This window comes from Bacillus sp. jun7 (assembly GCF_051034795.1).
In the GTDB taxonomy this organism is placed as follows: domain Bacteria; phylum Bacillota; class Bacilli; order Bacillales; family Bacillaceae; genus Bacillus; species Bacillus velezensis.
In genome coordinates this window covers 2,285,001-2,342,671 of sequence record NZ_CP093219.1, presented here as the reverse complement: position 1 = coordinate 2,342,671, position 57,671 = coordinate 2,285,001, and the positions used below count along the sequence as shown (strand labels likewise).

Annotated in this window: 51 protein-coding genes, 11 tRNA genes, 5 rRNA genes and 2 pseudogenes (2 of these 69 cut by a window edge); 68 read left to right on the top strand and 1 reads right to left on the bottom strand. The window is 46.5% G+C overall.

Features of this window, described 5'->3' with window-relative positions; all coding sequences use genetic code 11:
- The 7 genes in view from MJQ52_RS11340 to rsmI are tightly spaced (at most 60 nt apart) and all read left to right on the top strand, a layout consistent with a single transcriptional unit that may run on beyond the window.
- On the top strand, nucleotides 1-18 hold the final stretch of the coding sequence (locus tag MJQ52_RS11340; protein ID WP_004264730.1) for a YaaR family protein. Its footprint begins 423 nt before the window's first position; the window shows 18 of its 441 coding nt (coding positions 424-441); its start codon lies off the left edge, out of view; its stop codon occupies nucleotides 16-18.
- Nucleotides 19-29: 11 nt separating this feature from the next.
- A complete protein-coding gene (gene holB, locus MJQ52_RS11335) occupies nucleotides 30-1,019 on the top strand; it encodes a DNA polymerase III subunit delta' (RefSeq protein ID WP_094247308.1) in 990 nt (329 codons plus the stop codon).
- Nucleotides 1,020-1,021: 2 nt separating this feature from the next.
- Nucleotides 1,022-1,849: a competence/sporulation regulator complex protein RicT gene (ricT, locus tag MJQ52_RS11330; RefSeq protein WP_004264723.1), complete on the top strand. Its 828-nt coding sequence runs from the start codon at nucleotides 1,022-1,024 to the stop codon at nucleotides 1,847-1,849.
- A gap of 14 nt (nucleotides 1,850-1,863) precedes the next feature.
- Nucleotides 1,864-2,223, top strand: coding sequence for a replication initiation-control protein YabA (yabA, locus tag MJQ52_RS11325; protein ID WP_004264720.1), 360 nt, complete (start codon nucleotides 1,864-1,866; stop codon nucleotides 2,221-2,223).
- A gap of 60 nt (nucleotides 2,224-2,283) precedes the next feature.
- Nucleotides 2,284-3,027, top strand: a complete 744-nt coding sequence (locus tag MJQ52_RS11320) for a tRNA1(Val) (adenine(37)-N6)-methyltransferase (protein ID WP_004264717.1) — start codon at nucleotides 2,284-2,286, stop codon at nucleotides 3,025-3,027.
- Nucleotides 3,014-3,313: a GIY-YIG nuclease family protein gene (locus MJQ52_RS11315; RefSeq protein WP_007409921.1), complete on the top strand. Its 300-nt coding sequence runs from the start codon at nucleotides 3,014-3,016 to the stop codon at nucleotides 3,311-3,313. Before MJQ52_RS11320 ends, MJQ52_RS11315 begins: the two co-directional genes overlap by 14 nt.
- Nucleotides 3,288-4,169, top strand: coding sequence for a 16S rRNA (cytidine(1402)-2'-O)-methyltransferase (rsmI, locus tag MJQ52_RS11310; RefSeq protein WP_094247307.1), 882 nt, complete (start codon nucleotides 3,288-3,290; stop codon nucleotides 4,167-4,169). Before MJQ52_RS11315 ends, rsmI begins: the two co-directional genes overlap by 26 nt.
- A 50-nt stretch (nucleotides 4,170-4,219) precedes the next feature.
- Here rsmI and abrB read toward each other — a convergent pair whose 3' ends face one another.
- Complete coding sequence (gene abrB / locus MJQ52_RS11305; RefSeq protein ID WP_169510469.1) at nucleotides 4,220-4,510, bottom strand: transition state genes transcriptional regulator AbrB; 291 nt, start codon at nucleotides 4,508-4,510, stop codon at nucleotides 4,220-4,222.
- Between the two features lie 482 nt (nucleotides 4,511-4,992).
- Between abrB and metG the strand changes: the two genes are divergently transcribed.
- The 61 genes and pseudogenes from metG to MJQ52_RS11000 form a co-directional block, all read left to right on the top strand.
- Nucleotides 4,993-6,984 carry a methionine--tRNA ligase gene (gene metG, locus MJQ52_RS11300; RefSeq protein WP_025854082.1) on the top strand — a complete coding sequence of 664 codons (1,992 nt, stop codon included), beginning with the start codon at nucleotides 4,993-4,995 and terminating at the stop codon, nucleotides 6,982-6,984.
- A 75-nt stretch (nucleotides 6,985-7,059) separates the two neighbouring features.
- Nucleotides 7,060-7,827, top strand: a complete 768-nt coding sequence (locus tag MJQ52_RS11295) for a TatD family hydrolase (protein WP_032868379.1) — start codon at nucleotides 7,060-7,062, stop codon at nucleotides 7,825-7,827.
- A 134-nt stretch (nucleotides 7,828-7,961) separates the two neighbouring features.
- Nucleotides 7,962-9,287: a G5 and 3D domain-containing protein gene (locus MJQ52_RS11290; protein WP_094247906.1), complete on the top strand. Its 1,326-nt coding sequence runs from the start codon at nucleotides 7,962-7,964 to the stop codon at nucleotides 9,285-9,287.
- 134 nt (nucleotides 9,288-9,421) lie between these two features.
- Complete coding sequence (gene rnmV, locus MJQ52_RS11285) at nucleotides 9,422-9,985, top strand: ribonuclease M5 (protein ID WP_004264696.1); 564 nt, start codon at nucleotides 9,422-9,424, stop codon at nucleotides 9,983-9,985.
- Nucleotides 9,975-10,856: a 16S rRNA (adenine(1518)-N(6)/adenine(1519)-N(6))-dimethyltransferase RsmA gene (rsmA, locus tag MJQ52_RS11280; RefSeq protein WP_038456675.1), complete on the top strand. Its 882-nt coding sequence runs from the start codon at nucleotides 9,975-9,977 to the stop codon at nucleotides 10,854-10,856. Before rnmV ends, rsmA begins: the two co-directional genes overlap by 11 nt.
- Nucleotides 10,857-11,028: 172 nt before the next feature.
- Nucleotides 11,029-11,904, top strand: a complete 876-nt coding sequence (gene yabG / locus MJQ52_RS11275; protein ID WP_094247306.1) for a sporulation peptidase YabG — start codon at nucleotides 11,029-11,031, stop codon at nucleotides 11,902-11,904.
- Nucleotides 11,905-12,115: 211 nt separating this feature from the next.
- The gene (gene veg / locus MJQ52_RS11270) at nucleotides 12,116-12,376 is read left to right on the top strand and encodes a biofilm formation stimulator Veg (RefSeq protein ID WP_003218330.1); all 261 of its coding nucleotides are present in this window, start codon (nucleotides 12,116-12,118) and stop codon (nucleotides 12,374-12,376) included.
- 162 nt (nucleotides 12,377-12,538) lie between these two features.
- The gene (locus MJQ52_RS11265; protein WP_011996172.1) at nucleotides 12,539-12,727 is read left to right on the top strand and encodes a small, acid-soluble spore protein, alpha/beta type; all 189 of its coding nucleotides are present in this window, start codon (nucleotides 12,539-12,541) and stop codon (nucleotides 12,725-12,727) included.
- Between the two features lie 142 nt (nucleotides 12,728-12,869).
- Entirely contained in the window at nucleotides 12,870-13,739 is an 870-nt protein-coding gene (gene ispE, locus MJQ52_RS11260; protein ID WP_004264668.1) for a 4-(cytidine 5'-diphospho)-2-C-methyl-D-erythritol kinase, read from the top strand.
- A gap of 55 nt (nucleotides 13,740-13,794) precedes the next feature.
- Nucleotides 13,795-14,652 carry a pur operon repressor gene (gene purR / locus MJQ52_RS11255; RefSeq protein ID WP_004264666.1) on the top strand — a complete coding sequence of 286 codons (858 nt, stop codon included), beginning with the start codon at nucleotides 13,795-13,797 and terminating at the stop codon, nucleotides 14,650-14,652.
- A complete protein-coding gene (ridA, locus tag MJQ52_RS11250) occupies nucleotides 14,649-15,029 on the top strand; it encodes a 2-iminobutanoate/2-iminopropanoate deaminase (protein WP_004264663.1) in 381 nt (126 codons plus the stop codon). The genes purR and ridA overlap by 4 nt, the downstream gene beginning before the upstream one ends.
- A 195-nt stretch (nucleotides 15,030-15,224) precedes the next feature.
- Nucleotides 15,225-15,518: a septation regulator SpoVG gene (spoVG, locus tag MJQ52_RS11245; RefSeq protein WP_004264660.1), complete on the top strand. Its 294-nt coding sequence runs from the start codon at nucleotides 15,225-15,227 to the stop codon at nucleotides 15,516-15,518.
- A gap of 191 nt (nucleotides 15,519-15,709) precedes the next feature.
- Entirely contained in the window at nucleotides 15,710-17,080 is a 1,371-nt protein-coding gene (gene glmU, locus MJQ52_RS11240) for a bifunctional UDP-N-acetylglucosamine diphosphorylase/glucosamine-1-phosphate N-acetyltransferase GlmU (protein ID WP_004264658.1), read from the top strand.
- A gap of 21 nt (nucleotides 17,081-17,101) precedes the next feature.
- Nucleotides 17,102-18,055, top strand: a complete 954-nt coding sequence (locus MJQ52_RS11235) for a ribose-phosphate diphosphokinase (RefSeq protein ID WP_004264656.1) — start codon at nucleotides 17,102-17,104, stop codon at nucleotides 18,053-18,055.
- An 84-nt stretch (nucleotides 18,056-18,139) separates the two neighbouring features.
- On the top strand, nucleotides 18,140-18,748 hold the full coding sequence (locus MJQ52_RS11230) for a 50S ribosomal protein L25/general stress protein Ctc (protein WP_308826602.1): 609 nt from the start codon (nucleotides 18,140-18,142) through the stop codon (nucleotides 18,746-18,748).
- A gap of 84 nt (nucleotides 18,749-18,832) precedes the next feature.
- On the top strand, nucleotides 18,833-19,399 hold the full coding sequence (gene pth, locus MJQ52_RS11225) for an aminoacyl-tRNA hydrolase (RefSeq protein ID WP_004264652.1): 567 nt from the start codon (nucleotides 18,833-18,835) through the stop codon (nucleotides 19,397-19,399).
- 61 nt (nucleotides 19,400-19,460) lie between these two features.
- Entirely contained in the window at nucleotides 19,461-19,691 is a 231-nt protein-coding gene (locus MJQ52_RS11220; protein ID WP_004264650.1) for an anti-sigma-F factor Fin family protein, read from the top strand.
- 69 nt (nucleotides 19,692-19,760) lie between these two features.
- Nucleotides 19,761-23,295 (top strand): annotated as a pseudogene (mfd, locus tag MJQ52_RS11215) (transcription-repair coupling factor).
- 136 nt (nucleotides 23,296-23,431) lie between these two features.
- Nucleotides 23,432-23,968 carry a stage V sporulation protein T gene (gene spoVT / locus MJQ52_RS11210; protein WP_015416660.1) on the top strand — a complete coding sequence of 179 codons (537 nt, stop codon included), beginning with the start codon at nucleotides 23,432-23,434 and terminating at the stop codon, nucleotides 23,966-23,968.
- A 167-nt stretch (nucleotides 23,969-24,135) separates the two neighbouring features.
- The gene (locus MJQ52_RS11205; protein ID WP_104843028.1) at nucleotides 24,136-25,716 is read left to right on the top strand and encodes a putative polysaccharide biosynthesis protein; all 1,581 of its coding nucleotides are present in this window, start codon (nucleotides 24,136-24,138) and stop codon (nucleotides 25,714-25,716) included.
- Nucleotides 25,706-27,181 (top strand): nucleoside triphosphate pyrophosphohydrolase, encoded by a 1,476-nt coding sequence (gene mazG / locus MJQ52_RS11200; RefSeq protein ID WP_077721690.1) that lies wholly within the window; start codon nucleotides 25,706-25,708, stop codon nucleotides 27,179-27,181. The genes MJQ52_RS11205 and mazG overlap by 11 nt, the downstream gene beginning before the upstream one ends.
- A 1-nt stretch (nucleotide 27,182) precedes the next feature.
- A complete protein-coding gene (locus MJQ52_RS11195) occupies nucleotides 27,183-27,443 on the top strand; it encodes an RNA-binding S4 domain-containing protein (RefSeq protein WP_004264639.1) in 261 nt (86 codons plus the stop codon).
- 78 nt (nucleotides 27,444-27,521) lie between these two features.
- On the top strand, nucleotides 27,522-27,824 hold the full coding sequence (gene yabP / locus MJQ52_RS11190) for a sporulation protein YabP (protein WP_004264638.1): 303 nt from the start codon (nucleotides 27,522-27,524) through the stop codon (nucleotides 27,822-27,824).
- Complete coding sequence (gene yabQ, locus MJQ52_RS11185; protein ID WP_004264635.1) at nucleotides 27,821-28,456, top strand: spore cortex biosynthesis protein YabQ; 636 nt, start codon at nucleotides 27,821-27,823, stop codon at nucleotides 28,454-28,456. The genes yabP and yabQ overlap by 4 nt, the downstream gene beginning before the upstream one ends.
- A gap of 17 nt (nucleotides 28,457-28,473) precedes the next feature.
- Nucleotides 28,474-28,851: a cell division protein DivIC gene (gene divIC / locus MJQ52_RS11180; RefSeq protein ID WP_004264632.1), complete on the top strand. Its 378-nt coding sequence runs from the start codon at nucleotides 28,474-28,476 to the stop codon at nucleotides 28,849-28,851.
- Nucleotides 28,852-28,931: 80 nt separating this feature from the next.
- Nucleotides 28,932-29,318: a S1 domain-containing RNA-binding protein gene (locus MJQ52_RS11175; RefSeq protein ID WP_004264630.1), complete on the top strand. Its 387-nt coding sequence runs from the start codon at nucleotides 28,932-28,934 to the stop codon at nucleotides 29,316-29,318.
- Nucleotides 29,319-29,475: 157 nt separating this feature from the next.
- Nucleotides 29,476-29,552 (top strand) — tRNA-Met (locus MJQ52_RS11170).
- Between the two features lie 9 nt (nucleotides 29,553-29,561).
- Nucleotides 29,562-29,633: transfer RNA gene (locus tag MJQ52_RS11165), tRNA-Glu, on the top strand.
- Between the two features lie 209 nt (nucleotides 29,634-29,842).
- The gene (gene spoIIE, locus MJQ52_RS11160) at nucleotides 29,843-32,332 is read left to right on the top strand and encodes a stage II sporulation protein E (RefSeq protein WP_004264625.1); all 2,490 of its coding nucleotides are present in this window, start codon (nucleotides 29,843-29,845) and stop codon (nucleotides 32,330-32,332) included.
- Nucleotides 32,333-32,399: 67 nt separating this feature from the next.
- Nucleotides 32,400-33,137 (top strand): VWA domain-containing protein, encoded by a 738-nt coding sequence (locus tag MJQ52_RS11155; RefSeq protein WP_004264624.1) that lies wholly within the window; start codon nucleotides 32,400-32,402, stop codon nucleotides 33,135-33,137.
- Complete coding sequence (locus MJQ52_RS11150) at nucleotides 33,103-34,104, top strand: protein kinase domain-containing protein (protein WP_025650390.1); 1,002 nt, start codon at nucleotides 33,103-33,105, stop codon at nucleotides 34,102-34,104. Before MJQ52_RS11155 ends, MJQ52_RS11150 begins: the two co-directional genes overlap by 35 nt.
- Nucleotides 34,105-34,208: 104 nt before the next feature.
- Entirely contained in the window at nucleotides 34,209-35,627 is a 1,419-nt protein-coding gene (gene tilS, locus MJQ52_RS11145) for a tRNA lysidine(34) synthetase TilS (protein WP_025650391.1), read from the top strand.
- Nucleotides 35,624-36,163, top strand: a complete 540-nt coding sequence (hpt, locus tag MJQ52_RS11140) for a hypoxanthine phosphoribosyltransferase (protein ID WP_004264611.1) — start codon at nucleotides 35,624-35,626, stop codon at nucleotides 36,161-36,163. Before tilS ends, hpt begins: the two co-directional genes overlap by 4 nt.
- A gap of 97 nt (nucleotides 36,164-36,260) precedes the next feature.
- Nucleotides 36,261-38,181 (top strand): annotated as a pseudogene (gene ftsH, locus MJQ52_RS11135) (ATP-dependent zinc metalloprotease FtsH).
- 148 nt (nucleotides 38,182-38,329) lie between these two features.
- On the top strand, nucleotides 38,330-39,106 hold the full coding sequence (locus tag MJQ52_RS11130) for a type III pantothenate kinase (RefSeq protein WP_025650393.1): 777 nt from the start codon (nucleotides 38,330-38,332) through the stop codon (nucleotides 39,104-39,106).
- A gap of 10 nt (nucleotides 39,107-39,116) precedes the next feature.
- Nucleotides 39,117-39,992, top strand: a complete 876-nt coding sequence (hslO, locus tag MJQ52_RS11125; RefSeq protein ID WP_004264606.1) for an Hsp33 family molecular chaperone HslO — start codon at nucleotides 39,117-39,119, stop codon at nucleotides 39,990-39,992.
- Between the two features lie 45 nt (nucleotides 39,993-40,037).
- On the top strand, nucleotides 40,038-40,928 hold the full coding sequence (locus MJQ52_RS11120; protein ID WP_025650394.1) for a peptidyl-prolyl cis-trans isomerase: 891 nt from the start codon (nucleotides 40,038-40,040) through the stop codon (nucleotides 40,926-40,928).
- A 75-nt stretch (nucleotides 40,929-41,003) separates the two neighbouring features.
- Nucleotides 41,004-41,930: a cysteine synthase A gene (gene cysK / locus MJQ52_RS11115; RefSeq protein ID WP_032872203.1), complete on the top strand. Its 927-nt coding sequence runs from the start codon at nucleotides 41,004-41,006 to the stop codon at nucleotides 41,928-41,930.
- Nucleotides 41,931-42,097: 167 nt separating this feature from the next.
- A complete protein-coding gene (pabB, locus tag MJQ52_RS11110; RefSeq protein ID WP_094247905.1) occupies nucleotides 42,098-43,519 on the top strand; it encodes an aminodeoxychorismate synthase, component I in 1,422 nt (473 codons plus the stop codon).
- A 6-nt stretch (nucleotides 43,520-43,525) separates the two neighbouring features.
- Nucleotides 43,526-44,113, top strand: coding sequence for an aminodeoxychorismate/anthranilate synthase component II (pabA, locus tag MJQ52_RS11105; protein WP_003150674.1), 588 nt, complete (start codon nucleotides 43,526-43,528; stop codon nucleotides 44,111-44,113).
- Complete coding sequence (gene pabC / locus MJQ52_RS11100; protein ID WP_094247302.1) at nucleotides 44,110-44,994, top strand: aminodeoxychorismate lyase; 885 nt, start codon at nucleotides 44,110-44,112, stop codon at nucleotides 44,992-44,994. Before pabA ends, pabC begins: the two co-directional genes overlap by 4 nt.
- A complete protein-coding gene (folP, locus tag MJQ52_RS11095; protein WP_003150672.1) occupies nucleotides 44,975-45,832 on the top strand; it encodes a dihydropteroate synthase in 858 nt (285 codons plus the stop codon). Before pabC ends, folP begins: the two co-directional genes overlap by 20 nt.
- Nucleotides 45,825-46,187, top strand: a complete 363-nt coding sequence (folB, locus tag MJQ52_RS11090; RefSeq protein WP_094247301.1) for a dihydroneopterin aldolase — start codon at nucleotides 45,825-45,827, stop codon at nucleotides 46,185-46,187. Before folP ends, folB begins: the two co-directional genes overlap by 8 nt.
- On the top strand, nucleotides 46,184-46,687 hold the full coding sequence (folK, locus tag MJQ52_RS11085; protein WP_007409947.1) for a 2-amino-4-hydroxy-6-hydroxymethyldihydropteridine diphosphokinase: 504 nt from the start codon (nucleotides 46,184-46,186) through the stop codon (nucleotides 46,685-46,687). Before folB ends, folK begins: the two co-directional genes overlap by 4 nt.
- Nucleotides 46,639-46,848: a helix-turn-helix domain-containing protein gene (locus MJQ52_RS11080; RefSeq protein WP_003150668.1), complete on the top strand. Its 210-nt coding sequence runs from the start codon at nucleotides 46,639-46,641 to the stop codon at nucleotides 46,846-46,848. The genes folK and MJQ52_RS11080 overlap by 49 nt, the downstream gene beginning before the upstream one ends.
- A 21-nt stretch (nucleotides 46,849-46,869) precedes the next feature.
- The gene (gene dusB / locus MJQ52_RS11075; RefSeq protein ID WP_014304210.1) at nucleotides 46,870-47,871 is read left to right on the top strand and encodes a tRNA dihydrouridine synthase DusB; all 1,002 of its coding nucleotides are present in this window, start codon (nucleotides 46,870-46,872) and stop codon (nucleotides 47,869-47,871) included.
- 90 nt (nucleotides 47,872-47,961) lie between these two features.
- Entirely contained in the window at nucleotides 47,962-49,461 is a 1,500-nt protein-coding gene (gene lysS, locus MJQ52_RS11070; RefSeq protein WP_014304211.1) for a lysine--tRNA ligase, read from the top strand.
- 329 nt (nucleotides 49,462-49,790) lie between these two features.
- Nucleotides 49,791-51,342: ribosomal RNA gene (locus tag MJQ52_RS11065) — 16S ribosomal RNA — on the top strand.
- A gap of 233 nt (nucleotides 51,343-51,575) precedes the next feature.
- Nucleotides 51,576-54,506 (top strand): 23S ribosomal RNA (locus tag MJQ52_RS11060).
- A gap of 50 nt (nucleotides 54,507-54,556) precedes the next feature.
- Nucleotides 54,557-54,672, top strand: a 5S ribosomal RNA gene (gene rrf, locus MJQ52_RS11055).
- Between the two features lie 23 nt (nucleotides 54,673-54,695).
- A tRNA-Val gene (locus MJQ52_RS11050) sits at nucleotides 54,696-54,771 on the top strand.
- Between the two features lie 5 nt (nucleotides 54,772-54,776).
- A tRNA-Thr gene (locus MJQ52_RS11045) sits at nucleotides 54,777-54,852 on the top strand.
- 36 nt (nucleotides 54,853-54,888) lie between these two features.
- Nucleotides 54,889-54,964: transfer RNA gene (locus MJQ52_RS11040), tRNA-Lys, on the top strand.
- A gap of 6 nt (nucleotides 54,965-54,970) precedes the next feature.
- A tRNA-Leu gene (locus tag MJQ52_RS11035) sits at nucleotides 54,971-55,052 on the top strand.
- A 24-nt stretch (nucleotides 55,053-55,076) separates the two neighbouring features.
- A tRNA-Gly gene (locus MJQ52_RS11030) sits at nucleotides 55,077-55,151 on the top strand.
- A 14-nt stretch (nucleotides 55,152-55,165) separates the two neighbouring features.
- A tRNA-Leu gene (locus MJQ52_RS11025) sits at nucleotides 55,166-55,251 on the top strand.
- 11 nt (nucleotides 55,252-55,262) lie between these two features.
- A tRNA-Arg gene (locus tag MJQ52_RS11020) sits at nucleotides 55,263-55,339 on the top strand.
- 16 nt (nucleotides 55,340-55,355) lie between these two features.
- A tRNA-Pro gene (locus MJQ52_RS11015) sits at nucleotides 55,356-55,432 on the top strand.
- 4 nt (nucleotides 55,433-55,436) lie between these two features.
- A tRNA-Ala gene (locus MJQ52_RS11010) sits at nucleotides 55,437-55,512 on the top strand.
- Nucleotides 55,513-55,677: 165 nt separating this feature from the next.
- Nucleotides 55,678-57,228, top strand: a 16S ribosomal RNA gene (locus MJQ52_RS11005).
- A 175-nt stretch (nucleotides 57,229-57,403) separates the two neighbouring features.
- Nucleotides 57,404-57,671 (top strand): 23S ribosomal RNA (locus MJQ52_RS11000) (it continues 2,662 nt past the right edge of the window).
- Together the 16S, 23S and 5S rRNA genes with 9 tRNA genes alongside form the textbook arrangement of a ribosomal RNA operon.

The window sequence follows — 57,671 nt, the reverse complement described above, 5'->3', positions numbered from 1 at the left end:
ATTAACCTTTACACATAGAGAGTGATACAATGGCAATATCATGGAAGGAAATGACCGGGCAGCAGCCCAGAGTGATGCGGCTTTTGCATAACAGCATTGAAAAGAAAAGGCTTTCTCACGCATATCTGTTTGAAGGCAAAAAAGGTACGGGCAAATTGGATGCCGCACTGCTTCTCGCAAAAAGCTTTTTTTGCCTTGAAGGCGGGACTGAGCCTTGCGGGGAGTGCCGGAACTGTAAGCGTATCGAATCCGGAAACCATCCCGACCTGCATGTGGTTCAGCCCGACGGATTATCCATTAAAAAGGCTCAGATCCAATCGCTTCAGGAAGAGTTTTCTAAAACAGGACTGGAATCGCATAAAAAGCTGTACATTATATCCCATGCGGATCAAATGACGACAAATGCGGCAAACAGTCTGCTGAAGTTTTTAGAGGAGCCGAGTCAAGACACCATCGCAATTCTGCTTACTGAGCAGCTCCACCGAATACTGGATACCATCGTTTCGAGATGTCAGGTTCTTCCGTTCCAGCCGCTTCAGCCGAAAGCCATAGAAGAAAGACTGATTGAACAGGAAGTGAGCCCTCACATGGCCCGGCTCTTAGCAAATATGACAAATAATATTGCAGAAGCAGTCGAATTAAGTCGAAATGATGAGTTTGCAGAGTCCAGAGCGAAAGTGATAAAATTGTATGAAGTCTTACATCAGCGGAAAGGACATGCCTTTTTCTTCATTCAGGATCAGTGGGTGCCCTTTTTCAAAGAAAAAACCCATCAAGAAATGGGTCTTGATATGCTCTTATTGATATACCGTGATGTATTATCCATCCAAATTGGAAATGAAGATAAACTGATTTATCAAGACTTATTCCAATCAATAAAACAGCATGCGCTGCAATTTACACAACAAAGCGTTACGAACCAAATTCTCGCTGTTTTAGAAGCAAAAAAACGGCTTCATTCCAATGTGAATGTGCAGGGATTAATGGAGCACTTGGTGTTAACGTTGCAGGAGGGATAAGCTTGTACAACGTAATAGGCGTCCGCTTTAAAAAAGCGGGGAAAATTTATTATTTTGATCCGAACGGATTTGATATAGAACAAGACAGCTGCGTCATTGTTGAAACCGTAAGAGGTGTCGAATACGGGCAGGTTGTCATCGCAAATAAACAAGTGGACGAGCATGATGTTGTGCTTCCGCTTCGAAAGGTCATTCGCGTTGCTGATGAACGCGATCTTCTCATTGTAGAAGAAAACAAACAGGAGGCCCTGTCCGCTTTTGAAGTCTGTCAGAAAAAAGTGGCTGACCACGGCTTAGATATGAAGCTGGTTGATGTTGAATTTACGTTTGACCGCAATAAAGTCATTTTTTACTTTACGGCAGACGGACGGGTTGATTTCAGGGAATTGGTCAAAGACTTGGCTTCTATCTTTAAAACGAGAATCGAATTGCGCCAAATCGGGGTAAGGGACGAGGCGAAAATGCTCGGCGGTATCGGACCATGCGGGAGAATGCTTTGCTGCTCCACGTTCCTCGGTGATTTTGAACCGGTGTCCATCAAAATGGCGAAGGATCAAAATTTATCGTTGAACCCAACGAAGATTTCCGGTCTGTGCGGCCGTTTGATGTGCTGTTTGAAGTACGAAAATGATGAGTATGAGACGGCAAAAGAACAGCTGCCGGATTTAGGCGAAATGATTACGACGGCAAACGGCCCCGCAAAGGTTGTCGGTCTTAATATTCTGGAACGGGTGCTTCAGGTGGAACTGAAGAATCGTGAAAAAGTGATAGAATATACTTGGGAAGAGCTCTTGGAAGAGGGCGTCGTATCCGCACAAACCACAGATTAACGAGGTGTGGAACCTTGGATAAAAAAGAGTTATTTGATACTGTCATAAACCTGGAGGAACAAATCGGTTCGCTGTACCGTCAGCTGGGTGACTTAAAGCAGCATATCGGCGAAATGATTGAAGAGAATCATCATCTTCAGCTTGAAAATAAGCATTTGCGTAAGCGGCTTGATGACACGACGGAGCAAATTGAGAAATTCAAAGCCGATCAGAAAGAAACAAAAACACAGAAGGCAGAGCAGAGTGATATAGGAGAAGGGTACGACAATCTGGCCCGGCTGTATCAAGAAGGCTTTCATATTTGCAACGTCCATTATGGGAGCGTCCGCAAGGGAGATTGCCTTTTTTGTCTGTCCTTCTTAAATAAAAAATAAGGAAAAGGCTTCCGCTGATGTCGGAAGCCTTTTTCAAAGAGTGCCGAAAGGAATAAGATTATGGTTTCATTACGTGATGATGAAAGATTGGATTACTTATTAGCAGAGGATATGAAAATAGTACAGAGTCCGACGGTTTTCGCTTTTTCATTAGATGCCGTGCTGCTGTCTAAGTTTGCATACGTTCCGATTCAAAAGGGGAACATCGTTGATTTATGCACGGGGAACGGCATTGTGCCGCTTTTGCTCAGCACAAGGTCAAAAGCCGATATCACCGGGGTTGAAATTCAGGAACGCTTGTATGATATGGCGCTCCGAAGCGTGGAATACAACGGGCTGGGCGGTCAGATCAGTCTCATTCATGATGATCTGAAAAATATGCCGGAAAGACTCGGACATAATAAATATGATGTTGTCACCTGCAATCCGCCTTATTTTAAAACACCGAAAGAGGCGGAGCAGAACCTGAACGAGCATCTCAGAATCGCAAGGCACGAAATCCTTTGCACGCTTGAAGATGTGATTTCCGTCAGCAGCAAACTGCTGAAGCAAGGCGGAAAAGCGGCTCTCGTTCATCGGCCGGGGAGGCTTCTGGAAATCTTTGAATTAATGAAAGCATACCGAATAGAACCGAAACGGGTTCAGTTTATTTATCCGAAACAAGGTAAAGAAGCGAATACCATTTTGGTTGAAGGAATTAAAGGCGGCCGCCCTGATCTCAAAATTCTTCCCCCGCTCTTTGTATACAATGAACAAAATGAATATACGAAAGAGATCCGCACGATTTTATATGGAGACAAATAGCCATTTCTTTTATGTGCTGCTGTGCAATGACAACAGTCTGTATGCCGGTTATACAAATGATCTGCAAAAACGGCTGAAAACCCACAATGAGGGAAAGGGCGCGAAATATACAAGGGCGAGAAGGCCGGTTTCGTTATGCCATGCGGAATCATTTGAAACAAAACGGGAAGCGATGCAGGCGGAATACCGTTTTAAACAGCTGACCCGAAAGAAAAAAGAGCAATATATAGAAGAAAAACGACGCAGCAAGGAGGCTGTATATGTTAAGACGCCAGATGAGTTTTAACGGAAAATCTGAAATGGGAACTCTGTACCTTGTTCCTACACCGATCGGCAATTTGGAGGACATGACCTTTCGTGCAGTAGAGACGCTGAAATCGGCCGATGTCATAGCTGCCGAAGATACGAGACAGACGAAAAAGCTGTGCCATGTTTATGACATAGAAACATCTCTCATCAGCTATCATGAACATAATAAAGAAAGCAGCGGCCATAAAATCATTGAATGGCTGAAAAGCGGAAAGAATGTGGCATTGGTCAGTGATGCCGGTATGCCGACAATTTCCGACCCGGGGGCTGAGATTGTGAGAGATTTCACCCAAATCGGCGGATATGTCGTTCCGCTTCCGGGTGCAAATGCGGCATTAACCGCGCTGACCGCATCAGGGATCACCCCGCAGCCGTTTTTCTTCTACGGATTCTTAAACAGACAGAAAAAAGAAAAGAAGAAAGAACTCGAACTCCTGAAAAAACGGCAGGAAACGATGATATTTTACGAAGCGCCGCACAGATTAAAAGAAACATTAACAGCAATGCATGACGTTTTGGGGAATCGAACCATCGCCGTCACGAGGGAATTAACGAAAAAGTATGAGGAATTCATCAGAGGAACCATCGCCGAGGTGCTTGAATGGGCAAATGAAGATCAAATCCGCGGTGAGTTTTGTCTCGTTGTCGAAGGCAATCAAGGCGCTGAACCGGATGAAGAGGAAAAGCCTTGGTGGGCGGAGCTTTCTGAGAAAGAACATGTGGAGCATTACATAAATGAAGGATCTTCTTCCAAACAGGCCATAAAACAAACAGCGGTAGATCGGGACGTACCGAAACGCGAGATTTATGACGCTTATCACATTCAATCATAAAAAAAAACCGTTCTTGTGTCGTAACAAGAACGGTTTTTGTATGAAATAGCTTATTTTTGGTTTTGAAGCTGGTTTTGAATTTCAGAGATGATTTGCTCAGCGCCTTCTTTGCTGAGTACCAATTTGCCGCCGGCAAGTTTAAGGTTATCATCAGAAACTTCACCAGTTACTTGGCAAGTCATGTTTGGTTTATATTTTTTAAGGATGATTTTTTCATCATCAACATAAATTTCAAGAGCGTCTTTTTCTGCGATGCCCAGTGTACGGCGAAGTTCGATAGGGATAACGACGCGTCCGAGTTCATCAACTTTACGTACGATACCAGTAGATTTCATTAACAGTCTCCTCCCGAGAGATAATTATTTGTAGTTTATATTTTTCTTCGTCATTATTCGACAAAATTCCTTACATTCCTAGCATAACAAGGTTTCCAATAATCGTCAATCTTTTTGTTTGCTATTGTTTGTAAGAATTAGTTCTTATAGTAAGTAAAGCCTTGGAAATCCTGAAATAACAGGCTTTTTGACTGCTTTTTCGAACCTATTATCCTACTGAAAATCCTTTTAAATCAAGACTTTCGAACCAAGATGTTTTATATTAGTAGATTATATACGACAAATTTCGACATGTTAAGACTTTTTTTAATTTCAATAAAAATTTTTAATTTTATTTACTCTTTTACGCGCAGTACGTATATATCCTTGATCTTAAAGGCTAAGATGGTATCATAGATAGAGGACAAATATCAATATTGTATATCAAATAAAACCGCTCTCGTCCTTTGGGCGTGAGCTTTTCGACATTCTGAATGGGAGGTTGCAACATGCCGCAAGACAATAATACTTTTTATATTACGACCCCGATATATTATCCGAGCGGAAAATTACATATCGGCCATGCTTATACTACCGTGGCCGGCGATGCGATGGCGCGTTACAAAAGATTAAAAGGATTTGACGTACGCTACTTAACCGGAACGGATGAGCACGGACAGAAAATCCAGCAGAAAGCGGAGGAAGAGAATATCACGCCTCAAGCTTATGTGGATCGCGCAGTTGCTGAAATCCAAAAGCTATGGAAGCAGCTCGACATTTCTCACGATGATTTCATCCGGACGACGGAAAGCCGGCACAAAGAAATTATCGAGAAAGTGTTTCAAAAACTTCTTGATAATGGTGACATTTACCTGGATGAGTATGAGGGCTGGTACAGCATCCCTGATGAAACATTCTATACGGAAACACAGCTGGTGGATGTGGAACGAAATGAGAAGGGTGAGGTTGTCGGCGGAAAAAGCCCTGACAGCGGCCACCCGGTCGAATTAATCAAAGAGGAGTCATACTTCTTCCGCATGAGCAAATATGCAGACCGCCTGCTGAAGTTTTATGAGGACAATCCTTCTTTCATCCAGCCTGAATCACGCAAAAATGAAATGATTAACAACTTCATTAAACCGGGGCTTGAAGATTTGGCCGTTTCCAGAACGACGTTCGACTGGGGCGTAAAAGTGCCGGGAAATCCGAAGCATGTCGTATATGTATGGATTGACGCACTGTTCAACTATATTACAGCGCTCGGTTACGATACGGAAAATGATGAGCTTTACAAAAAGTACTGGCCGGCTGACGTCCACCTTGTCGGTAAAGAAATTGTCCGTTTTCATACCATTTACTGGCCGATTATGCTGATGGCTCTTGATCTCCCGCTGCCTAAGCAAGTATTCGCGCATGGCTGGTTATTGATGAAAGACGGAAAAATGTCGAAATCAAAAGGAAATGTCGTTGATCCGGTAACGTTAATTGAACGCTACGGCTTGGATGAACTTCGTTATTACCTGCTTCGCGAAGTACCGTTCGGTTCAGACGGTGTCTTTACGCCGGAAGGTTTCGTAGAACGGATTAATTATGACTTGGCGAACGACTTAGGAAACCTTCTGAATCGTACAGTCGCAATGATCCAAAAATATTTTGACGGCGAAATTGGTTCATATGAAGGAAATGTGACCGATTTTGATTCAGAGCTTTCTTCTGTAGCCGGTGAAACGGTTAAAGCTTATGAAAAGGCAATGGAAAACATGGAGTTTTCAGTCGCTTTATCAACGCTATGGCAATTAATCAGCCGTACGAACAAATATATTGATGAAACTGCTCCGTGGGTGCTTGCTAAAGATCAGGAAAAAGAAAAAGAATTACGTTCTGTCATGTATCATTTAGCTGAATCATTGCGTATTACGGCCGTATTGCTCCAGCCTTTCTTGACGCAGACGCCTGAAAAAATGTTTGCCCAGCTCGGAGTTGAGGATCAGTCTCTTAAAGCATGGGACAGCATTCAGACATTCGGCCAATTGAAGAACGCGAAAGTGAAAAAAGGGGAACCGCTTTTCCCTCGTCTTGAAGCTGAAGAAGAAGTAGCTTATATCAAGCAAAAAATGCAAGGAACTGCTCCTGCTAAAGAAGAAAAGGCGGAAGAGCCGCAAGAAGCAGAGCGTCTTCCTGAAATTACGTTTGATCAATTTATGGATACAGAACTTCGCGTCGCAGAAGTCTTGTCCGCAGAGCCGGTGAAAAAAGCAGATCGGCTGCTGAAATTGCAAATTGATCTGGGCTTTGAACAGCGCCAAGTTGTATCAGGTATCGCGAAGCATTACACACCGGATCAGCTTGTGGGAATGAAGATCATTTGTGTAACGAATTTAAAACCGGTAAAACTGAGAGGCGAGCTTTCTCAAGGAATGATACTGGCAGGAGAATCGGACGGCGTTCTCAAAGTTGTAGCTGTCGACCAGTCATTACCGAAAGGCACTCGAATTAAATAATAGGGGCAAAAGGTGTTTCACGTGTAACATTCCGTCGAACACCTTTTGTTTTTCAACAAGAAAGGAGTTTTTATGATGCTTTTTGATACACATGCGCACTTAAATGCCGAGCAATTTGACACAGACTTAGAGGAAGTCATTGCGCGTGCAAAGGCTGAAAAAGTTGAACGAATTGTCGTTGTCGGATTCGACAAACCCACTATCACGCGTGCGATGGAGCTGATTGAGGAATATGACTTTATATACGCTGCGATCGGCTGGCATCCGGTAGACGCAATTGACATGACAGAGGAAGATTTATCATGGATTAAGGAACTGTCCTCTCACGAAAAAGTCGTGGCAATCGGAGAGATGGGCCTTGATTACCACTGGGATAAATCACCAAAAGACATTCAGAAAGAAGTATTTCGGAAACAAATCGCTCTCGCCAAAGAAGTGAACCTTCCAATTATCATTCATAATCGTGATGCAACGGAAGATGTTGTCACAATTTTGAAAGAAGAGGGAGCGGAAGAAGTCGGCGGCATTATGCACTGCTTTACAGGGAGCGCGGAGGTTGCGCGGCAGTGTATGGATATGAATTTCTATATTTCATTCGGCGGACCGGTTACCTTCAAAAACGCGAAGAAACCAAAAGAAGTAGCAAAGGAAATTCCGAATGACCGTTTGCTGATTGAAACGGACTGTCCTTTCCTGACACCGCATCCTTTCCGCGGCAAACGAAATGAGCCAAGCTACGTAAAATATGTTGCTGAACAGCTCGCTGAATTAAAAGGGCTGACATATGAAGAAATTGCCTCAATTACAACCGAAAACGCAAAAAGACTTTTCCGCATGAACTGACAGAATGCGCTGTCATAACGTGTAAAAGCTTGTCCGATTCAGTGGATATGTATAACGGTTCTACAAGCTTCCTTCTCCTCATAAGATAGGTTGTCGATATGTCTCTCTTCCTTTTTTTGCTTTGTTTTTGCATAATGAGGGATACGCTGAAGGTTTTTCATCTTCGAGATGGGAGGGTTGACAGCATTTTAGATACTCTATATAATCTCTCCGAGGAGAAGGAGGCGTTTTTCATCACACAAAAAATGAAAAAACTGTTTTCCGTAAAGCTTGGTAAAAGCAAGGTTATTCTTATTGCAGCTATTATTCTGCTGGGCGGAACCGGGACTGCATACGGGGCACATGAGCTCTCAAAACAATCAGTTTCTGTTTCCATCAACGGCAAGAAAAAGCAAATACGCACTCATGCAAAAACGGTTGGGGAACTTCTGGAAGATTTACATATAGAGACGAGAAATGAAGACCGGATTACCCCGTCTAAGCAGACAGCATTGGCAGACAACATGAATGTCGTGTATGATGCTGCAAAGCAGATCCGTGTGACAAGAGGCGGAGAAGAAAAGACTTTATGGTCAACGGCAAAAACAGTCGGCGCATTTCTGAACGAACAGCATACACCTGTGAATCAGCACGATAAAATAGATCCAGCAGCAGATACGAAAGTGACAAACGGCATGAAAGTCACGGTCGACCCGGCTTTTCAGGTCACTGTAAATGATGCGGGAAAGAAAAAGAAAATATGGACGACTTCGACTACGGTCGCTGACTTTTTAACGCAGCATAAGATGGACATGAAAGACGAAGATAAAGTAAAACCGGCATTACACGAAAAGCTCACAAAAAATCAGGCCGGCATACAAATCACTCGTATCGAAAAAGTCACCGATGTAGTTGAGGAAAAAATAGCGTATCAAGTGAAAGAAAAAGAAGATGCGTCTCTCGACAGCGGGAAAGAAAAGATCGTTCAAAAAGGAAAAGAAGGCAAACTTAAAAAGCATTTTCATGTTGTCAAAGAAAATGGAAAAGAAGTATCAAGAAAGCTTGTCAAAGAAGAAACATCTGAAAAAAGCAAAGATCAGATCATTGCGGTCGGCACAAAGCGGCACAGTCCCAAGATTGAGCAGCTCAGTGCACCTGTGAAGGCATCTTCGGGCGAAAACGGATCTTCCGGTAAAGTGATTACCGTGTCTTCCACGGCTTATACCGCAAGCTGCAGCGGCTGTTCCGGCCAAACGGCTACAGGCGTTAACCTGACAAGCAATCCGAATGCCAAAGTCATTGCGGTAGACCCAAGCGTCATCCCACTCGGCACAAGAGTCCACGTAGACGGATACGGGGATGCCGTGGCCGCTGATACAGGCTCAGCCATTAAAGGAAGACGGATTGATGTCTTTTTCCCTGAAAAATCTTCAGCTTACCGCTGGGGAAAGAAACAAGTCAAAATAAAAATCTTAAATTAATTCCGATTCACTCAGAGGGTTTTGCGCCCTCTGTTTTTTTCGTTATAATAGGTAAAGTGTATTTTCAGTATATTAGACGTGACATGTAAGCAAAGGTTTCGTTTTGGATATAAAAAGTTTTTTTGGAGGAAGTAATGAAAATTAAAGAAATTATTGTAGTCGAGGGACGCGATGACACTGCGCGCATAAAACTTGCCGTTGATGCGGATACGATCGAGACAAACGGTTCCGCAATCGGAGACGAAGTCATCAGGCAGATTCGGCTGGCGCAGGAAACGAGAGGGGTCATCGTGCTGACGGACCCGGATTTTCCGGGGGAGAAGATCCGGAAAACCATTTCTGAAGCAGTACCCGGCTGTAAACACGCATTTCTGCCCAAACATCTTGCCAAACCGAAAAACAAGCGCGGCATTGGCGTTGAGCACGCATCCATTGAAAGCATCAGAGCATGTCTGGAAAATGTGCATGAAGAGATGGAGGCAAAGCCGAGTGAGATTTCAGCTGAAGATGTCATACAGGCCGGTCTGATCGGCGGACCGGCTGCCAAAAGACGCCGCGAACGATTGGGCGACCTGCTGAAGATCGGCTATACAAACGGCAAGCAGCTTCAAAAACGGCTGCAAATGTTTCAAATCAAAAGAAGTGATTTTATTGATGCGCTCGATGCTATGAGGCAGGAGGAACAGGATGAACAATAAAGATATCGCGACACCTATCAGAACGAAGGAAATTCTGAAAAAGTACGGTTTCTCTTTTAAAAAGAGTCTGGGACAGAATTTCTTAATTGATACAAATATATTGGACAGAATTGTGGACCATGCGGAAATTACGGATCGGACCGGAGTCATTGAAATCGGGCCCGGAATCGGCGCGCTGACAGAGCAGCTTGCCAAACGGGCGAAAAAGGTCGTCGCGTTTGAAATTGATCAGCGTCTGCTGCCCATTCTCAATGATACGCTGTCTCCGTATGACAATGTAACGATTATTCATCAAGATGTGCTGAAAGCAGACGTCAAATCCGTCATTGAAGAGCAGTTTCAGGATTGTGATGAAATTATGGTGACGGCGAATCTCCCATATTATGTGACGACGCCGATCATCATGAAGCTTTTGGAAGAACATCTTCCGTTAAAAGGAATTGTCGTAATGCTGCAAAAAGAGGTCGCTGAGCGGATGGCCGCTGATCCTTCCTCTAAGGAGTACGGATCGCTTTCCATTGCGGTTCAGTTCTATACGGAGGCCAAAACCGTCATGACCGTCCCGAAAACGGTGTTTGTACCTCAGCCTAATGTCGATTCCGCCGTCATCCGTCTCTTGCTTCGTGACGGCCCGGCGGTTGACGTCGATAATGAACCGTTTTTCTTCCAGCTGATTAAAGCAAGCTTCGCACAACGCCGGAAAACCTTGCTGAACAACCTTGTGAACAATCTTCCGGACGGAAAAGAGAAAAAAGCTCAAATTGAAGAAGTTCTTCAAGAAACGAATATTGATGGAAAGCGGCGCGGTGAATCCCTGTCCATAGAAGAATTTGCGCTCTTGTCCAACGGATTGCATAAAGCCCTTTTCTAAGAGGGCTTTTTGTTTTGCGTCACCACTTGGACTGCCGCTACATAGGCTAGAGGAGAACCTTATTCATTCAACTGCAAGAAAAGCTTGAAACATCAAGCGCCGCAGCGGAAAGAGGTGCATTTGCCAAGACTTCTTTCATGATGAGGCTTAGTCTATTTGTGGAGTGGGTAACGTGCAATTTCAAATAGGAGATATGGTAGCCAGGAAATCCTATCAAATGGATGTTTTATTTCGCATTATCGGTATAGAGCAAACAAGCAACGGAAATTCAATTGCCATCCTGCATGGTGACGAAGTCAGATTGATTGCGGATGCTGATTTTTCTGATTTGGAGCCTGTCAGAAAAGACGAACAGGCCATGAGAAAGAAAAGAGATGAAAGCAGGATGAATGAATCTCTCGAGCTGCTCCGCCAGGATTATAAGCTGCTTCGGGAAAAACAGGAATATTATGCGACAAATCAATATCAGCATCAGGAGCACTACTTTCATATGCCCGGAAAGGTATTGCATCTGGACGGCGATGAGGCCTATTTGAAAAAGTGCCTGAACTTTTATAAAAAAATCGGTGTGCCGGTATACGGAATTCATTGCCATGAGAAAAAAATGCCGGCGTCAATTGACGAGCTGCTTGATAAATACAGGCCGGATATTTTAGTCATCACCGGCCATGATGCATATTCCAAGCATAAGGGAGACGTGAACGATTTAAGCGCCTACAGGCATTCCAAACACTTTGTCGAAACCGTTCAGAGAGCGAGGCGTAAAGTCCCTCATTTGGATCAGCTGGTCATATTCGCGGGGGCCTGCCAATCTCATTTCGAGTCTTTAATCAGAGCGGGCGCGAATTTCGCAAGTTCGCCGTCACGAGTCAATATTCATGCGCTTGACCCGGTATATATTGTCGCGAAAATCAGCTTCACTCCGTTTATGGAGCGGATCAATGTATGGGATGTCCTGAGAAATACGCTGACGAGAGAGAAAGGGCTGGGAGGAATTGAAACGAAGGGTGTGCTGCGTGTCGGTATGCCGTATAAATCAAATGGATGAGTGATAAAACCCGCATATATTTCGCTATGCGGGTTAATTATTTTACATATTGATACATAAATTTCCGGAACTTGTGAAAAATAACGCAGAAATCAATAGAATTTTGTCAAAATAATTTTGTTGACAATGACTTATTAACGTTGATATAATTTAAATTTTGTTTGACAAAATTGGGCTCTTGTTGTACAATAAATGTAGTGAGGTGGATGCAATGGCGAAGACGTTGTCCGATATAAAAAGATCGCTTGATGGGAATTTAGGTAAACGGCTTACGTTAAAAGCAAACGGCGGCCGCCGAAAAACGATTGAGCGTTCGGGCATTTTAGCTGAGACGTACCCTTCTGTTTTTGTGATACAACTAGATCAAGACGAGAATTCGTTTGAAAGAGTTTCATACAGTTATGCTGATATTCTGACTGAGACTGTTGAATTGACATTCAATGACGATGCGGCAAGCTCAGTAGCATTTTAATGGGCAGTGAACCTTTTGTTTACTGCTTTTTGTTTTGCCTTCTAAAGCTCTTCTAATTATTCCCTCGAAAGTTTCAGCCGATTAAACGGAAGCTATAGGTGTCACATGTTTTATCGTGGCGTGCACGAATGGTGATCAATTCTATAAAAGGGGTTGTTTCGTTTGGGCAGACGTCGTGGAGTTATGTCAGATGAGTTCAAATATGAGCTGGCGAAGGACCTTGGTTTTTACGATACGGTGAAAAACGAGGGCTGGGGAGGCATTCGGGCGCGTGACGCCGGGAATATGGTAAAGCGTGCGATCGAGATTGCCGAACAGCAGATGGCGGCTCAGAACCAAAATAACCGATAAGCAGTGGCCCGGGGGACAATCCGTTCCCCGGTTTTTTCTATCGGCTGTCGAAACCGGCGTCAATTTCGGATAAGTACCTCCGGGTCTCCAAATGTGATACAATGTTCATACTTATGTTTAGATGGAGAAGTAGGTGAAAGCTATGCGTATTTTAGAAAAAGCGCCGGCCAAAATCAATCTGTCCCTCGATGTGACGAGTAAACGCCCGGATGGTTATCACGAAGTGGAGATGATCATGACGACAATTGATTTGGCAGATCGGATTGAACTGACAGAACTGCCCGAAAACGTTATCAGAGTGGCGTCGCATAATCGCTTTGTTCCGGATGATCAAAGGAATCTGGCTTATCAGGCAGCCAAACTGCTTAAAGAACGGTTTCAAGTTAAAAAAGGCGTTTCGATTATGATTACAAAGGTGATCCCTGTAGCGGCAGGGCTTGCCGGCGGAAGCAGCGATGCGGCAGCCACGCTCAGAGGGCTGAACAGGCTTTGGGATTTAAAGCTTTCTGTCGAAGAGCTTGCAGAGCTTGGAGCTGAAATCGGTTCAGACGTGTCCTTCTGTGTATACGGAGGCACTGCCCTGGCAACCGGACGCGGTGAGAAGATCAGGCACATCAGTGCTCCGCCTCATTGCTGGGTCATGCTCGCCAAACCGACGATCGGGGTATCGACTGCCGAAGTGTACCGCCGGCTGAACTTACAGCAGGTTCGGCATCCTGATGTGCAGGCGATGATTGACGCGATTGAAGAAAAAAGCTTCCAAAAGGTATGCGGACAATTAGGGAACGTATTGGAGTCGGTTACGCTCAGCCTCCATCCCGAGGTGGCGATGATTAAAAATCAAATGAAACGCTTCGGCGCTGATGCGGTGTTAATGAGCGGAAGCGGACCGACTGTATTCGGTTTGGTTCAATACGAATCTAAGGTGCAGCGGATTTATAACGGGTTAAGAGGTTTCTGTGATCAAGTGTACGCGGTGCGGATGATCGGCGAACAGAATGCTCTTGATTAAATCCGTATGTTAAGTTATATTATTTTTAAATTATTCGGATTTTGGGGGTAAGTTCATGAAGTTTCGTCGCAGCGGCAGATTGGTGGACTTAACAAATTATTTGTTAACCCATCCGCATGAATTAATACCGTTAACGTTTTTCTCAGAACGGTATCAATCAGCAAAGTCATCAATCAGTGAAGATTTAACGATTATTAAACAGACCTTTGAACAGCAAGGCATTGGGACGCTGCTTACAGTGCCGGGAGCTGCCGGAGGCGTCAAATACATTCCGAAAGTGAAACAGGCTGAAGCAGAAGCGTTTATACAGGAGCTGGGACAGTCTTTAGTAAATCCTGAGCGTATCCTTCCGGGCGGTTATGTATATTTAACGGATATCTTAGGAAAACCATCTGTCCTCTCTCATGTAGGCAGGCTTTTTGCTTCCGTTTTTGCGGAGCGGGAGATTGATGTGGTGATGACCGTTGCGACAAAAGGAATCCCTCTTGCTTACGCAGCGGCCAGTTATCTGAACGTTCCGGTTGTCATCGTGCGAAAGGACAATAAAGTGACTGAAGGCTCCACGGTGAGCATCAATTATGTATCAGGATCGTCTAACCGCATTCAAACAATGTCGCTTGCGAAAAGAAGTTTGGCTACGGGTTCGAACGTTTTGATTATTGACGACTTTATGAAAGCCGGCGGCACCATTAACGGCATGATCAGCCTGCTTGATGAGTTTAATGCAAACGTCGCGGGAATAGGCGTCTTGGTTGAAGCCGAGGGAGTGAATGAACGGCTTGTCGATGAATACATGTCACTGCTCACGCTTTCAACCATCAATATGAAAGACAAAACGATTGAGATTCAAAACGGCAATTTTCTGCGATTTTTTAAAGAACAGCATTTAAAGAATGGGGAGACAGAAAAATGACAAAAGCAATCCATACGAAACACGCGCCGGCAGCGATCGGGCCATATTCACAGGGAATCATCGTAAACAACATGTTCTACAGCTCAGGCCAGATTCCTCTTACTGCTGAAGGAGAAATGGTAAACGGTGATATCACAGAACAAACGCATCAGGTGTTCAGCAATTTAAAAGCTGTGCTGAAAGAAGCGGGCGCTTCTCTCGAGACGGTTGTCAAAGCAACGGTATTTATTGCTGATATGGAGCAGTTTGCGGAAGTGAATGAAGTGTACGGACAATACTTTGATGTACATAAGCCGGCAAGGTCTTGTGTGGAAGTGGCGAGACTGCCGAAAGACGCTCTCGTGGAAATTGAAGTCATTGCGCTGGTGAAATCTTAAATCTCAGAAAAGTGGTTCCGGTCTCCGGGATCACTTTTTTTATGCAGTATATGATCCCCAAATATGGTTTATCACCTAATTGTGTATGTATATCCTATATTTTCAAAAAAACTTTTTGAAACGTGCAGGAATTTAAAAAGAATCGTGGAATTGTTAGACTAATGCTTTTATATAGGGAAAAGGTGGTGAACTACTGTGGAAGTTACTGACGTAAGATTACGCCGCGTGAATACCGATGGTCGCATGAGAGCGATTGCATCCATCACGCTGGATCACGAATTTGTCGTACATGATATTCGTGTGATTGATGGAAACAATGGTCTTTTCGTTGCGATGCCGAGTAAACGCACCCCTGATGGAGAATTCCGCGATATTGCTCATCCTATTAATTCCAGCACGCGGGGCAAGATCCAGGATGCTGTTTTAAATGAGTATCATCGTTTGGGTGATTCTGAAGCATTAGAATATGAAGAAGCCGGGGCTTCTTAAACATAACAAAATGTAAGGACTGCTGATAAAGGCTGACACAAGGCCTTTTCCGGCAGTCCTTTTTTAAATCTGATTTTTCAGTAATAAAGCGATTACATAGAAAATTCTTGCACTTTTTGATGTCTTCTTGAAATCAACAGCTATTTAGGATATATTTTTCTATGGATAAAAGGGATATTGGAGGCCATTAAATGGATAAGCGGTTTGCAGTGATTTTAGCTGCCGGAAAAGGAACGAGAATGAAATCGAAGCTTTATAAGGTCCTTCATCCGGTATGCGGAAAGCCTATGGTAGAGCACGTCGCAGACGAAGCTCTGAAATTATCTTTAGCGAAGCTTGTCACCATCGTAGGACACGGCGCCGAAGATGTGAAGAAGCAGCTCGGACAGAAAAGCGATTACGCTCTCCAAGCAGAACAGCTCGGTACGGCTCATGCGGTCAAGCAGGCAAAACCATTTCTTCACGGAGAAAAGGGTGTCACGATCGTTATTTGCGGCGATACACCGCTTCTGACAGCGGAGACGATGGAAGCCATGCTGAATGAACATACAGACAAAGGTGCAAAAGCCACGGTGTTAACGGCTGTTGCCGACGATCCCGCCGGATACGGAAGAATCATCCGCAGTGAAGACGGCGCCGTTCAAAAAATCGTGGAGCACAAGGATGCTTCGGAGCAAGAACGTCTTGTGAAAGAAATCAACACGGGAACGTACTGTTTTGATAACGAGGCTCTTTTTCGTGTCATCGAACAGGTTTCGAATGAAAATGCCCAAGGCGAGTATTATCTGCCGGATGTGATCGAAATCCTCAAAGACGAAGGCGAAACTGTTGCCGCTTACCAGACTGGTAACTTCCAAGAGACGCTCGGAGTGAATGATAGAGTCGCTCTTTCTCAGGCTGAAATGTATATGAAAGAGCGAATTAACAAACGGCATATGCAGAACGGAGTCACTTTAATCGATCCGATGAATACGTACATCTCACCTGACGCGCGCATCGGACAAGATACAGTTATTTATCCCGGAACTGTGTTAAAGGGACAAGCTGAAATCGGCGATGAATGTGTCATCGGCCCTCACACTGAGATAGAGGACAGTTCAATCGGCAGCCGCACTGTGATTAAACAATCCGTTGTCAATCGCAGCAAAGTTGGGAATGATGTAAATATCGGTCCTTTTGCTCACATCAGACCCGATTCCGCAATCGGCAATGAAGTGAAGATCGGAAACTTTGTTGAAATCAAGAAAACACAATTCGGCGACCGAAGCAAAGCATCTCATTTAAGCTATATCGGTGATGCCGAAGTGGGCACGGATGTGAATCTGGGCTGCGGCTCCATCACGGTCAATTATGATGGGAAGAAAAAGTATTTAACCAAAATTGAAGACGGCGCCTTTATTGGCTGCAACTCCAATCTGGTCGCTCCTGTCACAGTGGGAGAAGGCGCGTACGTCGCTGCGGGTTCAACCGTAACTGAAGATGTGCCGGGCGAAGCGCTTGCCATTGCCAGAGCAAGACAAGTAAATAAAGAAGATTATGTGAAAAACATTCATAAAAAATAATCCTAAAATCGGAGGTTTACCATGTCTAACGAATACGGAGATAAGAATTTAAAGATTTTTTCTTTGAATTCAAATCCAGAACTTGCAAAAGAAATCGCGGATAATGTAGGGGTTCAATTAGGAAAGTGCTCTGTTACAAGATTCAGTGACGGAGAGGTCCAGATCAACATAGAAGAAAGTATTCGCGGCTGTGATTGCTATATCATTCAGTCTACAAGTGCGCCGGTTAATGAGCACATTATGGAATTGCTGATTATGGTTGACGCTTTAAAGCGCGCTTCCGCGAAAACAATCAACATTGTCATTCCGTACTACGGTTATGCGCGCCAGGACAGAAAAGCAAGATCACGTGAACCGATTACGGCAAAACTTTTTGCAAACCTGCTTGAAACAGCGGGTGCGACACGCGTGATCGCGCTTGATTTACACGCGCCGCAAATTCAAGGTTTCTTTGATATTCCGATTGACCACTTAATGGGTGTTCCGATTTTAGGCCATTACTTTGAAGGTAAAGACTTGAAAGATATCGTCATTGTTTCTCCTGACCACGGCGGTGTGACGCGCGCCCGCAAACTTGCGGACCGTCTGAAAGCGCCGATCGCGATTATCGACAAACGCCGTCCTAGACCGAATGAGGTAGAAGTGATGAATATCGTCGGTAACGTGGAAGGTAAAACAGCGATTCTGATCGATGATATTATTGATACGGCCGGCACAATCACACTTGCCGCTAACGCGCTGGTTGAAAACGGAGCTGCAGAAGTGTATGCATGCTGTACGCACCCTGTACTGTCAGGCCCTGCCGTTGAGCGGATCAATAACTCTAAAATCAAGGAGCTTGTCGTAACGAACAGCATTAAGCTTCCTGATGAGAAAAAAATCGACCGCTTTAAGCAGCTTTCTGTCGGACCGCTTCTGGCTGAAGCGATTATCCGCGTTCACGAGAAACAATCTGTCAGCTATTTATTCAGCTAAACCGAAACTTTAAGGTTTAAATCCCAGTTATTGTGGGTATTGTTCTAATAGGACGATAAAACGATAATTAGGATGGTGCTGAATATGGCAACTTTAAAAGCAAATGAAAGAACAGATTTTAAACGTTCGACGCTTCGGAAAATCCGTCATTCAGGACATGTTCCAGGGATTATATACGGTAAAGAAACAACGAATACGCCTGTCTCTTTAGACAGTGTCGAATTGCTTAAAACATTGCGGGACGAAGGAAAAAACACGATTATCACAATTGATGTCAACGGAAATCAGCAATCGGTTATGGTGACTGATCTTCAGACAGACCCGCTCAAAAACGAATTGACGCACGCCGATTTTCAAGTCGTGAATATGAGTGAGGAGCTGGAGGCCGAGGTGCCGATTCAGCTGACGGGAGAGGCGAAGGGAGTCAAAGACGGAGGCGTCATCCAGCAGCCGCTGCATGAGCTTTCGATCAAGGCTAAGCCGAAGGACATCCCTCAGACAATCAATGTTGATATTTCCGGGCTTGAAATGAATGATGTGCTGACCATCGCAGATCTGACTGCTGACGGCAATTATACATTTACAAACGACCCGGAAGAAGTCGTGGCTTCCATCCTTCCTCCTAAGCAGGAAGCATTCGAAGAAGATGCAGAACCGTCTCCTGAGGAAGAGCCCGAAGGAGAAAATCAATAAGCGCTTTAAGACGTAACCCGCCCGAGGTTACGTCTTTTGTGCTAGAATGAGAAGAATTACAGCGATGTTGAGGGAGGATTTACGATGCTTGTGATTGCCGGTCTCGGTAACCCGGGAAAAACCTATGAGAACACGAGACATAATGTCGGCTTTATGGCCATTGACGAGCTTTCTAAAGAATGGAATATTGAACTGAATAAAACGAAATTCAACGGACTTTACGGAATGGGGTTTGTTTCCGGAAAAAAAGTTCTACTTGTTAAACCGCTTACATATATGAATTTATCAGGGGAATGTTTGCGGCCGCTGCTGGATTATTATGATGCCGATCATGAAGATCTGAAAGTCATATACGATGACCTTGATCTTCCGACGGGAAAAATCAGGCTCCGGACGAAGGGGAGCGCAGGCGGACATAACGGGATTAAATCGCTTATACAGCACCTCGGAACCCCTGAATTTGACCGGGTCAGAATCGGAATCGGCCGCCCCGTCAACGGAATGAAAGTCGTTGACTATGTACTGGGAGCTTTTACGAAGGAAGAAGCGCCGCATATCAACGATGCCGTCTCAAAAACCGTAAAAGCCTGCGAAGCTTCCTTAACGAAACCATTTTTAGAAGTCATGAACGAATTTAATGCAAATGTATAAGATAAATAATGGGAGACCATACTAGGGAAAAATGATTTTTTCACATCAGGAGGTCCAACGTATGGCTTTGCATTATTTCTGCCGCCACTGCGGCTTTAAGGTAGGGAGCCTGGAATATTCGACGGTGCCGACACAGTCACTTGGATTTCAGCACTTAACAAATGAGGAAAGAAACGATATGATTTCATATAAAGACAATGGAGATGTCCATGTTCTTACAATTTGTGAAGACTGCCAAGAGGCGCTGGAACGCAATCCGCACTACCATGAACACAACACATTTATTCAATAAGAAGCTTTGGTGTAGATTCTAGACCAAAGCGTTTTTCTGTTCTTGCAGAAAATAGAGAGGAGGGCCCATATGGACAACATTCAAACCTTTATTAAAGAAAGCGATGATTTTAAATCCATTGTCAACGGTTTACATGAGGGGCTGAAGGAACAGCTGCTTGCGGGTCTGTCAGGTTCCGCGCGTTCTGTTTTTACCTCCGCCCTTGCACAGGAAACGAAAAGGCCGATTTTCTTTATCACTCATAATTTATATCAGGCCCAAAAAGTGACGGAAGATCTGACGGCGCTTCTCGGGGATCAATCTGTTTTTTTATACCCCGTGAATGAATTGATTTCTTCAGAAATTGCGGTAGCCAGTCCTGAACTGCGCGCTCAGCGGCTTGATGTCATTAATAGATTAACAAACGGAGAAGCGCCGGTCGTTGTGGCGCCCGTTGCGGCAGTGAGAAGAATGCTTCCGCCGAAGGAGCTGTGGAAAAGCAGCCAGCTCGTCATTTCACTCGGAGACGATATAGAACCGGATCAGCTGTCCGCGCGCCTTGTAGAGGTGGGGTATGAGCGTTCCGATATGGTTTCTGCACCCGGTGAATTCAGTATTCGCGGCGGAATTATCGACATTTATCCGCTGACGTCGGAGCATCCGGTGCGAATTGAACTGTTTGATACGGAGGTCGATTCCATCAGAAGCTTCAATTCTGATGACCAGAGATCAATTGAGACGCTCAAACATGTGGCGATCGGACCGGCGAAGGAATTGATCATCAGGGCGGAAGAAAAAGCCCGGGCAATGGAAAGGCTCGATAAAGGGCTTGCCGACAGTCTGAAAAAGCTGAAGCAGGACAAACAAAAGGAAATGCTTCATATCAATATCTCACATGATAAAGAACGGTTATCAACGGGACAGACTGATCAGGAACTTGTGAAGTATCTCTCGTACTTTTACGAAAAACCTGCTAGTTTGCTAGATTATACACCGGCAGACACGTTGTTACTGTTAGACGAGGTCAGCCGCATTCATGAAATGGAGGATCAGCTGCAAAAAGAAGAGGCCGAATTTACGACAAGTCTGCTCGAGGAAGGGAAAATTCTGCATGACATTCATTTATCCTTCAGCTTTCAGGAGCTTATGAGCGAAAAGCGGCGCCCGGCTATTTATTATTCATTATTTTTGCGTCATGTCCAGCATACAAGCCCTCAGAATATCGTGAATGTGACAAGCCGGCAGATGCAGAGTTTTCACGGGCAGATGAATGTGCTTGCAGGTGAAATGGAGCGCTTCAAGAAATCAAACTTCACCGTCGTCTTTTTAGGCGCAAATAAGGACAGAACCGACAGATTGGCATCCGTGCTGGCTGATTACGAAATTGAAGCCGCAAAAACGGACAGCTCCAAAGCGCTTGTGCAAGGACAGGTCTATGTCATGGAAGGCGAGCTGCAATCCGGTTTTGAACTGCCGCTGATGAAGCTGGCCGTCATTACGGAGGAAGAGCTGTTCAAAAACCGAATCAAGAAAAAGCCGAGAAAGCAGAAGCTGACAAATGCCGAACGGATCAAAAGCTATTCCGAGCTTCAGGTCGGTGACTATGTCGTCCACGTCAACCACGGGATCGGTAAGTATTTGGGGATCGAAACACTGGAAATCAAAGGCATTCATAAAGATTACCTCAACATTCATTATCAGGGCAGCGATAAGCTGTACGTCCCTGTAGAACAAATCGATCAGGTGCAGAAGTACGTCGGCTCTGAAGGAAAAGAACCGAAGCTTTATAAACTGGGCGGCAGTGAATGGAAACGGGTGAAGAAAAAAGTTGAAAACTCCGTTCAGGATATTGCCGATGATCTGATTAAGCTTTATGCGGAACGGGAAGCAAGCAAAGGCTATGCGTTCTCGCCCGATCATGAAATGCAGCGGCAGTTCGAATCTGCTTTCCCTTATCAGGAAACAGAGGACCAGCTCCGTTCCATTCAGGAGATTAAAAAGGATATGGAAAGAGAGCGCCCGATGGACCGTTTGCTTTGCGGTGATGTGGGATACGGGAAGACGGAGGTAGCCATCCGAGCGGCCTTTAAAGCGATCGCAGACGGAAAGCAGGTCGCGCTTCTTGTGCCGACGACAATACTCGCGCAAGCAGCATTATGAAACCATTATGGAGCGTTTTCAGGACTATCCGATTAACATCGGTCTTCTCAGCCGATTCAGAACGAGAAAAGAGTCCAATGAAACGATTAAAGGCCTGAAAAACGGAACGGTAGACATCGTAATCGGAACCCACAGGCTCTTGTCTAAAGACGTCGTCTATAAAGATCTCGGCTTGCTCATCATTGATGAAGAGCAGCGCTTCGGCGTAACGCATAAGGAAAAAATCAAACAGATCAAAGCCAATGTCGATGTACTGACTCTTACAGCGACGCCGATTCCGCGTACGCTTCATATGTCCATGCTCGGTGTGCGGGATTTATCCGTTATTGAAACGCCGCCGGAAAACCGTTTCCCTGTTCAGACATATGTCGTGGAATACAACGGCGCGCTTGTACGAGAAGCTATCGAAAGAGAACTGGCGCGCGGAGGACAGGTATATTTCTTGTACAACCGCGTGGATGACATCGAGCGGAAGGCTGATGAAATTTCCATGCTTGTTCCCGATGCGAAAGTGGCATATGCCCACGGAAAAATGACTGAAAATGAATTGGAAAGCGTCATGCTCAATTTTCTGGAAGGGGAATCAGACGTCCTTGTCAGCACGACTATTATTGAGACAGGCGTAGATATACCAAATGTCAATACCTTGATTGTGTTCGACGGAGACAAAATGGGGCTGTCTCAGCTGTATCAGCTGAGAGGACGGGTCGGCCGTTCCAACCGCGTCGCTTACGCGTATTTTACGTACCGCAGAGACAAAGTGCTTACTGAGGTGGCGGAAAAACGGCTGCAGGCGATTAAAGAATTTACCGAGCTGGGATCAGGCTTTAAAATTGCCATGCGTGACTTGACGATCAGGGGAGCGGGGAACCTTCTCGGCGCCCAGCAGCACGGCTTTATCGACTCAGTCGGCTTTGACCTGTACTCGCAAATGCTCAAGGAAGCGATTGAAGAGCGGAAAGGCGATATTCCGAAAAGCGAACAGTTTGAGACAGAAATCGATATCGAGCTTGACGCGTATATTCCCGAAAACTATATACAAGACGGCAAGCAAAAAATCGACATGTATAAACGCTTCAGGTCAATCGCCACAATTGAGGAGAAAAATGAGCTCCAAGATGAAATCATTGACAGGTTCGGCAGCTACCCTAAAGAAGTTGAATGGCTGTTTACGGTTGCTGAGATGAAGGTATACGGAAAATATGAACGCGTCGAACTCATCAAGCAGGATAAAGACGCGATCAGATTTACCATTTCTGAAGAGGCCAGCGCACAGATTGACGGCCAGAAATTATTCGAACTCGGCAATAAATACGGCCGGCAGATCGGACTGGGAATGGAAGGGAAAAAGCTGAAAATCTCAGTACAGACGAAAGGCCGCAAAACGGAAGAGTGGCTGGAGACCGTTCTCGGCATGCTGAAAGGACTTCAGAATGTGAAGAAAGAAACAATCGCATCTTCATAAAAATTGTTACTCTCTGGTGTATATTACATTTGATGTGACGGATACTAATTTCAAGCGAGTGGCGGAAGCTACATAAAGTAAAGAGCTTTAGTACTTTCCCTTAAATATCATCACATGAAAGAGAGGCACCAGAGAGATGAAAGCTACAGGTATCGTACGTCGTATTGATGATCTAGGACGGGTCGTCATTCCTAAAGAAATTCGGAGAACACTGCGGATCAGGGAAGGAGACCCGCTTGAAATATTCGTTGACCGCGACGGAGAAGTTATATTGAAAAAATATTCTCCTATCAGTGAGCTTGGCGATTTTGCGAAAGAATATGCAGATGCATTGTATGACAGTCTCGGCCATTCCGTCTTGATTTGCGACCGTGACGCGTATATTGCCGTTTCGGGCAGTTCGAAAAAAGAATTTCTGAACAAATCCATCAGCGATTTGCTCGAAAAAACGATGGATCAGCGCAGCTCAGTGGTAGAAAACGACGTGAAGTCCGCGCAGCTTGTGAATGACGTTGATGAAGATATGAGCTCCTATACAATCGCTCCGATCGTGGCAAATGGCGATCCTATCGGTGCCGTAGTCATCTTTTCCAAGGAACAGGCGCTTGGAGAAGTAGAGCATAAAGCGGTAGAAACGGCAGCCAGTTTTTTGGCGAGACAAATGGAGCAGTAGGTCTTATTACCATTATTGAAATAAGAAACGGGGAAAGAACAGCTCTTATACAAGTGCTGTTCTTTTTCATATTCATATGTGCTCTCTATCGGTTCGGCCGTTAGGATTGTGATATAATAAGCTCGTTTTATAGACGTAATTTTCTAGCGGCTGGAAGGAGCTTTTGGATGAACGATTCAGTTGGCGCCAAGCGGCAATCGGCATGGAAAGGTGCTTTTGTGCTCGTCGTTGCGGGCATCGTGACGAAGATATTAAGCGCCGTGTACAGGGTTCCTTTTCAGAATATTGTCGGTGACGTCGGATTTTACATTTATCAGCAGGTGTATCCGTTTTTAGGGATCGCGGTCATGCTGTCAACATCCGGTTTTCCGGTGATCATCTCAAAATTAATGAACGATTATAGCGATCATAAACAAAAAATAATGAAAATTTCCGCCCTTTATGTCACGGCGGCCGGACTTGTTCTGTTTGCGCTCATGTATGCCGGCGCGGCGCCGTTGGCCGGTTTTATGGGTGACGCCCGCCTTGTGATGCTGATAAGGGTCGCGGCGTTCGCTTTCATACTGTTTCCGTTTACGGCGGTTATCCGGGGGTATTTCCAAGGCGTGCATGATATGATGCCGTCAGCCTTATCCCAGATTACGGAACAGCTTCTTCGCGTGGCGGTGCTTCTCGGTTTATCCTTCTGGCTTTTGAAAAGCGGCCGTTCATTATACGCGGCGGGTGCGGGGGCGGCCTCGGGATCAATAGCCGGGAGCTTTGCGGCCCTTTGTGTATTGGCTGTTTTCTGGTATAAGCGGGAAGAAACAAAGAAAGACGGCGGACATATCGAAACGGCCGTCATTGTAAAAAAGCTGCTGCTTTATTCAGTCACCATCTGTATCAGCAGTGTACTCATGCTTTTGATTCAGCTTGTAGACGCCTTAAACTTATATTCGCTGCTTTCAGACGGGACGGAGAGCCATGCCGCGAAACAGCTGAAAGGCATATATGACCGCGGACAGCCGCTCCTTCAGCTGGGAACCGTGTTTGCCGTCAGTATCGCCGCGTCCTTGGTTCCTTCAATTTCAAAAGCGGTGCATGGGAACAAGCCGTTTATCATAAAAGAGAAAGCGTCATCTGCAGTCAAGCTCTGCCTTGCGGTAGGGATCGGTGCATCAGCCGGGCTTTTTTGTATTTTAGAACCGGTGAATATCATGCTTTTCCAAAACAGTGAGGGGACGCAGACCTTACAAATATTCAGCTTATCTATCTTTTTTGCCTCAATTGCGCTTACGGCAGCCGCGATTCTGCAAGGAGCGGGACATACCGTTTTCCCCGCCGTATCCGTTTTGGCGGGAGGGGCGCTGAAATGGGTGCTGAATGTTTGGCTGGTCCCCGGCTGGGGTATTACAGGAGCGGCACTGGCGACCGTCTTGGCATTCGCCGCAGTTGCGTGCCTGAATCTCCGGAGAATTTGGTCGAAGGGCTGGCTGACGAATATCGGCGGCGTGATTGTCCGTCTGTGCTGGTGCAGTCTGCTGATGGTCTTCTTTTTGCTCGTATATATGAAGCTTTGGCAGTTATTTGTTCCTGTCAGCAGGGCCGGAGCTGTATGTGAGAGTCTGTCTGCGTCAGTCATCGGAGGGCTATTGTTTATTTATTGTATGATAAGAATGAAGATTTTCACGGATGAAGAGCTGAGCGGCCTTCCTTTCGGCAGTGCTTTAAGCAAATTGAAAAAGAGGAGAGAAAAACATGGCAGGTAATATTACGGTCGTCGGCCTCGGCGCCGGAGACATGGATCAGTTGACAGTGGGCGTACATAAGCTGCTGACTCAGGCGAAGCATTTATATATAAGAACGAAAGACCACCCTTTGATTTCGGAATTAGAGCAAGAGACGGAAGCGGACATCCGGTATTTTGATGATATTTATGAAAAACATGATCAGTTTGAAGCAGTCTATGAAGAGATCACGGACATTCTGTTTGAAAAAGCGAAGCAAGAAGATGTCGTCTACGCTGTACCCGGGCATCCGTTTGTCGCTGAGAAAACCGTTCAGCTGTTATTTGAACGCCGGGAAGAACAACAGATAGCTGTTCATACTGCCGGAGGGCAAAGCTTTCTGGATGCCACTTTTAATGCATTGCGAATTGATCCGATTGAAGGGTTTCAATTTACGGATGCGCAAACAATGACGCCGGATGAGCTCGAACTCCGGCATCACCTGATCATCTGCCAGGTTTATGACCAAATGACGGCCTCTGAGGTGAAGCTGACGCTCATGGAGAAATTGCCTGACGACTATGAAGTGGTCATCGTTACGGCAGCCGGGAGCCAGGGAGAAAAGATGACCAAGGTGCCTTTGTTTGAACTTGACCGCAATGTAGAAATAAATAACTTAACAAGCGTGTATGTTCCGCCGATTAAAAAAGAAGAACTCCTTTACCAGGAATTTTCTGCATTCCGAAGTATTATTCGCGAGCTTCGCGGGCCGAACGGCTGTCCGTGGGATCAAAAGCAGACACACCAGTCATTAAAGAAATATATGATTGAGGAATGCTACGAACTGCTTGAGGCCATTGACGAAGAGGACACGGATCACATGATAGAAGAACTCGGGGACGTCATGCTTCAGGTTATGCTGCACGCCCAGATCGGAGAAGACGAGGGGTATTTCTCAATTGATGATGTCATCAGAGACATCAGTGCGAAGATGGTCAGACGGCACCCGCATGTGTTTAAGGATGTTAAGGTTCAGGATGAACATGATGTCGTCGCCAACTGGGAAGAAATCAAAAAGGCGGAAAAGCAAACAACATCCTCTTCATTGCTGGATGCCGTGCCGAAAACACTGCCTTCTCTTGCGAAAGCCGCCAAGCTTCAGAAAAAAGCCGCAAAAACCGGCTTTGACTGGGATAACGTTCAGGACATATGGGATAAAGTAAATGAAGAGCTGAAGGAATTTTCTGCAGAGGCTTCCGCCGAATCAGCAGATGAAATCAGCTTAAAAGCTGAATTCGGCGATGTTTTATTTGCATTGGTCAATATCGGCCGATACTATAAAATTGAGCCTGAGGAAGCGCTCGCCATGACAAATGACAAATTCCGCAGACGCTTTGCTTATATTGAGAAAGAAGCGGCAGCAAAGGGCCTTGAATTGACCGCAATGTCACTTGAGGAAATGGACAAATTGTGGGATGAAGCAAAAGAAATGGAGAGGAGATTCTGATATGAGACTTGATAAGTTTTTAAAAGTATCCAGATTAATTAAACGCCGCACATTGGCGAAAGAGGTCGCCGATCAAGGGAGAATCACCGTTAACGGGAATCAGGCGAAAGCCAGCTCAGACGTAAAAGCCGGTGATGAACTGAAGGTCCGCTTCGGGCAGAAGCTTGTCACCGTGAAGGTAAATGAATTGAAAGAAACAACGAAAAAAGAAGAAGCCGCGGGCATGTATACAATCGTCAAAGAAGAAAAACTCGGCGAATAGGCTTGTTCTAAACAAGGCTCCCGCCTCATACAATGCAGTAATAATGCTAAAAGTATCGAGGATATGGGGGCTGAATAGATGAATTCATATTATGAGCAAAAAGGTTCTTCTTCTGTTCCGGAACAGCATGATGTAACGATGAAAGGGAGAAAGCATTTAGACATTTCGGGCGTCAAGCATGTGGAAAGTTTTGATAACGAAGAGTTTTTGCTGGAAACGGTTATGGGAATGCTTTCCGTCAGAGGCGAGAACCTGCAGATGAAAAACCTTGATGTGGAAAAAGGGATTGTATCTATAAAAGGCAGGGTGTTTGACCTTGTATATTTAGACGAGCAGCAAGGGGATAAAGCTAAAGGGTTTTTTAGCAAGTTGTTTAAATGACGCTGACGACCCAATTTTATACGATGCTGGCAATGACCGGTATGGGCGCCTGGCTCGGAGCGTCGCTTGATACATACAGGCTGTTTGTCAGCCGCGCCAAAACGGCCAGATGGCTGTTATTCATTCATGACATTCTCTTTTGGATTGTACAAGGTCTGCTGTTTTTCTATGTGCTGCTCAACGTGAATGAAGGGGAACTCAGGGTATACATTTTCTTGGCTGTCTTACTGGGTATTGCGACGTACCAAAGCCTGTTTAAACGAATGTATATAAAAATACTGAAATTTGCCATTCATCTTGCGGTGTCTCTTTACCAATTCGCAAAAAAGCTCATTCAGCACGTGCTGTTCCGTCCGGTGCTTCTGCTCTTTAAGCTGCTCATCGGGCTGATCACGGTTATTTCTTTATACTCCTATCGGGTGAGTGCCTTTTTTGCGAAGTGTCTTTTTAAGATCGTAGCGTTTTTGCTGTATCCGCTGTTTTTCCTGTTGAAACAATTATTGAAACTTCTTCCTGAAAAGTGGCGTCTTACTTTCAAACGATATTTTCAAAAAAGTGCAGGATTTTTACAAAAGAGCAAGAAACTAATCATAACAATCAGATCGACCATGATACGTATTTTGAAAAGGTGAAAGGAGGACCGTCTGGTTTGAATCTATCTAGGGAACGTACAATAACTGAAATTCAAAACGACTATAAAGAGCAGGTTGAACGGCAATCCCAGCTTATGAAAAGAAGGCGGAAAGGGCTTTTCAGACGGTTGATCGTATTCGGCGCCCTTGTGTTGTTGACGGCTATTGTCTTAGCGGGTTCTCTGTGGTCACAGACCTCTTCCCTTAGCGCAAACGAAGAAAAAAAGGCTCAGCTGGAAAAACAAGTAAAAGAATTGAATGCGAAACAGGCTGATTTAAAAGATGAAATTTCCAAATTAAAGGATGAGGATTACGTCACAGAGCTTGCCAGAAGAGACTTGTTTATGTCAGGAAATGGTGAGATTCTCTTTAATGTAGAAAAGAAGAGCAAGTAGCCTTGTTGACACTTAAATTTTTATTTAGGTATAATTAAACAAACGATCTTTTTATAAGCCTAAGGAGGAGCACTTTTTTTATGTCGATTGAAGTTGGCAGCAAGTTGCAAGGGAAAATAACAGGTATTACAAATTTCGGAGCATTTGTTGAATTGCCTGGAGGCTCAACCGGTCTCGTTCATATCAGTGAGGTAGCCGATAATTATGTAAAAGACATTAACGAGCATTTAAAAGTCGGCGATCAAGTTGAAGTGAAAGTCATCAACGTTGAAAAAGACGGGAAAATTGGTTTATCAATTAAAAAAGCTAAAGACCGTCCGCAAGCCAGACCTAGAAATGATTTCCGTCCGAAAGAATCTTTTGAACAGAAAATGAACAAGTTTCTTAAAGATAGCGAAGACCGCTTATCATCTTTAAAACGAAACACGGAATCAAAACGTGGAGGGCGCGGAGCAAGAAGAGGATAACTTGCTGCTTTCTATAAATACATGGAGCATCCGTCTATCCCAGCGGGTGCTTTTTTTGTATGCGCCTTTATAGTCAGAAAATTAAAACTTTGAAGTTTCTGTTGACGGAATGAAGAAACCTTTGTATTATATAACTTGTGCTTATAAGCACCTATATGGCGGTGTAGCTCAGCTGGCTAGAGCGTACGGTTCATACCCGTGAGGTCGGGGGTTCGATCCCCTCCGCCGCTACCATATATATCTGGCCCGTTGGTCAAGCGGTTAAGACACCGCCCTTTCACGGCGGTAACACGGGTTCGAATCCCGTACGGGTCATCAAGCGAATCGGCTTCTGTTGCAGAAGCCGATTTTTTCATATTTAGACAACTTTTTGAGAAATGTCGGAGGAAATACGAAAGGAAAGGGGAACAAGGGAGAAAGCGTCGAAGAGTTCTTTGGAATTGTTACCTTCTTTTGACAAAATCCTATCTGTGCTTTCATTTATAATGACAAGCAACGAATAAAACAGGTGGGGGATGAGAGCAATGGAAAAAGCGGAAAGAAGAGTGAACGGGCCGATGGCGGGACAAGCTCTGGAAAAACTGCAATCGTTTTTTGAAAAGGCGGCAAAGCTTACAGTCCATCAAGCGCATTCACTTTTTTTCTATAAGGGTTTCATTTATGTCGTGATCGGTTTTTTACTTGGACGGGCTTTCATATTATCTGAGGTTCTTCCGTTTGCACTGCCGTTTTTCGGAGCGATGCTTTTGATCAGAAGAGATAAAGCCTTCTATGCTTGTCTGTCTTTGCTTGCGGGCGCTTTAACCATTTCGCCGAAACACTCTTTATTGATTCTCACAGCTTTGGCCGTCTTCACTCTATTTTCAAAAATCGGTACATATATCGTGCAGGACCGGGTGAAGATGCTGCCGATCGTGGTGTTTTTCTCAATGGCTGCCGCGAGAATCGGATTTGTTTATTTTGAAAGCGGCGCTTTTACAACCTATGATTATGTGATGGCTGTTGTCGAGGCGGGCCTGGCCTTTATTTTGACGCTGATCTTTTTACAAAGCCTGCCGATTTTCACGATCAAAAAAGTGAAGCAATCGTTAAAAATAGAAGAAATCATCTGTTTTATGATCTTGATCGCATCTGTTTTAACCGGGCTTGCCGGTGTTTCATTTCAGGGAATGCAGGCTGAGCATATCCTGGCCCGCTATGTCGTGCTGAGTTTTTCCTTTGTCGGCGGGGCAAGCATCGGCTGTACGGTCGGTGTTGTGACCGGACTGATCCTCGGGCTTGCGAATATCGGGAATCTCTATCAAATGAGTCTGCTTGCGTTTTCCGGGCTTCTTGGCGGGCTGCTGAAAGAAGGAAAGAAAGCCGGCGCCGCAGTCGGATTGGTGATCGGCTCACTGCTGATTTCATTATATGGAGAAGGGTCTGCCGGATTAATGACCACTCTTTATGAATCTTTGATTGCCGTTGTTTTGTTTTTGATTACGCCCCAATCGATTACGAAAAAGGTGGCGCGATACATACCGGGCACTGCTGAGCACAGTCAGGAACAGCAGCAGTACGCGAGGAAAATCAGAGATGTCACCGCCCAGAAAGTAGACCAGTTCTCCAATGTGTTTCATGCCTTGTCGGAGAGCTTCGCCACCTTTCATCAGACGTCTTCCGATGAGCAGGCTGAAGAAGGGGAAGTGGATCTCTTTTTAAGCAAAATCACCGAGCATTCCTGCCAATCCTGCTATAAGAAAAGCAAATGCTGGGTTCAAAACTTTGATAAAACATATGACTTAATGAAACAAGTTATGCATGAAACAGAGGAAAAACAGTATGCCTCAAACCGCAGATTAAAAAAAGAGTTTCAACAGCACTGTTCCAAATCCAGACAGGTGGAAGAGCTGATTGAGGACGAACTTGCCCACCATCACGCCCATCTGACACTGAAGAGAAAAGTTCAGGACAGCAGGAGGCTTGTTGCCGAGCAGCTGTTGGGGGTTTCTGAGGTCATGGCGGACTTTTCTCGGGAAATAAAACGGGAGAGGGAGCAGCATTTTATTCAGGAAGAACAAATGATAGAGGCGCTTCAGCATTTCGGAATCGAGATTCAGCATGTCGAGATATACAGCTTGGAGCAGGGCAATATTGATATCGAAATGACAATCCCGTTCAGCGGAGGACACGGTGAGAGTGAGAAAATTATCGCCCCGATGCTGTCTGACATTCTTGAGGAGCAGATACTTGTCAAAAGCGAACAGCACTCGGCTCATCCGAATGGCTACAGCCATGTTGCGTTCGGTTCGACCAAATCGTACCGGGTATCGACAGGCGCGGCTCATGCGGCTAAAGGCGGCGGCCTTGTCTCCGGCGACAGCTACAGCATGATGGAACTGGGGGCGAGAAAATATGCGGCCGCGATCAGTGACGGCATGGGCAATGGGGCGAGGGCCCATTATGAGAGCAACGAAACGATTAAGCTGCTCGAAAAAATTCTCGAATCAGGTATTGATGAAAAAATAGCGATCAAAACGATCAACAGTATTCTGTCTTTACGGACGACAGATGAAATCTACTCAACTCTCGATCTTTCTATCATTGATCTTCAGGATGCAAGCTGCAAATTCTTGAAGGTCGGTTCAACGCCGAGTTTTATCAAGCGGGGAGATCAAGTCATGAAAGTGCAGGCCAGCAATCTGCCGATCGGTATCATCAATGAATTTGATGTGGAGGTTGTAAGTGAACAGTTAAAAGCGGGAGATCTGCTCGTCATGATGAGTGACGGTATTTTTGAAGGACCGAAGCACGTTGAAAACCACGACCTGTGGATGAAACGGAAAATGAAAGGGCTGAAAACCGAAGATCCGCAGGAAATCGCTGATATATTAATGGAAGAGGTCATCAGAACGCGTTCCGGCCAAATCGAAGACGATATGACGGTGGTTGTTGTCCGGATTGATCACAACACGCCGAAATGGGCTTCCATACCGGTGCCGGCGGTATTCCAAAATAAAAAGGAGATTTCTTAATCCTTTCGTATAAATCACTTTCCTTCTGGCGAAGATGGGACTAATCGTATCACCGGGAGGAATGTATGTGAATAAGGGACATTTAAATCAAGTTCTGCTGATTACAGATGGCTGCTCCAATCATGGTGAAGACCCGATTGCAATGGCGGCTTTCGCCAAGGAGCAGGGGATTACGGTGAATGTTATAGGAATTATGGAAGAAAATGCGATTGACCAAGAGGCAATGAAGGAAGTTGAAGGCATCGCCATGGCCGGTGGCGGCGTCCATCAAGTTGTGTACGCGTCACAATTGTCTCAGACGGTTCAAATGGTAACGAAAAAAGCAATGACCCAGACGCTGCAAGGTGTCGTCAATCAAGAGCTAAAACAAATCTTAGGGAAAAACGTTGAAATGGAAGAGCTTTCTCCTGAAAAACGGGGCGAAGTGATGGAAGTGGTTGATGAACTCGGAGAAACAGTTCATCTGCAGGTGCTTGTGCTGGTTGATACGAGTGCGAGTATGGCGCCGAAACTGCCGACGGTGAAAGAAGCGCTGATCGATCTTTCCATCAGTTTAAATTCCCGGGCCGGACAAAATGAATTTGCCATGTGTATATTTCCCGGGAAAAGCCAGGAAGTTGAGCTTGTGCTGAATTGGACGCCGAAGCTTGAATCCCTTTCTGCACTCTTTGCGAAGCTGTCGACCGGCGGTATCACCCCTACGGGCCCCGCTATCCGGGAAGCGACGCAGCAGTTTGAGAGAATCCGCTCAAGAAGGAGCATGTTGGCAGATGATGAACGACGCTTTAACGAGTTTGGCATGTAGTCTGGCACCGGGGACGGCAATTCAGGGCAAATGGAACGGCAAATCCTACAGATTGCTCAAACAGCTTGGAAAAGGGGCTAACGGTATTGTATATCTGGCAGAAGCATCAGGCGGACAGGTCGCTTTGAAAATAAGCAGCGACAGCATGTCTGTTACCTCTGAAGTGAATGTCTTAAAATCCTTTTCAAAGGCCCGGTCGCAAACGATGGGGCCTTCTTTTTTTGATGCGGACGATGCGTTTATTCCGCAGCTGAATAAAAATGTCTCTTTTTACGTGATGGAGTACATAGAAGGGCCGCTTCTTCCGCAATATATCAGCAGTAAGGGAGCGGAGTGGATTCCGGTGCTGATGGTGCAGCTTCTTTCCAGCCTGTCAGTCCTTCATCAGCAAGGGTGGGTTTTTGGCGACCTCAAACCGGACAATCTCATTGTAACCGGACCTCCGGCTGCCATCCGCTGCATTGATGTAGGGGGAACGACAAAACAAGGCCGCGCGATTAAAGAGTATACGGAGTTTTACGACAGGGGCTATTGGGGGTATGGAACAAGAAAAGCAGAACCATCCTATGACCTGTTTGCTGTCGCAATGATCATGATCCACTGTGTCCAGAAGAAAGAGTGCAAAAAGTCAGGACAGCCGAAAGAACAGCTTCGTTCTATCATTGAAGGCCACCCGTTTCTGAATAAGTATAAGAAGGTTCTGTTTTCTGCTTTAAACGGCCAATATCCGTCTGCGGAAGCCATGAAGCATGACATCCTGACGGCGGGGCAGAGCGCCGGGAGTAAAAGGAAAGCCGCCGCCAAGCCTAAGCCGCCGCAATCAAAACCGCGGCAGGGCGCTGTATCTCAAACGCGGTATAAACCTAAACAAAAACCCGCAAAGCACAATGGTTTGTTTGAAACAACACTTATTTTAATCAGCGTTCTCGCCCTTTATTTCGCTTACATCGTCTTTTTTCTCATCTAATGCCGGCCGGACGCCTGCGCTCATGCTTCTTCTTTGCTTGGAGGGAATGAAAGTGATAGGATATGTATATCTTTAAAAAACCTGCTCATTGTGAGGGGGACATTGTGAAAAGCGTGGAAGATTTTTTCAAAACATATCATCTTCAGGCGGAGGGAGAAACGATTATTGCCGGGGTCTCCGGAGGCCCTGATTCAATGGCGCTTCTCAGTATGCTGAATAAGCACTTCGGGCATTCTTCCGTTATCATAGCGGCGCATGTCGACCATCAGTTCAGGGGTCCTGAATCTGAAGAAGATATGAAGTTTGTGCAGTCATATTGCGAAGCGGAACACATCCTCTGCGAAACGGTACAGATTGATGTTTCTGCATACGCAAAAAAGAATAAGCTGAACAAGCAGGCTGCCGCGCGTGATTGCAGATATCAGTTTTTCGAAGATCTGATGGCAAAACACCAAGCGAAGTTTTTGGCGCTGGCTCATCACGGCGATGACCAGGTTGAGACAATGCTCATGAGGCTTGCGAAAGGTACGCTCGGCGCAGGGCTCGCGGGAATGCAGCCCGTCCGCGAATTTGCATCCGGCTGGCTGATCAGGCCTTTCCTCTATGCGGCAAAGGATGAAATCCTAGAATACTGCCGTCAAGAAGGGCTCAGCTACAGAACGGATGAGAGCAATGCAAAAGACGATTATACAAGAAACAGATTCAGAAAGACCGTGCTTCCTTTTTTAAAACAAGAATCACCTGACGTTCATAAAATGTTTCAAAAGGTGAGTGAAGCACTGACAGAAGACGAACAATACTTGCAGTCATTAACGAAAGAACGAATGAATAAGGTTATTACAAGCAAGTCTGACACATCGGTTGAAGTCGATTCCTCTCAATTGCTTGCCCTTCCGATACCTTTACAAAGAAGAGGAGTTCAACTAATATTAAACTATCTTTATGAAAACGTTCCATCGTCGTTTTCCGCCCGCCACATACAGCAGTTTCTGGAATGGGCGGAAAATGGAAGCGCCTCGGGAGTGCTTGATTTTCCGAAAGGGCTGAAGGTGGTCAAATCATATCAGACATGTTTGTTTACATTTGAACAATGGCAATGTGAAAAGGTTCCCTTTGAGCTGCAGCTGCAAGGAGCGGAAGGCGAGACTGCTGTTCTCCCCAACGGCTTTATGATAGAGGTGGCCGATCAGGCTGACCCTCATATCAAAAATGGGAATGCTGTTTTTATGACAAGCAGAAATAAGGTGCAATTTCCTTTAACAATCCGGACGAGAAAAATCGGCGACCGGATTAAACTTAAAGGGATGAATGGCTCGAAAAAGGTAAAAGATATATTTATTGATCATAAACTCCCTCTGCGGGATCGGGACGAATGGCCGATTGTAACGGATGCGAGCGGTGAAATTATCTGGCTGCCTGGCTTGAAAAAATCCATCTTTGACGATCTTGTGATTTCAAACAGTGACCGCATTGTATTACAATATAGACAGCATGAAAAGTGTAGGGGGCAAGCATTAACATGAAACAGGATATCGAAAAAGTGCTGATCTCAGAAGATGAGATCCAGCAGAAAGTAAAACAGCTTGGAGAACAATTAACAAGCGAGTACAGCGACACGTTTCCGTTGGCAATCGGTGTGTTAAAGGGAGCGCTCCCTTTTATGGCTGATCTTATAAAGCATATTGATACATATTTGGAAATGGACTTCATGGATGTATCAAGCTACGGAAATTCCACGGTTTCTTCCGGAGAAGTCAAAATCATCAAAGATTTGGATACATCTGTAGAAGGCCGGGACATCTTAATCATTGAAGATATTATCGACAGTGGGTTAACCTTGAGCTATCTCGTAGAACTCTTCCGATATCGTAAAGCGAAATCAATTAAGATTGTTACCCTGTTGGATAAACCAAGCGGAAGAAAAGCGGACATTAAAGCAGACTTCGTAGGCTTTGAAGTTCCTGACGCGTTTGTTGTGGGTTACGGACTTGATTATGCCGAGCGCTATCGCAATCTGCCTTACATCGGAGTATTAAAACCGGCGATTTATGAAAGCTGATCGGCTGCCTGCTTCCGAGATGGTTATCGGTTGTATTGGAATGATTTTCTATGGTACTATTGAACATAGTTGTGCTTACTGTGGGAGGAGGTAAGGAATGAATCGGGTCTTCCGTAATACCATTTTTTATTTACTTATTTTATTAGTAGTAATCGGGGTTGTGAGTTACTTCCAGACCTCAAACCCGAAAACAGAAAATATGTCGTACAGTACGTTTATCAAGAACCTCGATGAAGGGAAAGTTGATAGCGTATCGGTTCAGCCTGTCAGAGGTGTTTATGAGGTAAAAGGACAGCTGAAAAAATACGATAAAGACCAGTACTTTTTAACACATGTTCCTGAAGGAAAAGGAGCAGACCAGATATTTGACGCAATTAAAAAGACGGACGTAAAAGTTGATCCCGCACAGGAAACAAGCGGGTGGGTGACGTTCTTAACGACGATCATTCCGTTTGTCATCATCTTTATTCTGTTTTTCTTCCTGCTCAATCAGGCTCAGGGCGGCGGCAGCCGTGTCATGAACTTCGGAAAGAGCAAAGCGAAGCTGTATACGGAAGAAAAGAAACGCGTGAAGTTTAAAGATGTTGCCGGCGCGGATGAGGAGAAGCAGGAGCTCGTTGAGGTTGTTGAGTTTCTGAAAGATCCCCGCAAATTCGCCGAGCTTGGCGCCAGAATCCCTAAAGGCGTGGCTGCTGGTCGGACCTCCGGGAACCGGTAAGACATTGCTTGCGAGAGCCTCAGCCGGTGAAGCGGGCGTTCCTTTCTTCAGCATCAGCGGATCTGACTTCGTTGAAATGTTTGTCGGTGTCGGTGCTTCCCGTGTGCGTGATTTATTCGAAAATGCGAAAAAGAATGCGCCTTGCCTGATCTTTATTGATGAGATCGACGCGGTAGGACGTCAGCGCGGCGCCGGTCTTGGCGGCGGGCATGATGAACGCGAACAGACGCTGAACCAGCTGCTTGTTGAGATGGACGGTTTCAGTGCGAATGAAGGAATCATTATTATCGCTGCGACAAACCGTGCGGACATTCTTGACCCTGCATTGCTCCGTCCGGGACGTTTTGACCGTCAGATTACGGTAGACCGTCCGGATGTCATCGGCCGTGAAGCCGTATTGCAGGTGCATGCGAGAAACAAACCGCTTGATGAGACGGTGAACTTAAAAGCAATCGCTTCAAGAACACCCGGTTTCTCAGGCGCAGATTTAGAAAACCTTCTTAACGAAGCGGCACTCGTTGCTGCCCGTCAAAACAAGAAGAAAATTGATATGCGCGACATTGATGAAGCAACGGACCGTGTCATTGCGGGTCCTGCGAAGAAGAGCCGTGTCATCTCGAAAAAAGAACGCAATATCGTGGCGTACCACGAGGGCGGTCACACCGTTATCGGACTTGTGCTGGATGAAGCCGATATGGTTCATAAAGTAACGATCGTTCCGAGGGGGCAGGCGGGCGGATACGCAGTCATGCTTCCGAGAGAAGACCGTTACTTCCAGACAAAACCTGAACTTCTCGATAAAATTGTCGGTCTTCTGGGCGGACGTGTTGCGGAGGAAATTATCTTCGGTGAAGTCAGCACGGGGGCTCACAATGACTTCCAGCGGGCAACGAACATTGCCAGAAGAATGGTGACAGAGTTCGGTATGTCAGAAAAACTCGGACCGCTTCAGTTCGGTCAATCTCAAGGCGGTCAAGTATTCCTGGGCCGGGATTTCAACAACGAGCAAAACTACAGTGATCAGATCGCTTACGAAATCGATCAGGAAATTCAGCGCATCATTAAAGAATGTTATGAGCGTGCGAAAACCATCCTGACTGAAAATCGTGATAAGCTTGAATTGATTGCTCAGACATTGCTTGATGTGGAAACATTAGATGCGGAACAAATCAAGCATCTCGTGGATCACGGAAAACTCCCTGAGCGCAATTTCTCAGATGACCATCTTCAAAAAGACGATGTGAAAGTAAACATCCTGTCTAAAACAGAAGACGAAAAGAAAGACGAGCCGAAAGAATAGTTCGCTTTCTGATATGAAAACCGCCGGCGTATACCGGCGGTTTTTTTACTGGTTTCGTTTTGTTTACAAAAGAGCCGCAGATCGTGTATGGTATTGTAGAATGTTGAAAATGTTATGATTAGAAACTATTCAAAAGTGGTGATAGAGGTTGTTACTGGTTATAGATGTGGGGAACACCAACACCGTGATTGGTGTATATCATGATGGGGAACTAGAATATCATTGGCGCATAGAAACGAGCAGGCACAAAACAGAAGACGAATTCGGCATGCTGCTCCGCTCCTTATTTGAACATTCCGGACTGATGTTTGAACAGATTGAAGGGATTATCATCTCATCCGTAGTGCCGCCGATTATGTTCTCTTTAGAAAGAATGTGCACAAAATACTTTCACATCGAGCCGCAGGTTGTCGGCCCGGGAATGAAAACAGGTTTAAATATAAAATATGACAATCCGAAAGAAGTGGGAGCTGACAGAATCGTCAATGCCGTTGCGGCGATTCATCAGTATGGCGGCCCCTTAATTGTTGTTGATTTCGGAACGGCGACGACGTATTGCTACATTGATGAAAACAAACAATATATGGGCGGCGCGATTGCTCCCGGCATTACAATTTCAACGGAAGCGCTGTACTCACGCGCGGCCAAGCTTCCGAGAATTGAAATCGCCCGACCGGACAATATCATCGGCAAAAACACGGTAAGCGCCATGCAGTCCGGCATCCTTTTCGGCTATGTCGGACAAGTTGAAGGCATTGTAAAGCGGATGAAATGGCAGGCCAAACAAGAACCGAAAGTCATTGCGACAGGCGGGCTTGCGTCATTAATCGCAAATGAATCAGACTGTATTGATATTGTTGACCCGTTTCTTACTTTAAAAGGGCTGGAAATCATTTATGAGCGAAATCGCGTGGGTCACGTATAGGAGGTAAACGATGGATTATTTAATTAAAGCAATTGCATATGATGGTAAAGTGCGGGCTTATGCAGCCAGAACGACAGATATGGTAAATGAAGCGCAAAGAAGGCATGACACGTGGCCGACGGCATCAGCCGCAATCGGCCGGACGATGACAGCGTCTCTGATGCTCGGAGCGATGCTTAAGGGTGAAGATAAGCTGACAGTCAAAATAGAAGGCGGCGGCCCGATCGGAGCCATTGTCGCAGATGCGAACGCAAAGGGTGAGGTAAGAGCATACGTATCAAACCCGCATGTTCATTTTGACCTCAATGAACAAGGGAAACTGGATGTCAGACGGGCGGTCGGAACTGACGGAACACTCAGTGTCGTAAAAGATTTGGGCTTGCGTGATTATTTTACGGGACAAGTAGAGATTGTCTCGGGTGAACTCGGTGATGACTTCACGTATTACCTTGTTTCTTCTGAACAAGTCCCTTCATCTGTCGGCGTAGGTGTTCTAGTGAATCCTGATAACACGATTCTCGCTGCGGGCGGGTTCATCATTCAGCTTCTTCCGGGGACTGATGAAGAAACCATTTCAACAATTGAAAAGCAATTATCTCAAATCGAACCGATTTCAAAATTGATTCAAAAAGGCCTGACACCGGAAGAAATCTTAGAAGAAGTTCTGGGTCAAAAACCGGACGTTCTCGAAACAATGCCGGTCAAATTTCACTGTTCTTGTTCAAAAGATCGATTCGAAACGGCCATTTTAGGACTAGGCAAAAAAGAAATACAAGATATGATAGAAGAAGACGGAAAAGCCGAAGCGGTTTGCCATTTTTGTAATGAGAAATATTTATTTACAAAAGAAGAACTGGAAGAGCTTCGTGACGAAACAACCCGCTAGCTCTTTAGCGGGTTGTTCTATTTTATAAAAGGGATGGGGTAGATTTTGAAATCGAGAACACTTTTAACGATTATTGTAGCGGCGCTGTTGGTATGCAGTGTGGCAGTGGCGTATAAGTTAACAAAATCCCAAGCTGCAGGGTCATCTGAAGAATCCATCGCGACAATCGGTGATAAACATATCACACGGCAGGACTGGATGAAAAAGATGGAAGACGAGTACGGAAAATCAACTCTGGAAGACATGATTAATGCACAAGTAGTGGAAGAACTTGCGAAAAAGAATAAACTCACAGTTTCAAACACCGAATTGGAACGTGAATTTCTTTTAATCAAAGCGGTGAATAATTCATTTTATGAAGACAGCCATATTACCGAAAAAGAATGGAGAGACCAGATCCGCTACAACATTCTTCTTGAAGAACTGCTGACGAAGGACATCGATATATCGGATAAGGAAATGCAATCATTTTATAATAAAAATAAAGAACTGTACCATTTCGATGATTCCTACAGAATCCGGCACATTGTCGTCAAAAACAAGGAAGAGGCGGACAGAGTGCTTGCTGATTTGAAAGGCGGTTCCGGCTTTGAAGCCGTCGCCGCTGAGCGTTCCACGGACAGATACACGTCTCAGTATGGCGGAGACCTCGGCTTTGTGACAGAAAACCAGGAAAATATCCCGCAGGCATATATCACAGAAGCTAAAAATCTCAAAGAAGATGAGTGGTCCGCTGAACCGATTAAAGTTTCTTCAGGATATGCCGTTATTCAGCTGAAAGAAAAGCTTAAAGCGAGAACTTTCTCATACAATGAAGTGAAGAGCCAAATCAGACGCCAGATCGCGATGGATCAATTAGGTGACAAGGCGACAGTCAAAACGCTGTGGAAAGAGGCGGGGGTCTCTTGGTTCTACGGGGAAAAAAGAACTAAATGATTGACAAAAAATTTTGAAATTGATAACTTATATTTATAATACCAATAAATTTAGTCGGAAATTGAGGTGTCCAACATGGTGCGTATTGCAAATTCTATTACTGAACTAATCGGAAATACTCCTATTGTGAAATTGAATCGCCTGACGGATGAAAACAGTGCAGATGTATATCTGAAGCTTGAATACATGAATCCGGGCAGCAGCGTAAAAGACCGTATCGGAGCGGCGATGATTGAAGCGGCTGAAAAAGAAGGAAAATTAAAAGCCGGCGACACAATCATTGAACCGACAAGCGGAAATACAGGGATCGGTCTTGCGATGGTGGCAGCGGCTAAAGGTCTCAGAGCCATTCTCGTTATGCCTGATACAATGAGTATGGAACGACGCAATCTGCTGCGCGCATACGGAGCGGAGCTTGTGCTGACTCCCGGCGCAGAAGGAATGAAGGGCGCCATTAAAAAGGCGGAAGAACTTGCGGAGGAAAACGGATACTTTGTGCCTCAGCAATTCAACAATGCGGCAAACCCGGAAATTCACCGTCAAACGACGGGGAAAGAAATCGTAGAACAGTTTGGTGACGACCAGCTTGATGCGTTCGTGGCCGGAATCGGTACCGGCGGAACCATCACGGGAGCGGGCGAAGTGCTGAAAGAAGCATATCCATCCATCAAAATCTATGCGGTAGAGCCGGCGGATTCTCCAGTTCTTTCCGGCGGAAAACCGGGCCCGCATAAAATTCAGGGTATCGGAGCGGGATTTGTCCCTGAAACATTGAATACGGACATCTATGATCAAATCATTCCCGTCAAAAATGAGGATGCATTTGAATATGCCCGTAAAACGGCAAAAGAAGAAGGGATTCTCGGCGGTATTTCTTCCGGAGCGGCCATTTACGCGGCGCTGGAAATCGCAAAAAAACTCGGGAAAGGCAAGAAAGTGCTTGCGATCATCCCTAGTAACGGAGAACGTTACTTAAGCACACCGCTTTATCAGTTTGAATAGAGACATACACACGGCTCCCGGCTGTATCCGGGAGTTTTTTTGTGCCTGAAGTATCGAAAATCCAAAAAACGTTTCGAATTTTATGGTTGGAAGTGAAATTCACTTTTTTCACCAGTGTGATTGCTTTAAAATAAAACTACAGTAAAACGAAGCAGAGGATTGATATGATGGCACAACGCAGACCGGCAGGAAGAAAAATACCTTTTACGAAACAAGCATTTTTACAGCGATATGAAAACCTTTCGAAATCGAGAAAACGGCATGTTCTGCTCGAAAGCGCGAGAGGGGGAAGATTCAGTATAGCCGGTCTAGATCCGATTGCGTCCGTCAGAGGGAAAGACGGAATTACTACGATCAAGCATGAGGGAGAAACACTGTTTAAAGAAGGTGACCCGCTGCGGGCCTTTCATGAATGGTTTGGAACGCTCGGAACGGAAACAAACGTTGAGTTTCCGGACTTTCAGGGCGGTGCGATTGGTTTTATCAGTTACGACTATGCCCGATATATTGAGAATTTTAAGATGCTGTCGTTAGATGATCTGGAAACACCCGATATTTACTTTCTTGTTTTTGATGATGTGGCCGTTTATGACCATGAGGAAGAGGCGTTATGGCTCATTACCCATACTGAAGCGGAAGAAGCGGATCTTGCGGAAGAAAAGCTGTCCAGCTTAGAGGACATGTGGTGTTCCCTCCAAACGGCGGACGAGCCTTTTTCACCGCTGAATCGGAATGGGGACGGATCGTACGCCGCTCCGTTCACTGAGGAAGGATTTTCACAGGCTGTAGAACAAATTAAACAATATATCGCGAGCGGCGATGTGTTCCAGGTTAATTTGTCCATCAGGCAGTCTCAGTCTTTATCCGTTCATCCGTATGAGGTGTATAAACACTTGAGAAACGTCAATCCGTCTCCTTACATGGCCTATCTCGAGACACCGGGGTTTCAAGTGATATGCGGGTCGCCGGAGCTATTGGTGACAAAGAAGGGGAAGAAGCTTGAAACGAGACCGATCGCGGGTACGCGTTCAAGAGGAAAAGACGATGCTGAAGACAAGGCTTTGGCTGATGAATTAATTCACAACGAAAAAGAACGTGCGGAACACGTCATGCTTGTTGATCTTGAGCGTAATGACCTCGGGCGCGTATCGCGCTACGGTTCCGTGCGGGTTAACGAGTTTATGGCGATCGAAAAGTATTCCCACGTCATGCATATCGTGTCAAACGTACAGGGAGAGCTGCAGGACGGATATGACGCGACAGACATTATTCATGCGGTGTTCCCGGGGGGCACCATCACGGGAGCGCCCAAAGTGAGAACGATGGAAATTATAGAAGAGCTTGAGCCGACAAGACGGGGGCTTTATACTGGATCTATAGGCTGGTTCGGATTCAACGGAGATTTGCAGTTTAACATTGTGATCCGGACGATCTATGCAGCCGGCGGACATGCTTTTATGCAGTCCGGAGCAGGAGTGGTTATTGATTCGGTTCCGAAGCATGAATACAAGGAATCGTTCAAAAAAGCTTTTGCGATGAAAAAGGCGTTAGAGCTGAGTGAAGAAGAGACAAAAAATCAGACGAGGTGAGCAGAGATGATTTTAATGATTGACAATTATGATTCATTTACGTACAACTTGGTTCAATATTTGGGTGAGCTCGGGGAGGAACTGATCGTCAGACGGAATGACGAGATTACGATTGAGCAGATTGAAGAGCTGGGTCCGGACTTCTTAATGATTTCTCCCGGGCCGTGCAGTCCTGATGAAGCGGGGATCAGCCTCGAAGCCATCAAACATTTTGCCGGCAGTATTCCTATTTTCGGCGTATGTCTCGGGCATCAGTCGATTGCGCAAGTATTCGGCGGCGATGTCGTCAGAGCAGAGCGGCTCATGCACGGCAAAACGTCAGAAGTTATGCATGACGGACAGACGATTTTTAACGGCCTGCAAAATCCGCTGGTCGCCACCCGGTACCATTCACTTATTGTCAAAGCGGACACGCTGCCGGATTGTTTTACGGTATCCGCTCAAACCAAAGAAGGAGAAATTATGGCAATCCGCCATAATGAGCTGCCTGTTGAAGGTGTTCAGTTCCATCCGGAATCCATCATGACCTCCTTCGGCAAAGAGATGCTCAGAAACTTTATAGAGACACACCGCAAAAAGGAAGTATCGGTGTGATTATATATTTGAATGGTCAATATATAGAGGAGAAAGAAGCGGCGCTTTCTCCTTTTGACCATGGTTATCTGTACGGGATCGGCGCGTTCGAAACGTTCAGGCTTTACAGCGGCCGGCCGTTTCTGCCGGATGCGCATGTCGCCAGGCTCAACAGGGCGCTTCGGGATCTGCAGATTGCATATGAGGTGAACAAACAGGAGCTGCTTGATATGCTTCGGAGACTGTTGCTCCTCAATGACATAAAGGACGGCAGCGCGCGTGTCCGGCTTAACATCTCGGCAGGCGTCAGCGATAAGGGATTTGCCGCGCAGACTTATGAAAAGCCGACCGTTCTTTGTTTCGTCAACCGGCTCAATCCGGAAACTCTGCCTGTTCAAAAAGAAGGCAGGCTTCTCTCTGTCCGGAGAAATACGCCTGAAGGACATTTCCGGTTAAAATCCCATCACTATTTAAACAACATGTACGCTAAACGGGAGATCGGGAATGATCCCAATCTTGAAGGGATTTTCCTGACCGGAGAAGGAGATGTCGCGGAAGGCATTGTCTCCAACGTGTTTTGGCGAAAAGGAGACAAGGTCTTTACGCCATCTTTGGATACGGGAATTCTCGATGGGGTAACAAGACAGTTTGTCATTGATGAATTGAAACGGCAGGGGACAGAAGTCACCGAAGGCCGATTCCGTTTTCAATCAATGCTTGAAGCGGATGAAGCTTGGTTGACAAACTCCGTGCTTGAAATCATCCCGTTTTCTAAAATAGAGGAAGTGCCGCTGCCCGGAATGAGCGGAAAAACGGTGCAATTGCTCCGTAAGCAGTATCAGCAGGAAATAAACAAAATGAATGTACAGGAGGAGGAACAAAATGGCGCAGCAAACAATTGAACAGCCTAAACTGATTCATACAAAAAAAGGCGCTCTGTCCTATAAAGAGAAGACGCTCGTTATGGGGATATTAAATGTAACGCCAGACTCCTTCTCTGACGGCGGCAAATACGACAGTACGGAAAGGGCGCTTCTGCATGCGGCGAAGATGGCTGAAGAAGGGGCGCATATCATAGATATCGGCGGCGAATCGACAAGGCCCGGCGCATCACTCGTGTCGGCTGATGAGGAAATGTCACGAGTCATCCCCGTCATAGAACGGATCACAAGCGAGCTGGACATTCCGCTTTCAATCGATACGTACAAAGCGTCCGTGGCAGACGAAGCGGTCAAAGCGGGAGCCTCTATCCTTAATGACATCTGGGGGGCGAAAGGTGACCCTGACATGGCGTCAGTAGCCGCCGCACACGGGGTTCCGATTATCTTAATGCATAATCGTATGGAAAGAAACTACAACGATCTTATTCCTGATATGCTTGCAGACTTGATGGAAAGCGTAAAAATTGCCGCAGAAGCCGGCGTCACAGATGAAAACATGATTCTGGATCCGGGGATCGGCTTTGCGAAAAACTATGAGGACAATCTGGCTGTCATGAACAAGCTGGAGGTGTTCAGCGGGTTAGGTTATCCGCTGCTCCTGGCCACATCGAGAAAAAGGTTCATCGGCCGTGTGCTTGACCTTCCCCCTGAAGAACGTGCCGAGGGAACGGGAGCGACAGTATGCCTTGGCGTCCAAAAAGGCTGCGACATTGTGAGGGTGCACGATGTCAAAGAGATCGCCAGAATGACTAAGATGATGGATGCTATGCTGAACAAAGGAGGCGCACATTATGGATAAAGTATATGTGGAAGGTATGGAGTTTTACGGATATCACGGCGTGTTCGAAGAAGAAAACAAACTCGGCCAGCGCTTCAAAGTAGACCTGACTGCCGAACTGGATTTGAGCAAAGCGGGAAAAACGGATGACCTTTCTTATACCATTAACTATGCGGAATTGTACAGTGTCTGCCGCGGCATCGTTGAGGGCGAGCCCGTTAATTTGGTCGAGACTCTTGCGGAACGGATCGCAGACACCGTCCTTGAGAAATTTGAGCCGGTGCGGCAATGTACGGTAAAGGTTGTTAAGCCTGACCCGCCGATTCCCGGCCATTATAAATCAGTAGCCATAGAAATGACGAGAAAGAAATCATGAACAATACGGCATATATCGGCCTCGGTTCCAATATGGGCGACCGTGAACATTATTTGCGCCAGGCAGTTGCCATGCTCAGCCGGCATCATGGCGTGACGGTGTCAAAGGTGTCCTCCATATATGAAACAGATCCCGTGGGTTATGAGGATCAAGATCAGTTTCTCAATATGGCGGTTGAAGTGAAAACGTCGTTATCTCCTTTTGAACTTCTTGATGTAACGCAGAGCATTGAAGCTGAATTAGGCAGAACGAGAGAGATTCGCTGGGGACCGCGGACGGCAGACCTTGACATTTTGCTGTATAATCGTGAAAATATTGAAACAGAGCGGCTGATTGTTCCGCATCCGAGAATGTATGAGCGCTTATTTGTCCTTGCGCCGTTAAAAGAAATATGTCCGCAGGCGGATCATATCACGATAAGCGCTGAAACAAACCAAGAAGGTGTAAGAGTATGGAAGCAGAAATCTGGGGTAGGCGAATTCGTGCATTCAGAAAGCTGAAAGGTTATACTCAAGAAGGATTTGCAAAAGCATTAGGTATATCAGTTTCTATTGTCGGTGAAATTGAACGCGGAAACCGATTGCCGTCAGATGCCATCATTCAAGATGCGGCAGATGTTTTAAATATAAGTGCGGACGAATTGGCCCCGCCTGAAAAATAGACAGATGAAAGGAGGGGAAAAATGTTTAAAATCGGTGATATTCAATTGAAAAACCGGGTTGTGCTTGCCCCTATGGCCGGTGTCTGCAACTCAGCGTTCAGATTGACTGTAAAGGAATTCGGAGCCGGATTGGTATGCGCTGAAATGGTCAGTGACAAAGCGATACTTTACAACAACGCAAGAACAATGGGGATGCTTTACATTGATGAACGTGAAAAACCGCTCAGCCTTCAGATTTTTGGAGGAAAAAAGGAAACCCTTGTGGAAGCGGCGAAGTTTGTAGATCAAAACACGACTGCTGATATTATTGATATTAACATGGGATGTCCCGTACCAAAGATTACAAAATGTGATGCGGGCGCCAAATGGCTTCTCGATCCTGATAAGATTTATGAAATGGTATCCGCAGTAGTAGATGCTGTTGATAAGCCGGTTACAGTGAAGATGAGAATGGGTTGGGATGAAGATCACATTTATGCGGTGAAAAACGCCCAAGCCGTTGAACGTGCCGGCGGAAAAGCCGTTGCCCTTCACGGCCGCACAAGAGTGCAAATGTATGAAGGCACTGCGAACTGGGATATCATTAAAGAAGTGAAGCAATCCGTCTCCATTCCCGTCATCGGAAACGGTGATGTCAAAACGCCTCAGGACGCGAAACGCATGCTTGAGGAAACAGGAGTTGACGGCGTCATGATCGGCCGGGCCGCACTCGGCAACCCGTGGATGATTTACCGTACGGTGCAGTACCTTGAAACCGGTGAGTTAAAAGACGAGCCGAAAGTCCGTGAAAAAATGTCGGTATGCAAACTGCACTTAGACCGCCTGATTAAGTTAAAAGGCGAAAATGTGGCAGTCAGAGAAATGAGAAAACACGCTGCCTGGTATCTGAAAGGTGTCAGAGGCAATGCGAATGTACGCAATGAAATTAACCAATGTGAGACGCGTGAAGAATTTGTGCAGCTTTTAGATGCATTTACCGCCGAAGCAGAGGCAAAAGAGCTTCAAGATGCAAAAGTAGGTTAATAATACACCCTCTATTGCTGCTCACTGCCAGCTTACCGCTGGCAGTTTTTCTGCTTTTTCGTGAAATCAAAATGTAACGGAGTGATACCAATGAGTCAAGAAGAGCAAAATCATGAGGAATTGAACGACCAGCTGCAAGTCAGACGAGATAAAATGAACCAACTGAGAGAAAACGGCATTGACCCTTTCGGCGAACGTTTCGAGAGAACGCATCAATCTCAACAGATCATAGAAGCCTACCAGGAGCTTTCTAAAGAAGAACTGGAAGAAAAAGCGATCGAAGTGACCATTGCAGGCCGTATGATGACAAAGCGCGGAAAAGGGAAAGCCGGCTTTGCGCATCTGCAGGACTTAGAAGGTCAAATTCAAATTTACGTAAGAAAAGACAGTGTCGGCGAAGAACAATATGAAATCTTTAAATCTTCAGACCTCGGAGACGTTATCGGCATCACGGGGAAAGTTTTCAAAACAAACGTAGGCGAGCTTTCTGTCAAAGCGACATCTTTTGAACTGCTGACAAAAGCACTGCGTCCTCTTCCTGATAAATATCATGGGTTAAAAGACGTTGAACAGCGTTACCGCCAGCGCTATCTCGATCTCATCGTAAACCCTGACAGCAAACAAACGTTTATCACACGCAGCAAAATCATCCAAGCGATGAGAAGATACTTAGATGACCATGGATACTTAGAAGTTGAAACACCTACGATGCACAGCATACCGGGAGGAGCGTCTGCACGCCCGTTCATCACGCACCATAACGCGCTCGACATGCCTCTTTATATGCGTATTGCGATTGAACTGCACCTGAAACGCCTGATTGTCGGCGGATTGGAAAAAGTCTACGAAATCGGCCGCGTGTTCCGTAACGAAGGTGTTTCTACACGCCACAATCCTGAATTCACGATGATCGAGCTGTATGAAGCGTACGCCGATTATAAAGATATTATGAGTCTTACGGAAAACCTCGTAGCACATATTGCGCAGGAAGTGCTTGGAAGCACCACAATCCAGTACGGCGAAGAGCAGATTGATCTGAAACCTGAGTGGAAACGACTCCACATGGTAGATGCGGTCAAAGAAGCGACAGGCGTAGATTTCTGGAATGAGATGACTGTTGAAGAAGCACGCGGTCATGCAAAAGAGCATGGTATCGAGATCACAAACTCAATGACGGTGGGTCATATCATCAATGAATTCTTCGAACAAAAAATTGAAGAAACACTCATTCAGCCTACATTTATTTACGGCCACCCTGTAGAGATTTCTCCTCTTGCTAAGAAAAATCCGGAGGACCCTCGCTTTACAGACCGTTTTGAGCTGTTTATCGTCGGCCGTGAGCACGCTAATGCGTTTACGGAGCTGAATGACCCTATTGACCAGAGGGAACGCTTTGAAGCGCAATTAAAAGAAAGAGAAGAAGGAAACGATGAAGCGCATATGATGGATGAAGACTTCGTTGAAGCTCTTGAATACGGCATGCCGCCGACCGGAGGATTGGGTATCGGTATCGACCGCCTTGTCATGCTGTTAACAAATGCTCCGTCTATCAGAGACGTTTTATTATTCCCTCAAATGAGACAACGCTAATAAAAGGGAAGGCGCCGTTTCTGCTTATCGCAGTACGGCGCTTTTTTAGAAACAAGCCGCTCGTAAAACTTTTTTGATTTTCTTTTAAAAAACTATTGCACTATTATTTGTGAGGTGGTATATTATTATTCGTTGCCGCTAAACAAGGCGCTGACGAAAAAGGAAATTCAAAAAAAGTTGTTGACTTCAAGAGATTGATAAGATATAATAATAAAGTCGCTTGAACGAAAGACAAAATGATCTTTGAAAACTAAACAAGACAAAACGTACCTGTTAATTCAAAGTTTTAAATAAATCGCACAGCGATGTGCGTAGTCAGTCAAACTACTTTATCGGAGAGTTTGATCCTGGCTCAGGACGAACGCTGGCGGCGTGCCTAATACATGCAAGTCGAGCGGACAGATGGGAGCTTGCTCCCTGATGTTAGCGGCGGACGGGTGAGTAACACGTGGGTAACCTGCCTGTAAGACTGGGATAACTCCGGGAAACCGGGGCTAATACCGGATGGTTGTTTGAACCGCATGGTTCAGACATAAAAGGTGGCTTCGGCTACCACTTACAGATGGACCCGCGGCGCATTAGCTAGTTGGTGAGGTAACGGCTCACCAAGGCGACGATGCGTAGCCGACCTGAGAGGGTGATCGGCCACACTGGGACTGAGACACGGCCCAGACTCCTACGGGAGGCAGCAGTAGGGAATCTTCCGCAATGGACGAAAGTCTGACGGAGCAACGCCGCGTGAGTGATGAAGGTTTTCGGATCGTAAAGCTCTGTTGTTAGGGAAGAACAAGTGCCGTTCAAATAGGGCGGCACCTTGACGGTACCTAACCAGAAAGCCACGGCTAACTACGTGCCAGCAGCCGCGGTAATACGTAGGTGGCAAGCGTTGTCCGGAATTATTGGGCGTAAAGGGCTCGCAGGCGGTTTCTTAAGTCTGATGTGAAAGCCCCCGGCTCAACCGGGGAGGGTCATTGGAAACTGGGGAACTTGAGTGCAGAAGAGGAGAGTGGAATTCCACGTGTAGCGGTGAAATGCGTAGAGATGTGGAGGAACACCAGTGGCGAAGGCGACTCTCTGGTCTGTAACTGACGCTGAGGAGCGAAAGCGTGGGGAGCGAACAGGATTAGATACCCTGGTAGTCCACGCCGTAAACGATGAGTGCTAAGTGTTAGGGGGTTTCCGCCCCTTAGTGCTCGCAGACTAACGCATTAAGCACTCCGCCTGGGGAGTACGGTCGCAAGACTGAAACTCAAAGGAATTGACGGGGGCCCGCACAAGCGGTGGAGCATGTGGTTTAATTCGAAGCAACGCGAAGAACCTTACCAGGTCTTGACATCCTCTGACAATCCTAGAGATAGGACGTCCCCTTCGGGGGCAGAGTGACAGGTGGTGCATGGTTGTCGTCAGCTCGTGTCGTGAGATGTTGGGTTAAGTCCCGCAACGAGCGCAACCCTTGATCTTAGTTGCCAGCATTCAGTTGGGCACTCTAAGGTGACTGCCGGTGACAAACCGGAGGAAGGTGGGGATGACGTCAAATCATCATGCCCCTTATGACCTGGGCTACACACGTGCTACAATGGACAGAACAAAGGGCAGCGAAACCGCGAGGTTAAGCCAATCCCACAAATCTGTTCTCAGTTCGGATCGCAGTCTGCAACTCGACTGCGTGAAGCTGGAATCGCTAGTAATCGCGGATCAGCATGCCGCGGTGAATACGTTCCCGGGCCTTGTACACACCGCCCGTCACACCACGAGAGTTTGTAACACCCGAAGTCGGTGAGGTAACCTTTATGGAGCCAGCCGCCGAAGGTGGGACAGATGATTGGGGTGAAGTCGTAACAAGGTAGCCGTATCGGAAGGTGCGGCTGGATCACCTCCTTTCTAAGGATTTTAACGGAATATAAGACCTTGGGTCTTATAAACAGAACGTTCTCTGTCTTGTTTAGTTTTGAAGGATCATTCCTTCAAAACATAGGAACACCTGCTAAATGCGCCACTTCCTGTGGCAACGCATGTGTTAGCATGTCCTATGCGTTGTTCTTTGAAAACTAGATAACAGAAGTAATTCACATTCAATTAGTAATGCAAGATATCACGTAGTGATTCTTTTTAACGGTTAAGTTAGAAAGGGCGCACGGTGGATGCCTTGGCACTAGGAGCCGATGAAGGACGGGACGAACACCGATATGCTTCGGGGAGCTGTAAGCAAGCTTTGATCCGGAGATTTCCGAATGGGGAAACCCACCACTCGTAATGGAGTGGTATCCATATCTGAATACATAGGATATGAGAAGGCAGACCCGGGGAACTGAAACATCTAAGTACCCGGAGGAAGAGAAAGCAAATGCGATTCCCTGAGTAGCGGCGAGCGAAACGGGACCAGCCCAAACCAAGAGGCTTGCCTCTTGGGGTTGTAGGACACTCTGTACGGAGTTACAAAGGAACGAGGTAGATGAAGAGGTCTGGAAAGGCCCGCCATAGGAGGTAACAGCCCTGTAGTCAAAACTTCGTTCTCTCCTGAGTGGATCCTGAGTACGGCGGAACACGTGAAATTCCGTCGGAATCCGGGAGGACCATCTCCCAAGGCTAAATACTCCCTAGTGACCGATAGTGAACCAGTACCGTGAGGGAAAGGTGAAAAGCACCCCGGAAGGGGAGTGAAAGAGATCCTGAAACCGTGTGCCTACAAGTAGTCAGAGCCCGTTAACGGGTGATGGCGTGCCTTTTGTAGAATGAACCGGCGAGTTACGATCCCGTGCAAGGTTAAGCAGAAGATGCGGAGCCGCGCCGAAAGCGAGTCTGAATAGGGCGAATTGAGTACGTGGTCGTAGACCCGAAACCAGGTGATCTACCCATGTCCAGGGTGAAGTTCAGGTAACACTGAATGGAGGCCCGAACCCACGCACGTTGAAAAGTGCGGGGATGAGGTGTGGGTAGGGGTGAAATGCCAATCGAACCTGGAGATAGCTGGTTCTCTCCGAAATAGCTTTAGGGCTAGCCTCAAGGTAAGAGTCTCGGAGGTAGAGCACTGATTGGACTAGGGGCCCCTACCGGGTTACCGAATTCAGTCAAACTCCGAATGCCGATGACTTATCCTTGGGAGTCAGACTGCGAGTGATAAGATCCGTAGTCGAAAGGGAAACAGCCCAGACCGCCAGCTAAGGTCCCAAAGTATACGTTAAGTGGAAAAGGATGTGGAGTTGCTTAGACAACCAGGATGTTGGCTTAGAAGCAGCCACCATTTAAAGAGTGCGTAATAGCTCACTGGTCGAGTGACTCTGCGCCGAAAATGTACCGGGGCTAAACGTATCACCGAAGCTGCGGACTGTTCTTCGAACAGTGGTAGGAGAGCGTTCTAAGGGCTGTGAAGCAAGACCGGAAGGACTTGTGGAGCGCTTAGAAGTGAGAATGCCGGTATGAGTAGCGAAAGAGGGGTGAGAATCCCCTCCACCGAATGCCTAAGGTTTCCTGAGGAAGGCTCGTCCGCTCAGGGTTAGTCGGGACCTAAGCCGAGGCCGAAAGGCGTAGGCGATGGATAACAGGTTGATATTCCTGTACCACCTCCTCACCATTTGAGCAATGGGGGGACGCAGGAGGATAGGGTAAGCGCGGTATTGGATATCCGCGTCCAAGCAGTTAGGCTGGGAAATAGGCAAATCCGTTTCCCGTGAAGGCTGAGCTGTGATGGCGAGCGAATTATAGTAGCGAAGTTCCTGATTCCACACTGCCAAGAAAAGCCTCTAGCGAGGTGAGAGGTGCCCGTACCGCAAACCGACACAGGTAGGCGAGGAGAGAATCCTAAGGTGATCGAGAGAACTCTCGTTAAGGAACTCGGCAAAATGACCCCGTAACTTCGGGAGAAGGGGTGCTCTGTTAGGGTGCAAGCCCGAGAGAGCCGCAGTGAATAGGCCCAGGCGACTGTTTAGCAAAAACACAGGTCTCTGCGAAGCCGTAAGGCGAAGTATAGGGGCTGACGCCTGCCCGGTGCTGGAAGGTTAAGAGGAGCGCTTAGCGTAAGCGAAGGTGCGAATTGAAGCCCCAGTAAACGGCGGCCGTAACTATAACGGTCCTAAGGTAGCGAAATTCCTTGTCGGGTAAGTTCCGACCCGCACGAAAGGCGCAACGATCTGGGCACTGTCTCAACGAGAGACTCGGTGAAATTATAGTACCTGTGAAGATGCAGGTTACCCGCGACAGGACGGAAAGACCCCGTGGAGCTTTACTGCGACCTCGATATTGAATGTTGGTACAGCTTGTACAGGATAGGTAGGAGCCTTGGAAACCGGAGCGCCAGCTTCGGTGGAGGCATCGGTGGGATACTACCCTGGCTGTATTGACCTTCTAACCCGCCGCCCTTATCGGGCGGGGAGACAGTGTCAGGTGGGCAGTTTGACTGGGGCGGTCGCCTCCTAAAAGGTAACGGAGGCGCCCAAAGGTTCCCTCAGAATGGTTGGAAATCATTCGCAGAGTGTAAAGGCACAAGGGAGCTTGACTGCGAGACCTACAAGTCGAGCAGGGACGAAAGTCGGGCTTAGTGATCCGGTGGTTCCGCATGGAAGGGCCATCGCTCAACGGATAAAAGCTACCCCGGGGATAACAGGCTTATCTCCCCCAAGAGTCCACATCGACGGGGAGGTTTGGCACCTCGATGTCGGCTCATCGCATCCTGGGGCTGTAGTCGGTCCCAAGGGTTGGGCTGTTCGCCCATTAAAGCGGTACGCGAGCTGGGTTCAGAACGTCGTGAGACAGTTCGGTCCCTATCCGTCGCGGGCGCAGGAAATTTGAGAGGAGCTGTCCTTAGTACGAGAGGACCGGGATGGACGCACCGCTGGTGTACCAGTTGTTCTGCCAAGGGCATCGCTGGGTAGCTATGTGCGGACGGGATAAGTGCTGAAAGCATCTAAGCATGAAGCCCCCCTCAAGATGAGATTTCCCATTCCGCAAGGAAGTAAGATCCCTGAAAGATGATCAGGTTGATAGGTCTGAGGTGGAAGTGTGGCGACACATGGAGCTGACAGATACTAATCGATCGAGGACTTAACCAATTTGAATGTATGCTTACTGTTATCTAGTTTTGAGAGAACACTCTCAATGGTTTGGTGGCGATAGCGAAGAGGTCACACCCGTTCCCATGCCGAACACGGAAGTTAAGCTCTTCAGCGCCGATGGTAGTCGGGGGTTTCCCCCTGTGAGAGTAGGACGCCGCCAAGCTATTACACGCAAGTGTAATATACGGAGGATTAGCTCAGCTGGGAGAGCATCTGCCTTACAAGCAGAGGGTCGGCGGTTCGAGCCCGTCATCCTCCACCATATTTGCCGGCCTAGCTCAATTGGTAGAGCAACTGACTTGTAATCAGTAGGTTGGGGGTTCAAGTCCTCTGGCCGGCACCATTTTTGGACAAGACAATAACACAAGTCTTTTAAAAAGAGCCATTAGCTCAGTTGGTAGAGCATCTGACTTTTAATCAGAGGGTCGAAGGTTCGAGTCCTTCATGGCTCACCATGTTACGCGGGTGTGGCGGAATTGGCAGACGCGCTAGACTTAGGATCTAGTGTCTTATGACGTGGGGGTTCAAGTCCCTTCACCCGCATTATACAGGATAGTTATCCTGTATGCGGAAGTAGTTCAGTGGTAGAACACCACCTTGCCAAGGTGGGGGTCGCGGGTTCGAATCCCGTCTTCCGCTCCAACTATACCATCCACGCCGGGGTGGTGGAATTGGCAGACACACAGGACTTAAAATCCTGCGGTAGGTGACTACCGTGCCGGTTCAAGTCCGGCCCTCGGCATTCATTATTATGCGCCCGTAGCTCAATTGGATAGAGCGTTTGACTACGGATCAAAAGGTTAGGGGTTCGACTCCTCTCGGGCGCGCCATAATATTTTTAAAAATCGGGAAGTAGCTCAGCTTGGTAGAGCACATGGTTTGGGACCATGGGGTCGCAGGTTCGAATCCTGTCTTCCCGACCACTTCGGGGCCTTAGCTCAGCTGGGAGAGCGCCTGCTTTGCACGCAGGAGGTCAGCGGTTCGATCCCGCTAGGCTCCACCATTTATAAAAAACATGTTGACTTTAAGAGAAACTTATTATATACTTAAAAAGTTGCTTGAGAAAGTGAACAAAATGATCTTTGAAAACTAAACAAGACAAAACGTACCTGTTAATTCAAAGTTTTAAATAAATCGCACAGCGATGTGCGTAGTCAGTCAAACTACTTTATCGGAGAGTTTGATCCTGGCTCAGGACGAACGCTGGCGGCGTGCCTAATACATGCAAGTCGAGCGGACAGATGGGAGCTTGCTCCCTGATGTTAGCGGCGGACGGGTGAGTAACACGTGGGTAACCTGCCTGTAAGACTGGGATAACTCCGGGAAACCGGGGCTAATACCGGATGGTTGTTTGAACCGCATGGTTCAGACATAAAAGGTGGCTTCGGCTACCACTTACAGATGGACCCGCGGCGCATTAGCTAGTTGGTGAGGTAACGGCTCACCAAGGCGACGATGCGTAGCCGACCTGAGAGGGTGATCGGCCACACTGGGACTGAGACACGGCCCAGACTCCTACGGGAGGCAGCAGTAGGGAATCTTCCGCAATGGACGAAAGTCTGACGGAGCAACGCCGCGTGAGTGATGAAGGTTTTCGGATCGTAAAGCTCTGTTGTTAGGGAAGAACAAGTGCCGTTCAAATAGGGCGGCACCTTGACGGTACCTAACCAGAAAGCCACGGCTAACTACGTGCCAGCAGCCGCGGTAATACGTAGGTGGCAAGCGTTGTCCGGAATTATTGGGCGTAAAGGGCTCGCAGGCGGTTTCTTAAGTCTGATGTGAAAGCCCCCGGCTCAACCGGGGAGGGTCATTGGAAACTGGGGAACTTGAGTGCAGAAGAGGAGAGTGGAATTCCACGTGTAGCGGTGAAATGCGTAGAGATGTGGAGGAACACCAGTGGCGAAGGCGACTCTCTGGTCTGTAACTGACGCTGAGGAGCGAAAGCGTGGGGAGCGAACAGGATTAGATACCCTGGTAGTCCACGCCGTAAACGATGAGTGCTAAGTGTTAGGGGGTTTCCGCCCCTTAGTGCTCGCGACTAACGCATTAAGCACTCCGCCTGGGGAGTACGGTCGCAAGACTGAAACTCAAAGGAATTGACGGGGGCCCGCACAAGCGGTGGAGCATGTGGTTTAATTCGAAGCAACGCGAAGAACCTTACCAGGTCTTGACATCCTCTGACAATCCTAGAGATAGGACGTCCCCTTCGGGGGCAGAGTGACAGGTGGTGCATGGTTGTCGTCAGCTCGTGTCGTGAGATGTTGGGTTAAGTCCCGCAACGAGCGCAACCCTTGATCTTAGTTGCCAGCATTCAGTTGGGCACTCTAAGGTGACTGCCGGTGACAAACCGGAGGAAGGTGGGGATGACGTCAAATCATCATGCCCCTTATGACCTGGGCTACACACGTGCTACAATGGACAGAACAAAGGGCAGCGAAACCGCGAGGTTAAGCCAATCCCACAAATCTGTTCTCAGTTCGGATCGCAGTCTGCAACTCGACTGCGTGAAGCTGGAATCGCTAGTAATCGCGGATCAGCATGCCGCGGTGAATACGTTCCCGGGCCTTGTACACACCGCCCGTCACACCACGAGAGTTTGTAACACCCGAAGTCGGTGAGGTAACCTTTATGGAGCCAGCCGCCGAAGGTGGGACAGATGATTGGGGTGAAGTCGTAACAAGGTAGCCGTATCGGAAGGTGCGGCTGGATCACCTCCTTTCTAAGGATTTTAACGGAATATAAGACCTTGGGTCTTATAAACAGAACGTTCCCTGTCTTGTTTAGTTTTGAAGGATCATTCGATTCTTCGAGATGTTGTTCTTTGAAAACTAGATAACAGAAGTAATTCACATTCAATTAGTAATGCAAGATATCACGTAGTGATTCTTTTTAACGGTTAAGTTAGAAAGGGCGCACGGTGGATGCCTTGGCACTAGGAGCCGATGAAGGACGGGACGAACACCGATATGCTTCGGGGAGCTGTAAGCAAGCTTTGATCCGGAGATTTCCGAATGGGGAAACCCACCACTCGTAATGGAGTGGTATCCATATCTGAATACATAGGATATGAGAAGGCAGACCCGGGGAACTGAAACATCTAAGTACCCGGAGGAAGAGAAAGCAAATGCGATTCCCTGAGTAGCGGCGAGCGAAACGGGACCA

Coding starts and splice junctions, on each gene's coding strand:
- holB (WP_094247308.1), top strand. CDS start 30: ATGGCAATATCATGGAAGGAAATGACCGGGCAGCAGCCCAGAGTGATG.
- MJQ52_RS11320 (WP_004264717.1), top strand. CDS start 2,284: ATGGTTTCATTACGTGATGATGAAAGATTGGATTACTTATTAGCAGAG.
- MJQ52_RS11315 (WP_007409921.1), top strand. CDS start 3,014: ATGGAGACAAATAGCCATTTCTTTTATGTGCTGCTGTGCAATGACAAC.
- rsmI (WP_094247307.1), top strand. CDS start 3,288: ATGTTAAGACGCCAGATGAGTTTTAACGGAAAATCTGAAATGGGAACT.
- metG (WP_025854082.1), top strand. CDS start 4,993: ATGCCGCAAGACAATAATACTTTTTATATTACGACCCCGATATATTAT.
- MJQ52_RS11295 (WP_032868379.1), top strand. CDS start 7,060: ATGCTTTTTGATACACATGCGCACTTAAATGCCGAGCAATTTGACACA.
- MJQ52_RS11290 (WP_094247906.1), top strand. CDS start 7,962: ATGAGGGATACGCTGAAGGTTTTTCATCTTCGAGATGGGAGGGTTGAC.
- rnmV (WP_004264696.1), top strand. CDS start 9,422: ATGAAAATTAAAGAAATTATTGTAGTCGAGGGACGCGATGACACTGCG.
- rsmA (WP_038456675.1), top strand. CDS start 9,975: ATGAACAATAAAGATATCGCGACACCTATCAGAACGAAGGAAATTCTG.
- veg (WP_003218330.1), top strand. CDS start 12,116: ATGGCGAAGACGTTGTCCGATATAAAAAGATCGCTTGATGGGAATTTA.
- ispE (WP_004264668.1), top strand. CDS start 12,870: ATGCGTATTTTAGAAAAAGCGCCGGCCAAAATCAATCTGTCCCTCGAT.
- purR (WP_004264666.1), top strand. CDS start 13,795: ATGAAGTTTCGTCGCAGCGGCAGATTGGTGGACTTAACAAATTATTTG.
- ridA (WP_004264663.1), top strand. CDS start 14,649: ATGACAAAAGCAATCCATACGAAACACGCGCCGGCAGCGATCGGGCCA.
- glmU (WP_004264658.1), top strand. CDS start 15,710: ATGGATAAGCGGTTTGCAGTGATTTTAGCTGCCGGAAAAGGAACGAGA.
- MJQ52_RS11235 (WP_004264656.1), top strand. CDS start 17,102: ATGTCTAACGAATACGGAGATAAGAATTTAAAGATTTTTTCTTTGAAT.
- MJQ52_RS11230 (WP_308826602.1), top strand. CDS start 18,140: ATGGCAACTTTAAAAGCAAATGAAAGAACAGATTTTAAACGTTCGACG.
- pth (WP_004264652.1), top strand. CDS start 18,833: ATGCTTGTGATTGCCGGTCTCGGTAACCCGGGAAAAACCTATGAGAAC.
- MJQ52_RS11220 (WP_004264650.1), top strand. CDS start 19,461: ATGGCTTTGCATTATTTCTGCCGCCACTGCGGCTTTAAGGTAGGGAGC.
- spoVT (WP_015416660.1), top strand. CDS start 23,432: ATGAAAGCTACAGGTATCGTACGTCGTATTGATGATCTAGGACGGGTC.
- MJQ52_RS11205 (WP_104843028.1), top strand. CDS start 24,136: ATGAACGATTCAGTTGGCGCCAAGCGGCAATCGGCATGGAAAGGTGCT.
- mazG (WP_077721690.1), top strand. CDS start 25,706: ATGGCAGGTAATATTACGGTCGTCGGCCTCGGCGCCGGAGACATGGAT.
- MJQ52_RS11195 (WP_004264639.1), top strand. CDS start 27,183: ATGAGACTTGATAAGTTTTTAAAAGTATCCAGATTAATTAAACGCCGC.
- yabP (WP_004264638.1), top strand. CDS start 27,522: ATGAATTCATATTATGAGCAAAAAGGTTCTTCTTCTGTTCCGGAACAG.
- yabQ (WP_004264635.1), top strand. CDS start 27,821: ATGACGCTGACGACCCAATTTTATACGATGCTGGCAATGACCGGTATG.
- MJQ52_RS11175 (WP_004264630.1), top strand. CDS start 28,932: ATGTCGATTGAAGTTGGCAGCAAGTTGCAAGGGAAAATAACAGGTATT.
- spoIIE (WP_004264625.1), top strand. CDS start 29,843: ATGGAAAAAGCGGAAAGAAGAGTGAACGGGCCGATGGCGGGACAAGCT.
- MJQ52_RS11150 (WP_025650390.1), top strand. CDS start 33,103: ATGATGAACGACGCTTTAACGAGTTTGGCATGTAGTCTGGCACCGGGG.
- hpt (WP_004264611.1), top strand. CDS start 35,624: ATGAAACAGGATATCGAAAAAGTGCTGATCTCAGAAGATGAGATCCAG.
- hslO (WP_004264606.1), top strand. CDS start 39,117: ATGGATTATTTAATTAAAGCAATTGCATATGATGGTAAAGTGCGGGCT.
- cysK (WP_032872203.1), top strand. CDS start 41,004: ATGGTGCGTATTGCAAATTCTATTACTGAACTAATCGGAAATACTCCT.
- pabB (WP_094247905.1), top strand. CDS start 42,098: ATGGCACAACGCAGACCGGCAGGAAGAAAAATACCTTTTACGAAACAA.
- pabA (WP_003150674.1), top strand. CDS start 43,526: ATGATTTTAATGATTGACAATTATGATTCATTTACGTACAACTTGGTT.
- folP (WP_003150672.1), top strand. CDS start 44,975: ATGGCGCAGCAAACAATTGAACAGCCTAAACTGATTCATACAAAAAAA.
- folB (WP_094247301.1), top strand. CDS start 45,825: ATGGATAAAGTATATGTGGAAGGTATGGAGTTTTACGGATATCACGGC.
- folK (WP_007409947.1), top strand. CDS start 46,184: ATGAACAATACGGCATATATCGGCCTCGGTTCCAATATGGGCGACCGT.
- MJQ52_RS11080 (WP_003150668.1), top strand. CDS start 46,639: ATGGAAGCAGAAATCTGGGGTAGGCGAATTCGTGCATTCAGAAAGCTG.
- dusB (WP_014304210.1), top strand. CDS start 46,870: ATGTTTAAAATCGGTGATATTCAATTGAAAAACCGGGTTGTGCTTGCC.
- lysS (WP_014304211.1), top strand. CDS start 47,962: ATGAGTCAAGAAGAGCAAAATCATGAGGAATTGAACGACCAGCTGCAA.